We start from the raw sequence: 57,671 nt of genomic DNA, 5'->3' as shown, positions 1-57,671 counted from the left end.
TCACCTATACGCATATCAACGCCATTAATACGAATCCAACTATCTGCTTCATTGGTTGAATAAACATGAGAGTCATAGCGCATATTAGGCACTTTACGTTGAAAGCTGCTTGGCATTTCACGAATATCTGAGGCAACAACTTGTTGTGGTTGCGCTTGAATGGACTTATCACTTAATACCCCGTTTTTCTCTTCCTCAACGGCTAGTGCAAAACGCTGTTTAAGTGACTCAGGCACACTGTCTAAATCTATATCTGATAAGAGTTCTTCCTGTTGCTGCTTTTCATTGATTGCATCTAATTTATCTTGAGCTGTTACACCTGTTTCAGCAATCTGCTCAGGTAAATCAGAAGCTTGCTCTGAAGTCACAGCCACAGGGTCAACGCTGTCCCAGGAAGGTGCTGGTGCTTGTCTAATAGGTAGTGGAATTGTTTTAAACTGCACTTCACTAACTCGGCTCACTGGCTCTGCGATTGGCAGAGTGTCGATTACCTCTTGCTGCTGAACTTCAACGACTGGTGCCAGCTGTGTTTTAATGGCAAGTACAGGCTCTTTAGTTACTTGAGGAGCAGGTCGTAATAATAAGAAAATAACCACTCCTAACAATATCGCAATCAATAGCAATACAGATACCATCATCACTTTCCAACCACTACTCGCAACCGGCACTGTAGGTGGCATGGCTTGCTGTGATTGGCTCTTTTCTAATGCTTTTAAAATGGTCGACATAATGCCTCTATAATAATGATGGAATTTTAGGATCTAATTGCTGTGCTAATAGCATTAAGGTTTGTTGCCCAGCAATGCCATCTGCCACTAGTCTATTATCTTCCTGAAATGCTGTCACTTGCTCTTTTAACTCCCAATCAAAACGGTCTTTTTGTGTCTCTGGTAAACCATACAAACGATTAAGCTGCGCGGTCAGCCACAATACCCTGCCACTTTTTTCGCCGAACTTTAATGGTTTATCAATAGCAAAAGGCGGTTGCCACAATAATGTAAACTCACCACTCCAGTATTCATCCAGCCACTCTTGATCTACTGTGATTTGTTGGCTACCAATTAATAATTCAAATTGATCTTCAACACGGTATAACACCGCATAAACAATATCTTCATCGGAGGCTAACTCAATGACTGCAGGGTAGTTAAGCGTGGTTAACTTCTGTAAAGAGGTATTGCTTGAAAAACACAATAGCGATCCTCTACTAGCTTGTTCACAATTTGCTTTCCCCGATGCCACTTGATAACCCCATACTGCAAATAATGTCTGCACCGCAGTATCATACTCGCCTTGAGATAGATCTAACGTTGGGTAGTTATCGAACCAAGATAATTGATTATTAATAGATGTCGGTGGTAATACAGGCGGTGTGATAGCAACGGGTTGTTGTGTAGGCTCAGCAACTTCAGGAATAACATTTAGGTGCATTTCGCTGACGGTTTCCAACGCTTGCTCAGGTTGCATTAAATGATGCCAAATCTTTGGTGCTTGATAAGCAGTAATCGCAACTAAAATCACTAAAAATAAAACGCGCCATAGATACTTAAAGAGGTTATTACCCGTATCATGATCCAGACTTAAGTCGATCTCTTTCACTGCTAAATCAACCATACTTGCGTTCACTTTGGGTGAATTTTGACTAAACGCACACAATAAACTCCGATCACATATCAAGTTAATTAAACGCGGAATACCTCGACTATATTTGAAAATACGCTTCAGCAATTTAGTCTCAAAGATAGGATAACTAGCTCCTGCAACATTCAGGCGATGTTGAATATAATACTCTGTTTCCTGCAAGGTGAGTGGTAACAAATGATAACGTGCTGTGATACGCTGAGCTAGCTGACGTAATTGATTTTCTTTTAGTTTTTGTTGTAACTCTGTTTGCCCAATTAAGATAACCTGCAACGGTTTTTTATTATCTGATTCAATATTAGTTAATAGCCGTAATTGTTCTAATACTGCGAAACTTAAATGTTGTGCTTCATCGATTAAAACAATAGCACTGCGCCCTTTTTCTAGATTATGTAACATCCAACCACTGATCGCATCGAATAAGCTTTTTAAGCTCGTGCGTTGCTGGTCATAATCAATTTTAAACTGATCACAAATTGTCGCTAATAACTCCACTTCAGTTTGTGCAGGATTCAGTACAAAAGCGATATCCGTTTGCGCTGACATATCTTGTAATAACGCACGACACACAGTGGTTTTTCCTGTTCCTACCTCACCTGTCAGCAACACAAAACCACCATTACCCTGCAGCCCATACATCAAGTGTGCGAGAGCTTCCTTATGGCGATCACTTAAAAACAGAAAATCAGGATCAGGGGAAATAGAGAAGGGTTGCTCTTTCAAAGAAAAAATTCTTGATACATTTTAAACCTTACGCTCAATGTGGATCCGCATTCAAAAGAACCGAAATAAATAGCCAATTAATCCTATGTTAACATCATATTAAAACATATATCCGTGACAATCATTAGTTATAGGATACACAAGCTTCAGCATCTTCCGATAGTTTGGTTATAATGAGTATATTGATGATTAAGGGGATAAGTAATGCAGGTGTTTTTAGTCGGTGGCGCAGTAAGAGATAAATTATTAGGTATCGAAGTTAAAGATCATGACTTTGTTGTCACTAACAGCACGCCTGAAAAAATGTTAGCACAAGGATTTACCCAAGTTGGTAAAGACTTCCCTGTATTTTTACACCCTTCAACAAATGAAGAATACGCCCTAGCCCGTACTGAACGTAAACAAGGTTCAGGCTACACAGGTTTTACTTGTTATGCAGGTGAAGATGTTACCCTAGAAGATGATTTAGCACGTCGTGACCTGACCATTAACGCCATTGCACAAAGTAAGGAGCAACAGTTAATTGACCCCTATGGTGGCCAGCAAGATTTGGCTAATAAAGTATTACGCCATATTAGCCCTGCTTTTAGCGAAGATCCGCTACGTGTATTACGTGTTGCTCGTTTCGCTGCGCGCTTTGCAAAACTAGGCTTTTATATTGCCCCTGAAACCTTACAGTTAATGACAGAGATTGCTGCCAGTGGTGAATTACAGAGTTTAACTCCAGAACGAGTCTGGGTAGAAACAGAGAAAGCTCTGCGTACCGATAGCCCACAAGTGTACTTTCAAGCATTAAGAGATTGTGGTGCATTAGCCGCGCTATTTCCTGAAATCGACAACTTATATGGCGTGCCAGCACCAAAACGTTGGCATCCAGAAATTGATACCGGCATTCATACGTTAATGGTGGTAGAACAAGCTTGTTTACTCTCTGATTCCGTTGCCTTTCGCTTTGCCTGTTTAGTGCATGACTTAGGTAAAGCACTAACCCCTCAAAGTGAATGGCCTAGTCATAAAGGGCATGGAATGAAAGGCTTAGCAGTGATTAAAAAATTCTGTAAACGCTTAAAAGTACCCAATGAATGTCGAGATTTAGCGCTATTAGTGAGCGAGCATCATACTAATATCCACAGTGCTTTCGAGTTACGCGCAAGTACTTTGGTAGGCATTATGGATAAGTGTGATGCATGGCGAAAACCACAGCGTTTCCAACAAATGTTGCAATGTTGCGTTGCTGACTCTAAAGGCAGAACCGGCTTTGAGTTATTACCTTACCCAACAGCGGACTATACGTGGAAAGCATTTCAGCATGCTTTAACTGCTGATATTCAAGCGATCATTAAACAAGGTTTTCAAGGTGTAGAGATCAGAAATAAGCTACAACAGCAAAGAATTGACCTTGTACAAGAGTTTAAAGATAACAATCCTAAACCAAACTAACTTCTACGCCTATTAAGAACAAAGCAAAGGACCCGAAGATCCTTTGCTTTGTATTAACTTAATACGTAAAACAACGCAGCCCCTAATATCAAACGATAGATAACAAAAGGCAACATGCCAATTTTATTCAATAGTATTAAGAAGACGTGAATACATAAAATCGCACTAATAAAAGAGACACCAGCGCCCAATGCTAACGAAGTCCAGTCTACATATTCATCGGATAAGATAAATTTAAGTAAATCATAACCCGACGCCATAGAGATGATTGGCACCGACATCAAGAATGAGAATCGCGCTGCCGCATTACGCGTTAACCCTAGCATTAAACCTGCTGTAATAGTGATACCTGAACGAGAGGTACCCGGAATTAAAGCTAATGCCTGTGCACAACCTAAAAAGATAGCGCCTTTTAATCCTGTTTGATATTCGGTTTTAACTCTGTACCGCTTTGGCATCTGCCCACCACAGTAGCAAACCAAACAATACCGTAGTCGTTGCTACTACGTAACCACTACGTAGATATAACTCAATATAATCTTTCCCCAAAAAACCGATTAACGCGGCTGGAATAGTCGCCCAAATAATCCACCAGGCAAGTTTGCTATCTTGAGTGGTTTGCTTATGTTTAATGGAATTGAACCACGCCAATGACATATTGCGTAAATCTTTATGGAAGTAGATAACCACGGCGGCCAAGGTACCGATGTTTAACACTAGGTCAAAAGCCAGACCTTGGTCTTGCCATCCTAGTAACACTGAAGGTAACAGTAAGTGTGCAGAACTCGAAATAGGTAAAAACTCAGTTAAACCTTGTATTAAGGCTAGAACAATAACTTCTAAAAAACTCATATTTATCTCATTTGGTTAAGATGATGATTGGGATTTGGCGATAACAGGTGAATCCACCTTCCATAACTTCTGTTTATAAGCTGGGTATTGTGCCCATAAAGTATGGTAACTAAGCTGTAAAACAGGATGTAATAATCTAGGTGCTAATTCTGCCAACGGTTTTAATACAAATGCATTCAAAGTGATTTCCGCACGAGGGAGATCAAGACTATTATCAATCACATCATCGTATAATAGTAGGTCCAGATCTAATGTTCGTGGTGCAAATTTAACCGCTTTTAATGGTCTACCTAACTGTATTTCAATCGCTTTTAGCTGTTTTATCACTTCTTCGATAGGTAAATCACTGGTTAGTTCCACTACTAGATTATAGAAATGACCACCTTCGAATCCAACCGCTTCACTTTCATAAACATTAGAGAGGTTGAGTTCACCAAAGGTTTGTTGTAATGCTTGTACGCCCAAACGAATATTTTCACGTCGATTAATACTTGAACCAACACCAATGAAAATATGCGCCATTACTTTTCACCACGCTCAATTTGTACACCTAAGCTCTGTGCTTTAGGTAATGCACCAGGTTTATGTAATGTTAATTTAATCCAAGGCACTGCAAACTCTTGCATGATCAAAGCAGCAACTCGTTCTGCCATTGTCTCTAATAGTTCGAATTGGTTTTGTTGAGCAAATTGGTTAACACGCTCTGACACACTGAAATAGTTTAATGCGAGATTAATATCGTCATTCGCAGCTGCTGGTTTATTATCGTGGGCCATTTCTAAATCAAAGTAGAGCTTTTGTTGTACGCCCTTTTCCCAATCATAAACACCGATTGTACTGATCACTTCTAGCTGTTTTATAAAAACAATATCCATATTTGTATCCCATCATTGTATTTGTTTTTTGATACTACTACGCTTTTTTTATTGCACTTAGCGAGTAGACTCAGACGTTAACCTGAAAATTATCATTGGCGGCTACATTGTTTCTTGGTAGGCAACATATAATTGACTCGCATTTTACCTTAATAGGATGAAATAAGTACCATGATTATACTGGCAACACTTATTTTTAGTCTCTTGGCCTATTTTCTTGGCGCAGTTAACGGTGCGATTTTATTGTGCAAGTACAAAGGTTGGCCTGACCCGCGAAGTCATGGTTCAAAGAACCCAGGTGCAACCAATATGCTACGTATGCATCATGCGCAAGCGGCTAGCTTGGTACTTATCTTTGATCTGTTAAAAGGTACAATTCCTGTTTATCTTGCTTACTTCCTTGGTATCCCCCCGTTTGCCATTGGCTTTATTGGCATAGCGACCTGTTTAGGACATATTTTCCCACCTTACTTTAATTTTCAAGGCGGGAAAGCAGTAGCCACTGGCTTAGGAACATTGTTACCCTTAGGTATGGATATGACAGGTTTAGTGGTGATCACCTGGTTATTAACTGTGGCGATTAGTGGTTATGCCTCTTTAGCTGCGATAGTCACTGCGATTGCCTCACCGGTTTATGTACACTTCATCAAACCAGAATTTACCTTACCCGTGTTGATGTTATCCTGTTTAATTATCTTGCGGCATATCAGTAATATTCGTCGTTTACTGACAGGTAAAGAGAAAAAGATAGTTAACTGGAAGCAATAATCAACAGTAAGATTAGCCTGTCATTAAGTGCATTTATGATAGGATCTCATTCATCGAAGACAACCGAGAAATTGGCTACTTGATCGGTATTATTTATTTTAATTAAAGGACAGACTTATGCGTTTATTACACACTATGTTACGTGTTACCAACTTAGAAAAATCGATCGATTTTTACCAAAATGTGTTGGATATGAAGCTATTACGTCAATCGGAAAATACTGAATATAAATATACCTTAGCTTTTTTAGGCTATGGTGATGAAGTTGATACAACAGTGATCGAATTAACTTATAACTGGGGTACTGACAGTTACGATATGGGTAATGCCTACGGACATATTGCTATCGAAACCGATGATATTTACCAAACCTGTGAAAAAATCAAAAGCTTAGGCGGTATTATTACTCGTGAGCCAGGTCCTGTAAAAGGCGGGTCAACGGTGATCGCTTTTGTTAAAGACCCTGATGGTTACATGATTGAGTTAATTAACAAAAAAGATGCAGGTAAAGGTTTAGGCGAAGGTTAATACCAATCATAGTAAGTAACTGATCTATTTTACTTGTTAAAACAACTTATTTTTTCGTTGTAAGTTTCGTATAGGGAACAACCATTTACATCAACTTACGCCTCAAACTAAGCCATTTTTCCGGCGCAAAATTTAGATCAGTTATTTAATACAATTGGTATAAGACGTAAACCGATTACTAGAAAAAGGGCTGATAACATCACATGTTATCAGCCCTTTTTGTTAGCTCTATTTATCTGAAAACTATTTAGGTAAAAAACCGATACGGTCATAAACCTTAGCTAGGGTTTCAGCTGCACGCTCACGAGCTTTTTCAGCGCCTACTCGGGCCATAGCTTGTAATGCTTGCTCATCTGCACGCAACTCTTTAAAGCGAGCTTGAATTGGCTCTAATAGCGTAACAACAGCATCGGCAGTATCTGATTTCAAATGACCATACATTTTATCTTCATATTCAGGATCAAACTCTCAATTGAACGGTTTGTTGAACATGACAATAAAGTCAGTAAGTTAGATACACCTGGTTTTTCAACAGTATCAAAGTAGATACGTGCTTGTTCATCAGAGTCTGTCGCAGCGCTTTTAATTTTCTTGGCTATTTTTTTCGGATCTTCTAATAAAGCAATGAAGTTCTTTTCATTGTCATCAGACTTAGACATCTTCTTAGTTGGCTCTTGTAAACTCATGATACGCGCGCCGTGCTCTGGAATAGCAGGCTCAGGTACAACAAAAGTTTCCCCGTAAGCATTGTTAAAACGTGTTGCGATATCACGAGCTAACTCAAGGTGTTGCTTTTGGTCACTACCAACAGGCACATGTTTTGGACCATATAATAAGATATCAGCCGCCATTAATACTGGATAGCTAAATAAGCCGGCATTGATATTAGTGACATTTTTTTGCGACTTATCTTTAAACTGTGTCATGCGGTTTAGTTCACCCATTTGCGTATGACAGTTTAAAATCCAAGATAACTCCGCATGCTCAGGTACTTGTGACTGAATAAACATGGTGCTTTTTTGTGGGTCAATGCCTACTGCTTGATACATTGCTAAACCATCATAGATGGCATTACGTAATGCTTTAGGATCTTGGCGAACCGTAATTGCATGTAGGTCAACTAAACAGAACAAACAATCGTTGTCTTCTTGCATCGCTACCCATTGGCGTAATGCGCCCATGTAGTTACCAATTGTTAAGCCACCTGATGGCTGACATCCACTTAATACAACGGGTTTAGTCATTTTTACTTTCCTTCATTGCACTTATAGCAATGTTAATAATTCATCGAAATGATTAATAATATAATCTGGATTAATCTGTTTGATCGGCTCACCAAAGTTATAACCGTAAGTTAGTGCAATGGTTGTTACCTTGGCATTCTGCCCAGCCAAAATGTCATTACGCGAATCACCTACCATCACGGATTGTGCAGCATTGACTTTAAAATGCTCACAAGCAAACTCAACCTGCATAGGGTCTGGTTTGTTACGCGCTAACGTATCTCCCCCTAGTAATAGATCGAAACAGCGATCAATACCAAAATAGGCGAGTAATTCAGGTAAGAATTTTTCAGCTTTATTAGTAATTAATGCAATTTTATAGCCTTTATCCTGTAGCTTAAATAAAGTGCTTTTGACCGCAGGGTATAAACCCGACTCGGTATTTAAAAATTGCTGGTAGTAACCTTCAAAGAGGCTCACCGCATCAGCTAATGTTTGCTCTTGAGCTAGGAGAACCGTTTACATGAAGTAAACAACGTTCAACCATTTTAGCAATACCATCACCAACCCATGTTTTAACGACTAGGTCATTAACATGTGGTAAAGATAATTCGTCCAACATGGCATTTAATGATAAACGTAAGTCAGGAACGCTATTAACCAGGGTTCCATCAAGATCAAAACAGAGTAATTTAATATCAGTAAGTTGAGACATAATTAGCTGCTTTATTTTACTTCCGCTAACTGTTCACGCATCTCATCAATCACTGCTTTATAGTCAGGTTGATTGAAGATAGCAGAACCTGCAACAAACATATCCGCGCCGGCTTCAGCGATCTCTTTGATGTTATCTGTTTTAACACCACCGTCTACTTCTAAACGGATATCACGACCACTTTCATCAATTAACTTACGAACTGCGCGTAGTTTTTCTAGTGTATGAGGAATAAATGATTGACCACCAAAACCAGGGTTAACAGACATTAATAGTACCACGTCTAGTTTATCCATTACATGTGTTAACTCTTCTAACGAAGTCGCAGGATTTAATACTAAACCTGCCTTACAACCGTAAGATTTAATCAGTTGTAATGAACGATCCACATGTTTTGATGCTTCAGGATGGAAAGTGATAATAGAAGCGCCCGCTTCTGCAAACTGAACAATCATGCTATCTACTGGTTCAACCATTAGGTGAACATCAATCGGTGCAGTAATACCGTAATCACGTAGTGCTTTACACACCATTGGACCAATTGTTAGGTTAGGTACGTAATGGTTATCCATTACATCAAAATGCACCACATCAGCGCCATCAGCTAATACTTTTTTAACATCATCACCCAAACGAGCAAAGTCTGCAGAAAGGATTGAAGGTGCAATTAAATAGTCTGTCATAATGGTCTGTTCCTAAATAGAAATAAGCTAAAGTATGAGTGCGCCATTCTACCTAAGCAGCGACTAACACACTAATTTTTATTTGTGATGTTTGCGTTTGATTTCGTTTTAGCCGGAAAAAAGCAAATAACTCGGCAACCGGCTTACGATCCGTTGATTTACTGCTGATGGTACGCGCAACAAAGATTTTATCGCACTCTGCATCACGATATAACTCTTGAGTTAAGGTGGTATCGTGATTACTTAATAATACTGCCGCTTTACTTTCTCTCGCTAACTTCGCTAATTGAGCTTGATCATCCAAACTAAAGCCTTGTGTTGCATAACTAGTAAAAGAAGCACTTTTACTTAACGGCACATAAGGTGGGTCACAATACAGCACATCATTATCACGCAGATACAAAAACAACTTTTGATAAGGTTTGCAGGTAAAAGTCGCTTTTTTGGCTTTTTCTGCAAAAAATAACAGTTCAGTTTCAGGAAAGTAAGGCTGCTTATAGCGCCCAAAAGGGACATTAAAGCCACCACTTTTATTATAGCGGCATAGACCATTGTAACCATGACGGTTCATGTATAAGAATAATAATGAGCGCAGATAAACATCATCACTTTTATTAAACTTTTCACGCAATTGGTAATAAACGTCTTCTTGATTATATTTTGCTTGAAAATAGACTTTAGCATCACGGATAAACTGTTTAGGTTTACGTTTGATGATTTTATACATCTCTATTAAATCAGGATTAATATCATTCAGCACATATTCATCAAAGTCAGTATTTAAAAACACCGAACCTGCGCCCACAAAGGGTTCGATTAATCTATTCGCTTTTGGTAAGCGTGAATTAATTTGTTCAGTTAAGGTAAACTTCCCACCAGCCCATTTTAAAAAGGCTCTATTTTTTTTATTCATTATTTAACCGCAAATCATTGTGTACTGCTTGCCATGACTTTATCCAAGTAGGCATATCTGCAAATGCTGCTGGCAAGTTTTTAATCGCCAAGTTTGCAGATGCTTGTGAGGTGTATTCCTCGTAAATGACAACAAACCAAGGTTTATTGTTACGAATAGTTTGATATATAAACACGTTTTCTATTGCCCCATATTTCTGCTTGAAAGCACTTAAATAAGAGCGCGTAGACATAGCTGAAAGCTGTATGGTTAAGTGTTTAGGATTTTTACTTAATAGAATATTCGATGCCGTAAACAAACTATCTGTCGCTTGTTTTTGTTCATTATTAGGTGGTGTTTGTTGTACCACCTCTACTGCTGGCTCAGGCTCTTTTTGCTCAGGATTGGTTTGAGTCGCTTCGCTATCCTCTGTCGCTTGCTGCTGAATCTGCTGAGCCACACTCTCTTGATTATCCAATGATAATGAGGGTGCTTCATTAGGTGTTAATAAAGCAGGTATCGCCTGTTCTTTCAACACTGCAGGTGCTTCCACCATCACCTTATTAGGCTGTTCAACTAATACAGGTAATGTGATTAACTGGTCATCTGAAACCACTACACGTTGCTCTTTTTGATCAGAAAGCCCCACTGTACTTTCATTATCTGAAATATCTAAATCTAGAGTAGACCAGCCACCCGCTAAGGGTTCAGTGTTAGTCGAGCTCTCTGGTTCAGAGACAGGATCAATCAACTGTTCAATAGGTAATTCAACTATCTTCTCTGATTTCTCAGGAATAAATTTAGGATATAAATAGATACCTAGAGCGGTGACAATCACCACTAATAACAACATTAATAGTGCAGCCGGCAGCCAAGTTTTAACCCAAGTATGTTTATCTTCAGTAAAACCACCTTGGCTCAGTGTTTCTGCGAGTGTGATTATCTTATGTGGATTACCCGCACATAAACTTAATTGGTGATATAACGCATCTTGATGCTGTAATTTAGCTTGATAACCTATTTGCGCAAAATTATGTGCTAACAGTGCCTTTGCTTCCTGTGTACTTAACGCAGGTAATATTAACTCTAAGCGATTTAAGCTCCTGCGTAATCTATCTGCAAGATGTGAAGCTAAATACTCAGAGAAGCCCTTAGTGGTTGCTGTATCGCCTAATAAGATGACATTAACGTTATTATTCTCAGTTAATTCATAGGAAGTTAATAACTCAGATAACTCAATTAAAAAGTCTGTTGGCAAAAAATGTGCATTATCAATAATTAACAAGCGATTTTGTGCTTCACCAGACTCCTCCTGTAAGCGTTCAACAGAATCGACTAATTTATCCTGAGCATTAAATAAAGCATGCTCAAATAACTGCTCTATCACCTTTTGTCTTAAAGCTGGCACAGTAGCAACCTTGCTTAAGCACAGGTAACTCTGTTTTAACTCTGCAGGTAAAGCATTAGATAAGTTTTCAGTTAGTGTGGTTTTACCAGATCCGGCTTCACCAGTGATCATGATAAGAGAGGAAGATAGATAGATATGGTGTTGCAGCCGATCTAAAAGCTGCAACTGTGAAGGAAGCGGTATAAGCGTTCTTTCAACCATAATAGATTAAGATTCTATGACATCACGAAGTACAACTTCACTTACATCATCAAATAATGCACTAGTACCAATAGAAGTAGGTAGTACTAAGCGTAGTTTCCCATCAAGTACCTTTTTATCTAACTGCATATGTTCTGCAAAATGTTGATATTGCATATTTTCAGGTGCTGCTAGCGGTAGATCAAAGGCTTCAATTAGGTCAATAATACGATCCACATCATCGTGCTCGATTAAACCTAATACAAAAGAGGTTTCAGCTGCTAATACCATACCAGCGGCAACCGCTTCACCATGTAACCAGTTACCGTAACCTTGTTCCGCTTCGATCGCATGACCAAAAGTATGGCCAAGGTTCAGCAGAGCACGAATGCCATGCTCTTTTTCATCAAGAGCAACCACTTCCGCTTTAATCTCACAACAGCGTTTTAGCATGTAAATAATTGCACTTGGTGTTAATGCTTTGATCGCTTCAATATTTTGCTCAAGCCATTTAAAGAAGTCTTGATCATAAATAATGCCATACTTAATCACTTCAGCCATACCCGCTGCAAATTCACGATCAGGTAAGGTTTTTAGACACTCAATATCAATCACAACAGATTGTGGTTGATAAAAAGCACCAATCATATTTTTACCCAATGGGTGATTAACAGCGGTTTTACCACCAACTGATGAATCAACCTGAGCAAGTAACGTAGTAGGAATTTGTACAAAGGCGATACCACGTTGGTAACATGCCGCAGCAAAACCAGCCATATCACCAATAACACCGCCACCTAATGCAACAATGGTGGTGTCACGAGCATGCTTCTTAGCTAATAGTTCACTTAATATGATTTCAAAAGTACTTAGATTTTTATGTTGCTCGCCGTCAGGTAAAATTACGTCATCTACTTGAAAATCTTTTAATGTATTTTTACAGGCCTCTAAATAGAGTGGTGCGACAACATCATTAGTAACAATCATGACTTTTTTGCCTTTTATCGCACTGCTTAATAAGTCAGTATCTGATAAAAGATGTGAACCTATCGAGATAGGGTAACTACGATCACCTAGATCAACGAGTAACTTTTCCATTAAAAATCCAATAAAGCTATAATTTGACTAGCAACAACCTTGGCACTTTGCTCGTCAGTTTCAATAGTGTAATCCGCCGCTTCTTCGTAAAGTGCATTACGCTTTTCAGCTAGAGTTTCTAATACTGATTGGGGATCATCTGTTTGTAGAAGTGGTCGACGTTTGTCTTTTAACGTTCTTGCTAATTGCTTTTGCACGCTCGTTTTTAAATAAACAACAATACCACGAGCCGATAAGTGCGTTCTGTTTTCTTGACGAATAACGGCACCACCACCTGTTGCTAAAACAATACCATGTTTTTTAGTTAGCTCGTCTAACATCTCTTGTTCACGGTTTCTAAAGCCTTCTTCACCTTCGACATCAAACACCCAAGCGATATCAGCGCCTGTTTTGCGTTCAATTTCACTATCTGAATCAAGGAAGTCTAAGTGCAGCATTTGTGCTAGTTGACGGCCAATTGTGCTTTTACCAGCCCCCATTGGGCCAATTAAAAATATATTACGCTGTTCTGCCATGTTGAATTTTTACTCAAGTGGTTGATTATTGGGAAGCCCCTTAAAAATTAAAGAGAAGTGCCTTATTATCGCAATTGTTATCAATATATTGCAAGCCATAAAAAAAGAAGCCTGAAGATAAACTTCAGGCTTCTTGAATGACTTATGAGCGATTTAGGTTAGTATTTTGTTTGCATCACAATGCGTGGCGTAACAAAAATTAACAGCTCAGATTTTGTATTATCAGTTACCGAGTTTCTAAAGAAGTAACCTAGGTAAGGAATATCACCTAAGACTGGCACTTTACTGATGGTATCTGAGATTTGTTGTTGGTAAATACCACCTAATACAAGCGTTTCGCCATTATCCACTAATACCTGAGTTTGAATCTCTTGCGTATCAATAGAAACCGACTCACCATCACTAGTTGTTACCGTCTCACCTACAGAATCCTGGTGATCACTAAGTCTAGAATCAGTTTGTTATCCGGTGTTATCTGCGGTGTTACTTGTAAGCTTAATACCGCTTTTTCAAAGCTCACCGTAGTTGCACCTGATGAAGATGATTCTACGTATGGGATTTCAGTACCTTGCTCAATATAAGCAGTTTGTTGATTCAGTGTCGTAATACGCGGGCTAGCAATAATCTCTGCTTTACTCTCTTGCTCTAAAGCTGATAGCTCTAGATCCAAGATGTTACCATTCGCTAATGTCGCGACTTGGAAACCTAAAGTACCGGCAGATGAGGCAACAGGCAGATTTACATCTAAGGTATTTAATCTTGAATCAGAAGTAGCTGAATCAGTATCTAACCCCCAACTTACCCCTAAATCTTCCGCTACAGAATCACTTACTGTCACCATACGCGCTTCAATCACTACTTGACGAACCGCAACGTCTAATACATCAATAATCTCTTTAACCGAGTCAATCACTGCCGCAGTATCTTTTATTAAAAGAATATTAGTACGGGTATCAACAGTCACATTACCACGCTCAGATAATAAGCTTGCACTTTGACCTGATAATAACGCTGCAATAGTTTCTGCTTTTGCATAGTTAATCTGAATAAATTCTGAGTATAGAGGCGCTAACGCCGCCACTTCATTATTCGATTCTAATTGTTGACGTTCGCTGGCCGCTAACTCAGAAGCTGGAGCAATCATCAATACATTACCATCCATACGTTTACCTAAACCACGTACTTTAAGAATAATGTCTAAGGCTTGCTCCCAAGGCACATCATCTAAACGTAATGTGATGTTACCGCTTACAGAATCAGTAATAACCAGGTTAAAACCGTTAAAGTCAGCAATTAACTGTAATACCGTACGTACAGGAATATCTTGGAAGTTAAGTGAGATAGCTTTACCTTCATAAGGCGCATCGGCTTCATCTTCAGGTTTTTTCGACACCTCAATCATAAATAAGGTATCTAGTTGATCGTAGCGGTAGTTATATTCATCTTTTATGTTGAACACAAAACGCGTTTTACCATCTTCACGGAAAGTCTCAATTTTATTCACAGTGGTCGCAAAATCGACTACATCCATGATGTATAAGAAGTCATCTGGAATAAAGGTGCTTTGGAACTCGACAATCAGTTGTTGGTCACGACGCTTAATATCAACTGCAACACTGGAGTTATCTAGGTAAACAAATAACTTACCTTGCCCTTCAGAGCCACGTTTAAAGTCGATATCGGCAATGGTGTTTACATAACCTTTAGGGCGGTCAATAGAAGCTGCTTGACGAGCTTTCTCAGCCGCTTCATCTATGGTTTTTTGTGCGGTTTGATCGCCGGTATCCTGCAGAATCGCTGCAGCAATCGCAGTTTCTGACTCACTGGCATCGCTTTGTAGTGCTGTATCACCGAATCTCACTACTAAGTTGTTACCCTGTTCTGCAATGTAATAAGGCATTAACTCATCAATATTGATCGTTAAACGCAAACCTTCGCTCATGCGTTCGGCTTCAACGTTTTCAACACCATTTTTATCAATAGGGATAGGGTTTAATTCAAGTAATGAACTAGCATCTGCAACATCGATCACTAGTTTATTAGGGCGATAATTCAATTTATCAGTGTAACTACTGATAGCTTCATTAAATTCAAATTTTAATTCAAACTTCCCTTCAGAAAGTGGATTAACGTTTAATTTAACCAGTTGCGACTCGGCAACTGCAAAAGGAGATAAAATGAGCAAGACGCTACTAATACTGAACAGCGCAAGTTGCTTTATATTTAATAATTTCATGATTTCCGTTTCATCCCTGATTAACTTTATTTTGAGACTAATTTAATCTGTGTAAGCCGTTCTTCCCAACAACCATTTTGATCTGGCGCGAGCTCTAACAGGTCAATTTGATCTTTATTTATTTTTAGTACTTTTCCGTAATTTAATCCTAGATAGTTACCTGGTTTAACACGATGAACTTCATTACCAGATATTTGCACTAACGCGGACAATTCGCCATCTTTTAACAGCGTGCCACGCATTTGCATTTGCCCTAAAGAATATAACTCAAGCGCTTGTTTTTCACGTTCAAAATTAGGCTGAGGGCAACTTTTAGGAGTATCCTTTACTTCGGCAACGACTTCAAGCTTAGGCTGTGAAAAAGGATTACGTCCTTCGGCTTGTGTAAAATTAAGTGTATCGATTTTTTTTAGTGTAGGTACTTCATTTTTAACCGGATAAACTTTGGATTTAGTATCAACGACAAATTTATTTAAATCTTCGAGGTTTGCCTCAGAACAGGAAAATAATAAAAAAACCAAAGGTAAAGGTAATAATTTTTTCATTATTTATGTCCTTTGTAACGATATGTTTTAGCAACGATATCAAGCATTAAGGTGTTTTCATCGTTATGTTTTAATCGTAAATTATCTAATATAACAATACGCGGTAACGCGGCAATGTCTGCAGAAAATTGACCTAACTGCTCATAGGTTCCTACTACTTTAATACTTATCGGCACCTCCTCAGCTAACTCCAGCTGTTTATTTACTCCCCAGTTAAGGCTTTTAAATTGCAGACCATTGTTTGAGCCAATAAAACCAATATCATCCAATAAGCTTGCAAGCTCTTTTTTAGTCGGTAATTTATTAACTAAGCCAGCTAAGATTACCTCAATTTCAGTCATTTGTGCGCGATAAGCTTCAAGATTTGAAGACAAGGCAGCCTTGACCTTAAATTCATTTTTTAATGTTAACTCTTTTGCTTCAACTTTATCTAACTGTTTAAGCTGATCTTCGATAACATAATAATAAAACCCACCAATCAACAAAATACAAACAATCGCAATGACCACTGTTTTATGCAATTTAGGCCAGCTGCCTACATTATCGAAATCCATATCATTAATATGCATAATTATTTCCCGTCTTCATCTTCAGGTAGAATAATAAAATTCATCGAAAAGTTATATAACTTGATAGGTTCCGTTGGACCACTCACAATAGAAGGCAATGCCGCGTCACCTAACCACCCTGAGTTATCAACATTTCTTAACATATTACTGACTTGGTTAGTGGAGTCTGATAACCCTCTCACATCCGCTTTGCCTTTATCAAAGGTGATAGAATTAGTATAAACGCCCGATGGTGTTACTTCAGGTAAGGTGTTAAAGAAACGTGTAATGATATTTCGCTTTGCTTCTAACTCTTGTATGAGGTCAATACGACGTACCAATTCAGCTTTTTGTTTTTTAATATCGCTGATTTCTGCAATACGGCGATCTAAGATAATCGTTTCCGTTTGTAAATATTGATTTCGTTGATTTTGTGCATCAATTAACGAATCAACATACATTTTCCCAGCATAAGACAAAGCTAATGCAATCAACGCACTAATGCCTAATAGGATAAAAAAGGCTGTCTTTTTCTGTTTTTTATAATTTTCGCGCCAAGGCAGTAAGTTTATATTCGACATTATGAAACGCCTCTTAGTGCTAAGCCTAGTGCCATCATATATTTAGCGCCAGATTCTTTTAATAATTTGCTGTCTTCTTCACTTTTACATTCAAGCGCCAATGAAGGATCTGCAATTTCTACTTCAAACTCTAGCTCATCTTGTAATTGTTTAGCTAAAGCCGGCATTAATACCCCACCACCGGTTAGGATCAACTTTTGTACATCTACATTATTAGGAGCATTAGTGAACATTCGCAAATCAAAACGTAGATGATTGACCGTCATATTCACAAAAGGGGTAATAACATCGATTTCTGCACCATCAGGAAGGTCTTGATTGATTTTAGCTTGCTCAGCTTCTTGGGCTGGCATGCCATAACGCTCTGAAAGCATTTGATTACACAGTCCGCCACCGTGGCTTTTACTGCGCGTAAAAATAACATTACCTTGATATAGGATATTCAACATCATTTGTGTTGCACCGATATCCACCACTGCTACACCGCGATTATAATCGTCAGAGGTCATGATCATCTCTGCAGAACGTGCTAAAGCATGACTGGCAATATCAACGATCGTGGTTTTTAATCCACTGTCATCTACACACTGGGCTTGAGATAAAACTCGCTCTTTACGTGCAGCACTCACTAGTATGTCATTTAAAGATTTATCATTTTCGCTAGGCCCCATGATTTCAAAGTCGATAAAGATTTCATCTAGTGGGAAAGGGATACTGTTTTCAACCTCAATCTCAACGCGAGATTCTAAGTCTAGCTCACCAAGTGATGCATTCATTTTCATCACTTTGGTGATCACGTCGGAACCGGTAACGGCGATCGCAACATTTTTATAACTGGAAGGAAAACTGTGACGAATTTGTTTCAGGATGGCGGTGATTTTATCCACTTCTTCAAAGCGATTATCGACAATTAATCCTTTTGCAACTGGTGCTTCAGCGATACCGTCTACGCGATATGCTCCTGACCCTTTTGAAATCGCAATGGCCTTGATTGAACTTGATCCAAAATCAATCCCAATGACACTACGAGAGGCTAATTTTTTTAATCCAAAAAACATAATTTCCCTGCTATCTATAGCTTAAATAAATAATTTTTGAAATCCGTGTATTATTGATAATAAGTTTAAATTCTAGAACTTCCAAGTCGATAAGTCACAGTTCGCTCTTTAACTCATAATTTATCACTATATACTACATACCCTATATATCTAACATAAAAGTGACTTAGTCACACCACCAATGGAATTATTTAAATATGATGAAATGGCTCAAGAGACTTTTTTAGTTGCTATTATCTTGACTTTTATTGGCGTAGCCGCGGTATTTGTCATTTATTATCAACTAAAATCTGACTTACCTGACGTGACGAGTATTCAAGATATACCTCTACAAGTGCCAATGAAAGTCCTAAGTAAAGATGGAGAACTCATTTCTCAATTTGGTGAAAAGCGACGTATACCATTATTACGCAAAGAAATTCCAGATCAACTAGTAAATGCATTTATTGCAACAGAAGATAGTCGCTTTTACCAACATGTGGGTATGGACCCTATTGGTATCATGCGTGCAGCAAGTGTTTATATCATGTCAGGAAGTGCCAAACAGGGTGCCAGTACCATTACCCAGCAGGTAGCACGAAACTTCTTTTTAACCAACGAAAAGACAATTCTTCGTAAAGTGCGTGAAATATTTATCGCAATACAGATAGAACAAATCCTCACTAAAGACGAAATATTAATGCTGTACTTAAATAAAATTGCATTAGGACATCGTTCTTTTGGTGTTGGTGCAGCAGCACAAGTTTACTTTGGTAAAACTGTTTCAGAATTAACGTTATCGGAAATGGCCGTATTAGCGGGGCTACCAAAAGCACCTTCTCGTTTAAATCCTATCTACTCAGTAGAAAATGCGACTGAACGACGCAATATTGTATTAATGCGTATGTTAGATGAAGGTTATATTTCACAAAAAGAATATGAAGATGCACGTAATGAAGTGGTGTTAAGCCGCTATCATGGTGCAGAAATCACATTATCTGCTCATTATGTGGCAGAAATTGCACGTAATAAGCTGATCGAGCTGTACGGTAAAGAGAGAAGTTATAACGAAGGCTTCAATGTTTACACTACTATTACCAAAGAAGCGCAACAAGCCGCTAAACAAGCAGTCATTGAAAACTCACATGCTTACGATATGCGACATGGTTACCGAGGCCCAACTAAAGTGTTATGGGAAGAAGGTGAAGCAGCTTGGCCTGCAGAGAAGATAGCTAAAACATTAGCCAAAGAAACTAATTTTGGCGGTTTACAACCTGCGGTTGTGGTAGCCGTTAAAGAGAAAAGTATTGAAGTACTGATTAAAGGCCGGGCAGAACAAAAATCCACTATAGAGTGGGATGGACTAAGCTGGGCACGTAAATTTATTACTGATTCAAGACAATCCACACCACCTAAAAAAGCCGCTGACATAGTTAAAGTGGGCGAGCAAATTTGGGTGCGTGAAGTAGATGTCAGCAAAGATAATAAAGTAACTCAGCAACTACAGTTATCACAATACCCAGCAGTGAGTTCAGCATTTGTGTCTCTTAACCCGCAGGATGGTGCTATTACATCATTAGTTGGCGGCTATAGTTTTGTGCAAAGTAAGTTTAACCGTGCAACTCAAGCTAAGCGTCAAGTAGGCTCTAATATTAAACCCTTCATCTATTCTGCAGCAATAGATAATGGCTACAGCTTAGCGACCCTAGTTAATGACACGCCAATCAATCAATGGAGCGGTAGTGCAGCATGGCGACCAAAAACTCACCTGCGGTTTATGCCGGACCAATTCGCTTACGCCAAGCATTAGGTCAGTCTAAAAACGTAGTATCAGTGCGTTTAGTCGAAGACTTAGGTTTAACGAAGATTATTGACCAACTTACTAAGTTTGGTTTTAACGAAAACGACATGCCAAGAAGCAACTCGATAGCGCTGGGTTCAGCGTCTATTACGCCAATTGACCTAGCAACAGGTTACGCTATTATTGCCAATGGTGGTTATAAAGTTGAGCCTTATCTGGTTGAGCGTATTGAAGATGCATACGGCACCGTTTTATATCAAGCAGAACCAAAAATCGCTTGTCCACAATGTACTGAAGAGTACCAAGCACAGGCAGAAGCAATTGCAAATAACCCATTAGCAACTAAAACTATTACCGACCACAATGCTGAAGTTTGTGCTATTTCACCTATTGATCAATCACAAATCGCCGAGTCAGCGATTCCACCAGAGACCGCATTTTTAGTACGCGAGCTTTTACGTACTGCTGTATGGGGTGGAGGCAATAGAAAAAACAATACCAACTGGAATGGCACAGGTTGGCGAGCTGCACGTGGAATCGGCAGACAAGATATGGGTGGTAAAACAGGGACAACCAATGACTCAAAAGATGCTTGGTTCTCTGGCTTTGTAGGCAATATGGTGGCCACTTCTTGGGTAGGATTTGATGATTACAATCGTGATTTAGGGCGCGCTGCTTATAATAATAATCTAGGTAAAAATCAAACTGCAGGTGGTGAATTCGGGGGTAAAACAGCGTTACCAGCTTGGAATATGTTCATGAGCAAAGTAATGAAAAATAAACCTGAGTATCAACCTGAACGGCCAGCATCAATCACCACAGTACGCATTGATGCTGCAACAGGTTTGTTATCTACGGCGACGGATGAATCGACTATGTTTGAATTCTTCCGAGAAGATAATGTCCCGACTGACTATGTGCCTGAGCCAATTTATAGTGGATCAAGCAACCAATCTGGTGGCACTATCTATGACGATGAGCTTTTTAAATAAACGTTACCATCACCAAAGCCCGTTATTAAAGACGAGGCTTTGGTAATAAGAGATTAAATACAGGCTTTCAAAAACAGCGTTTTATTCACCAATTACACTATGAGGCAACTATGAGTAATACATCACCAATCTTACCCACAATACTAAATAAAAGTGTTGCCGCTTGTAGTCGATTTTTTAAAATTGAAACCTTACAACTGAAATTTAGTAATGGCGAAGAACGTGAATTTGAGCGTATGAAAAGCAGTACACAAGGTGCTGTATTAGTTGTTCCATTTTATGACGATGAAACCATTCTATTAATTCGCGAATATGCTGCGGGCACCCATAGTTATGAGTTAGGTTTTCCAAAAGGTCTTATTGACCCAGGTGAAACTCCGATACAAGCAGCAAATAGAGAACTCAAAGAAGAAGTAGGCTTTGGTGCTAAAGATTTCACAGAACTCAGAAAAGTAGTAATGGCACCAAGTTACTTTAGCAGTGAAATGACCTTATTTATGGCTAAGAATTTATATCCAGAACGTTTGCTAGGTGATGAGCCTGAACCATTAGAAGTGATTAAATGGCCAATCAGCAAAGTAGATGAATTATTAAACAGAGATGATTTTCAAGAAGCACGCTGTATTAGCGCTTTATTATGGGTGATGAAAAATTATCGCTAAGAGTCAATAAGACCAATGGGCAGTTATCAACTGCCCATTATCATATTTAAAATAAACGATTTAAACCATTCAACGCAGCAACTCGATACGCTTCAGCCATTGTTGGGTAATTGAATGTAGTACGCACAAAGTATTCAATGGTATTACCTGCGCCCTCTTGTTCCATAATGGCCTGTCCAATATGAATAATTTCAGCCGCTCTTTCACCAAAACAATGAATGCCTAAAATCTCTTTCGTTTCTCGATGGAATAAGATCTTCAAACTACCCACATCAGAGCCAAGAATTTGTGAACGGGCTAAATCTTTAAATTGCGCTCGTCCAACTTCATAAGGCACTTTTTGTTGCGTCAGCATTTGTTCAGTTTTACCCACAGAACTAATCTCTGGAATGGTATAAATACCTGTAGGAATATCTTTAATCAGCTTTTTATTACCTTCACGAGTAATAATTAGGTTTGCAGCGATACGCCCTTGATCATAGGCTGCACTCGCTAAGCTAGGGTAACCAATAACATCACCAACAGCATAAATGTTATCCACAGCCGTTTGATAGTGTTCATTAATGGACAATTGACCACGGCTATCAGGTTTCAAGCCAACCGCTTCAAGATTTAGCAAATCTGTATTACCTGTTCGCCCATTGGCATACAATAAACAATCAGCCTTCATCTTTTTACCGGACTGAAAGTGGATAACCACACCTGCCGCGGTAGACTCTACTTTTTTGTATTCTTCGTCATGACGAAGAATGATCCCAGAGTTTCTAAAGTGATAAGACAAGGCATCGGACATTTCTGCATCCAAAAATGACAACAGTCTATCTCGCGTATTAATTAAGTCGGTTTTAACACTTAAACCTCTAAAAATAGAAGCATACTCACAGCCGATCACCCCTGCACCATAAATCACGATATTCTTAGGCTGATAGTCCAATGACAAAATAGTATCGCTGTCATAAATATTTGCAGCTTTAAAGTTAATATCTTGTGGATGATAAGGGCGAGAGCCAGTGGCGATAATAATATCCTTCCCTGTAATCACTTCCACGGAACCATCCAGGTTTTTCACCTTGATAGAATGATTATCCACAAAAGAGGCTTCACCAAAATGTAATGTACAGTTGTTACGATTGTAAAAACTACTGCGCATTTTTACTTGTTCACCGATCACTTTTTGTGTGTGATGTAATACATCAGCAAATGTAAAAGCATGTTTTTGTGGGTAATTATTAGTGAATAACGCATTATTTTTTAACTCGATTAATTGCGTCACACTATGTCGTAATGCTTTCGAAGGTATAGTTCCCCAATGCGTACAGCCGCCACCAATATCTCTGTACTTTTCAACCACGGCGACGCGTTTACCTGCTTTTGCCAGCTTCATTGCCGAACCTTCACCACCAGGACCAGTACCAATCACAATGGCATCATAATCATAATTTACAGTAGCGGCTTTTGGACTTTTTGGTGTCGACATTAGATACCCTCATATAGGAAATAAACTTTATATTAACAATTTGATAGCATTTGTCACACATTCTTACAACAAATAACGAGTTCAGTAAATTTATCACAAAGCAAAATTACAGAACTAATGCTAAGCTCTCACCATTGTTATAAAAAACAAGAAATAGGCATGGCTTCATGCTATTTTTTATATTCCAAATAGCCAACCCCCTAGGAGTGAATAAGATGCAAGAAAGCAACATATCTATAAAATGGTTAATTTATGCGTTTTTAATAGGTTTATCAGCTAATGCGTGCTTTTCTATTTTAACAATTTCACAAGTTACCTTTTCTCTTTTCCCATTTTTTACCCTATTTTTCGCTATTACTCATTTTTATCGTTTATATATTAATGAAGCGAACAATGAAGTGACTATTCGTCCTGCTTGGGCAGCCTTTTTTATTGGTATTTTCTCATATGCGGCTTTCACCGGTGCGTTATACCCAGAGCTAGGATCTAACTTCTTATCCATCACTATTTCGCTGATCCTCGCTATTTGGTTAATGTACAAACTGATGTTTGGTGATAAGCACTACTCTGCTTAATTTTTTATAAAAGGTAATTCCATGGAATACATTACGCGTGATTTAGCGCCATCAAAAAAGATAGCGCTAGTTGCACACGATCATATGAAAGATTTGCTCATCAGCTGGGCAGATAAACGCAAGCAACAATTAGAAACACATCAGCTTTTTGCCACTGGTACAACGGGCGTTTTGTTACAAAAGCAAACCAAGCTACCAATAGAATGCTTACTGTCAGGACCAATGGGTGGCGACCAACAGTTAGGCGCTAAAATCGCTGAAGGGCAATTGGATCTCCTGATCTTTTTTTGGGACCCAATGAACGCAGTACCACACGATACCGATGTAAAAGCATTATTGCGTTTAGCAGCAGTATGGAACATTCCCATTGCGACTAATATCGCGACTGCAGATTTCATTATGGATTCATTTCATATTGATAAAGTCTATGCCACTCGTATTCCTGATTATGCGGGCTATTTACTTGAACGAACCAAATAAGGATAAGTGTGCAAAGTTTAACTGACCTTTATATTTACCCAATAAAGTCAACAAAGGGCATTCAATTACGTCAGACCTTTGTTGAAGAAAAGGGTTAACTAACGATAGACGCTATATGTTAGTAGATCTCAATGGTAAGTTTATCACTGGACGAACCCACCCACAATTAACTCAAATCAGCATTGAGTTTTCGAAAAAAGGCTTATTGGTAAGTGCACCTAAGCAAACCAGCATCTATATCCAAACGGAACATTTCACAGAGCAGATGCAAACAGTGGAAGTCTGGGCGGATAATATGCAAGCTCAACATTGCCATCCTGATTATGATAAGTGGTTCTCTAACTATTTAAAACAAGATTGCCAACTGGTTTATTTTTCAGAAAGTACTTCTCGTTGCGTTAAAAATCGCAGTACACAGGTCTCCTTTGCCGATGGTTATCCACTACTCTTAATTAATCAAAACTCTATTGATGAGCTTAATACTCACCTACAGAATCCGGTAACAGCACTACATTTTCGCCCTAATTTAATTATGAAAGGCGATCAGCCATTTATCGAAGATACTTGGGCACGTATTAAAATTGGCGAAGTCGAATTTGAGGTCAGTAAACCCTGTTCGCGTTGTAACTTTACTAATGTTGATCCTTTAACTGGAGTTCCTGATTTAGAGCAGCCACTTAAAACCCTCTCTGAATATCGATTTCATCAAGGCAATATTGACTTTGGGCAAAACTTAATCCCGTTGAATGAAGGTACTATTCGCTCAGGAGATACTATCCAAGTATTGGAAACACAAACTCCGCCAACTTACACCTCAATGCTAGGTGAGAAAAAACTCAGCCATAAAACGATTAAGATACACTTTGAAAAATCAGAGGTGAGTATCGACGGTAATGACCAAGGGTTATTATTAGATCAAGCTGAGGCGGCAGGAATTAATATCCCTTACTCTTGTCGTGGTGGTAAATGCGGACGCTGTAAAACTAAGCTATTATCCGGCGAAGTGAATGTATTAAGTAACCAAGGTTTGTTTAAGGAAGATATAGAGGCAGGTTATGTGCTTGCTTGTAGTTGTATTCCTACTACAGATATTAATGTCGAGCACTAACTTGTAACGGCTGTGATATAGATTACAGCCGTTTATTAAACAATTAGATTGGGCATCCACTGTGAAATTTAAAATCTGCATCAGGTTCACTGATCAAGCGACCTTCTAATTCACCAAAATAAGCAACACGCTGACTAATATCTTGTCCTGCTATCTGCTCTGCCAAGCTTAAATAATCCTGATAATGTCTTGCTTCTGAACGTAACAATGACACATAGAACTTGCTCAATACTGGATCTAAATGTGCTGCTATTTTAGCAAATCGCTCACAGGATCTTGCTTCAATATACGCACTACAAATCAGTTTATCGATTAAGGTATTTGGTTCATGAGTGGTGACATGGCTTAATAACTCTTTGGCATAACGGCTAGAACCAACAAAATCAAACTGGATATCACGTGCTTGCATGATCTCCACGACTTGATAAAAGTGATGTAGTTCCTCTTTAATTAACAGAATCATCTTATCAATTAAGTCTTGCCCGTAAGCTGTACCTTGTTTTGCCACAATTTTCTTAGACAGATTGCTATTAGCTAATGCTTTCCAATCTCCCTGATTGCGATAAACATAATCATTATAAGGCGTTAACCAAGCCATTAACGCAGCACCGCTCTCTTTGTCAACAGCATAGCGGCGAATTAATAACATAGCCGTCTGTGCAGCTTTTAACTCACAAATCATGTGGTCAACTAATAAAGCGCTCTGATTCACCTCAAGCTTGGCTTTATCTATCCAAGCTTGAGGTGTTTCAACATATAAAAATGCATTAATCGGTGCTAATAAAGCCTCATCAATTTGCATTTAATAACGCTCAAACAGTTTCAATAATGCATCACTATTGTCTGGTGCAAAGTTCTCTTCTTGCTCTTTACCGTACACACTATCGGCTAGTTTTTGCTTACGTGATTGTAATGCTAATACACGTTCTTCAACGGTTTGCTCACAAATCAATTTATACACAAATACCGGTTTGTCCTGTCCAATACGATACGCTCGGTCAGTCGCTTGATTTTCTACCGCAGGGTTCCACCATGGGTCATAATGGATCACTGTATCTGCAGCAGTTAAGTTCAAACCAACACCACCCGCTTTCAATGAGATTAGGAATACAGGTACATCACCCGCTTGGAACTTCTCAATAACTTCACTACGGTTACGTGTTTGTCCGGTCAATTTAACAAAATCAATGCCCGCTTCCTGAAGCGCATCACCAATCAAGCCGAGCATTTGTGCAAATTGAGAGAAGATCAGGATACGACGCCCTTCCTCCACCATTTCCGGTAACAACTCCATTAGGAAATCTAACTTCGCAGAGCTCTTAATATCCTTCGCATGCTCTAACTTCACTAAACGAGGATCACAACAAGCTTGGCGTAATTTTAATAGCGCATCTAAGAATTCAATGCGGCTTCTTGCCATGCCTTTTTCACGTAATAGGTCACGAACTTTAGCCTCCATGGTAATACGGATGCTTTCGTACAAAGTACGCTGGTCATTTTGCAGACCAATGGTATGAATAATTTCAGTTTTTGCAGGTAACTCTTTAGCCACATCATCTTTAGTACGACGCAGTAAAAACGGTTTAGTTTTTGAATTAACCATTGCTGGATCTGATGATTTCCTTCGCCTTCAATGCCTTTACGATAAACACGGTTAAAGGTGCTGTATGAACCTAAGAAACCAGGCATTAAGAAGTCAAATAGAGACCATAGTTCTCCTAGGTGATTTTCCATCGGTGTACCGGTCAAACATAAACGTTGTTTAGCATCAATTAACTTAATGCTTTTCGTCATTTTCGCTAAAGGATTTTTGATAGTTTGTGCTTCATCTAAAATCAAATCCGAAAATGAATAATCAGTAAACTCTTTAAAATCACGTGCAATCAATGGATAAGTGGTGATCACTAAATCATAGTCATTGATCTCTTTAAAGAACTGATGACGGCTTACACCGTGTAACACTAATACTTTTAGATCCGGTGTGAACTTGATTGCTTCATTCAACCAGTTGCCCACTAAAGACGTTGGACAAATAACCATTGCCGGTTGTGTTAATAATTGATGCTGTTTTTTGTACAACAGGTAAGCCAATGTTTGTACTGTTTTACCTAAACCCATGTCATCGGCAAGTACCCCAGAGAACCCATATTCATTTAAGAACATTAACCAGTTTAGGCCCTCTTTTTGATAGTCACGAAGGTCTGCCGCTAGTCCATTTGGAGCATCAATATCCTGAATACCGCTAAAGTTAGCGAGTTTTTCAGCTAATGCCTGGACATGTTCACCACCAATCCAACGGTTAATTTCAGGTAACTGTGCTAATAAAGCAGCTTGGTTTTGTGGTAAGTTGATTTTACTTTCATTGACTTCACCTAACTCTTGTAAGATAGATAAGATAGGTTGAATCGACTCGCGTTTAACACGTAATGGACGACCGTTACCTTGCGCTAAGAGAATATCGTAACTATTTTGTTGCCAATCTTCATTGCTTCGCAGCCATTCTAATAACAACGGTAATAACTCAATACGTTTGCCATCAACTTCAATCGACACACCGAGATCAAACCAGTTGCCTTTTTCATCGATATCAATATCAATGCTATCTACCTGCTGGCTTTGTAATGCTAAATCTTTAGCAATATCAAACTGCCAACCTAATACTTCTAAGCGTGCTTTATGTGCAGTTAATAAGGACAACCACTGGAACTCTTGAGTGCCACCAAGCTCAGGCGGTAAAATACCTTGTAAGTCTTTAGTGACCTTGTATTTAGGGTCATACATATGCACATCAAGTAGACAAAGGTCATTAAATTCATTGAGAGCAGCTAATTCTGCTTCGATATTACGCTCAATGCTAACAATTTGCCCTTTATGCATATATTGATTGCGTTGTTTATCTTCCAAAATGCTTGGTGTTAATACCAACTCACCATATTTGAAGTATAAACGCCCTAGGAATAACGGCTGACTTTTGATGGTTTGTACGTCTAACTTAAAGATAACTTGTAACTGCTCATCAATTTTCTGAATATCATAGTGCTGTGGATTAGGTAAAATATCCTGTGCAAACCCTAATGAGACTTCTTGTGTAAAGTGAGCACATTGCTCAGCACCTAATGGCGGAGTTTGCAATAAAGACAGTAACCAATCTCGGTTAAACTCAGTGCCTATTTTACCTACTTGATGGCGTGTTAAATCATAAAAATAGGGAGTCGGTGTTGGGATCAGTAACCAATCATGACAATCAGCTAGGTTAACACTTAACTGCTTAAGTTCTTCTTCTGTATCTTGCCACTCTAAGGATAAGGCGCGGGTTTCAGCTGGTGTGATTTTTTGATCTAATGTTTCCCAGAAACAGCGTCCCGTTGCTAAGATTTTTTGCAACGCTAACAGGTCCAGTTCCGTTTTTATGTAGGTCTTTCCTAACTTAGCGGCACGCCCTTCTTTAGTGAGTAATAGACGTAAAATTTCAACATCAACGTCTTCTACCCATTTAAAACTTTCCATCCAGCTTTCATTGTCAGCGACAGACACTAAATCTTTTTCACTGAACACATGGGTATTTTCACTTTTTAGAAAACGTACCGTACCGTATTCCACTTTAATGTAACGATGTTCATGGTTTAGTACTTTTTTATCAAATGAGAAACGGAAATGCCCCTGATAAGCAGAAGCTCTTACTTTTTCAGGCACAGCAGCTTTACCACTGAGCATTTCATACCAGGCTTGGTAACTGTTTTCGACGTTATAATCAGGTGTATCGGCTTGGTAAGCTAATAATAATGCAACGGCATGCTTACAGTTCCAGCCAACTTTACAAGAACATGTACTGTGAATAATAAGCCCGCCTTTGTTAGAAGGCTTAATGGATGCTTTAGTCTTATAGGGAGTTTCACTACTTCCTCTAACTAGTCCAACCAGTGAGTTAGTTGATTCATCGTAGTCGCAAGCTAGTACACGACTTTCTTTAAAATACTGGGTGCCTCGGTCAATAATGTTACGACCAAAACTTGTTGAAATATCTTGCTGAGTCACTTTAGGCATCGGAAAAAACCATCTAAAAAACGGATCCTTAATGATAGAGAGATAGTTCACAGAAATAAAGCATTAATCACAAAATTCAAATATCAGAGATTAAACAGGTTCATTTATTTACTAAAAAATCCAATTATAGTAACTTGTCTAAAATATTTATTTATAATCAACATAAACTAATTTGATTATCATTTACAATAGAGAAACAGCCATTGTTCAAAAAAAGTACACTGCACTCATTCTACTATTTTGTTCTTGCTTATGTCGTACTACAAGCTTGGTTGTTTCCTATTGTTTATCATATCAAGCTCTATAACCTTTTCTTTCACTCTATTATCTCTATCACGCTATTCTTCTTATTAATTAATCTTAATAGAGTGAAAAACAATCCAGTCGTTCATAAATTATTAGTAAGTGGTTTCTTCTTTCTATTTACTGCAGCGTTTACCAGTACCCTCAATGAAATTTTCGTACAGCCTTGGTTATTAGCCGTACTGTTCAAAGATATCGGCCAGTTATTTGGCTTTATTCTTGTTTCCTATGCTATCCATCGTTGGGTAACGCAAAATAGTGATCACTCGGTAAAATTAAAGCAGTTATCGGAAAAGGATGAATTAACCGAAGTGTATACACGTCGACACTTTAATAACCTGCTATCTGACAAACTACTTAATCAGCCTATGCAAAAAGGCTCATTCTCAATCCTATTAATTAATATAGATAACTTTAAACAGATTAATGAATCTTATACACAAGCGGCAGGTGATGTAGTCTTAAAACGGCTCGCCCACAAGTTAAAAGATTGTATTCGCAAAACCGATCTAATCGCTCGTTGGGAAGGGGAAGAGTTCATTATTTTACTCAATAACAGTAACGATAAAGTAGCTCAACAAGTCGCAGAAGTGATCAGGAAAAGTACTGAATTGCTATGTGTGCAGTATGAGGATGAAATTATTAATATTACGGTGAGCATCGGAGCAGTAACTTATCGTAATGAGTTAAAAAGCAGTAAATTGGTCAATTATGCAGAGCAGGGATTATTTCAGGCAAAAAGTGCAGGTAAAAATAGAGTACAGCTATACGCACCTTAACTGTCAATCGTCGATTGGTTGTTGAAACAGTTACTCTAGAAAAACCAGAGTAACTGTACCTAACATCAGATAATTAACAATGCTGTTATTTTTACCGAGTATTAAGGCTATTTATAACCACTCGGATTCGCTGACTGCCAACGCCATGTATCTTGCATCATGGCATCTAAATCACGCTCAGCTTGCCAACCAAGCTCCGCCAGTGCCTTTTCAGGTGCGGCATAACAGGCTGCAATATCCCCTTCTCTTCGTGGAGAGACTTGATAAGGAATCGCTTTACCGCTTGCCGCTTCAAATGCCTTTACCATATCCAACACTGAATAACCGTTACCAGTGCCTAGGTTATAAATAAATACACCGGTTTCACTGGCAATTCGAGTTAATGCTTTTAAGTGGCCAATCGCTAAGTCCACAACGTGGATATAATCACGTACCCCTGTGCCATCAGGTGTATCATAATCATCACCAAACACAGCTAACTGAGTTAATTTCCCTACGCCAACTTGAGCAATATAGGGCAATAAATTATTTGGAATGCCATTAGGATCTTCCCCAATCAAACCAGACAAATGCGCCCCAACCGGATTGAAGTAACGTAAAATAACAAAAGCCCAACGTGGATCTGATTTAGCAACATCTGCCAATACCATTTCCACCATTAATTTAGACGTACCATAAGGGTTTGTGGTGCCACCAACCGGGAAGTCTTCACGAATAGGCAAGCTTGCAGGATCGCCATAAACCGTTGCTGAAGAGCTAAATACAAGTTTAAATACACCCGCATCTTTCATTGCATCTAATAGTGTCAGAGTGCCTTGCACATTGTTTTGATAATAAGAAACAGGTTTAGCGACCGACTCACCTACCGCTTTTAGACCAGCAAAATGAATAACACAATCAATCTCATGCTCAGCAAAGACATCATCTAAAAAGGCTTTATTTAAAATATCACCTTGATGAAATATAGGTGCTTTACCAGTGATTTTTTCTACTCGGTTTAAAGACTCTAATGAAGCGTTCACCAGATTATCAACAATAATAACCTGTTGCCCTTCATTTAATAGTTCCACAACCGTATGAGAACCAATATAACCTGCACCACCTGTCACTAAAATCGCCATTATTATTTCCTAATAAAAAATTAAGCAGCTAAAACAAAAAAACCACTAAGAATAGTGGTTTTCCAAATTACCTTTAAAGCAAATTATAGGCTTAAGTAAGGTAATATTTTAGTTAGTGTTGAACTACCAATACCACTGATGTTAGTTAAATCAGCCAGGTCAGTGAAATCACCGTATTTTTCACGGTATTCAACAATTTTAGTTGCGATTGATGTACCAATACCTGAAATAGAAGTTAGATCTGAGATAGAAGCAGTATTAATATCAATTTTTGAACTATCAGCACTTGAGCTAACAGAACTTACTGATTCTTCTGCGCTAGTTTTTGCAGCACTTACTTTATCTTCAGCACTAGTAGTCGCAGAGCTTACTTTTTCAAGACTTGAAGTAGCAATACTACCGAAATCAGCAGCAAACGCAGCCTGAAAACTAGTGGGTACTAAAAACAGAGAAGCAGCCAATGCTAAAGTACGAGCAGATTTAATATTCATATTATTTTCCTTGTTATTATAATGTGTCACTTCCATACAATTTATATCATTTTAAATCAATAAACCATAAAGCGCCAATAGTCTACATAGTTATAACTTTCATATACCTACATAGTATTACACTGGTTAATCCTGCCGGTTTTATATCCGACGCGATACCATCTGATATCAATCATATTAGATGAATCAGTGTACCGATCTAAACGATTCTATTTATTCACCAAGCTAGCCGAGAAGTGAAACTTCTCTCGCGAATGCCTTTGTGAACCTATTTTGTTTAAGTACAATTTAATTCACACTGTACAACTATCAGACAGATCTAATTAAATTAGTTCAATAGGACAGAAAAGCAAGCAACCTCATTATTATTAATACAGCTTTACCAAGATATTGTTTGCTACACTGACTGAATAAAAAGCATTTATAGGAAACGTTATGACCCGATTACATCGTTTTGAGCATCTACGTTTAGCTCAAGCCTTTTCCGATTACTTAACCGGCCAAAAAATAAAAAACAGTATTGAGCATTCTGAATTTAGCTATGAAATTGTGCTTGATGATGAGCGGAAATTACCTATCGCAGAACAAGCGTTAACCGAGTTTTTAGCCAATCCAACACAAAGTAAATACCTCTCTGCAAGCTGGGAGTCAGGCAATACTAACAGTGCCCCAGAACAACTTTCTTATGCCAATACCGACCTATTCAGTAATTTTAAACAGCACGCGGGCATACTTACACATAGCCTGTTTATTGTTTGCTGTGTTATTTATGGATTAATTGCATTCGGTGTGTTTAATCCATTAAATTCATTTTTAGCCTTTTATCAACAACAGCCTTTTGATTACCTACAAAGCTGGCGATTTATTACACCTGCTCTATTACACTTTAGCTTATTACATATAGTGTTTAATCTACTCTGGTGGTGGCAACTAGGCGGCATCGTTGAAAAACAACATGGTAAACAACGTCTTTTATTGTTGTTTTTATTTTCGGCGATCGCATCAAACCTTGCACAGTTCTTTGTCGTCGGCCCGTATTTTGGAGGATTAAGTGGTGTAGTTTATGCGTTGATTGGCTACTGTTGGTTGTTTGGACAACTTGATAAAAGCAGCAGAGTGCAACTACCTAATGGTATGTTTGTTATTCTGTTAGGCTGGTTGGTCCTTGGGTTTATTGATATTTTACCCGCTAACCTTGCCAATTATGCGCATCTAGTAGGGTTGTTAGCGGGTTTACTGTTAGCTTTGGTGTGCCACAAGCTGAAGTTATGACACTGATGACAGGCGATTAAAGAGATTATTGTTCTAGGTATTTAGTGAACAACAGATCTTCTACAGGACGATCGCCTGTGACCTCAAAAATGGCGTCATTAACAGCATTTAAACAGCTTAATCTAATCCCTTGGCGTTCATTGACAGAACGGATTTTTTCTTCACTTTGTTCGCCTAATACTGTGATAATACGATCTCGAATCAGGGGCTCATGTAGCTCTACTTCTTCTAATGCTTTGTTTGATTTAACCATCAGATCGATACCCACTCGGATGTAACCTAACTTCTTACCTGGTTTAATGTAGTTGGTTATAATGTCAGGCTCTAACTCAAAATATTGATAACTCGATGATATAGGTGCAGCTTCTTCAGCAGCCACCAAATAAGCTGGAGACCATAACTGCAAACATAAAACACAAAAAACGACTTTCTTAAACATCACTCATTCCCACAAAACTTAAACATTCTTTTGATGCGTATGATAGCAGTCACTGGCAATTATTGTGGATAAAAAAGTAGCAATATCAAAAAATATTCCCAATTACTGCCCGCGCCCTTTACAATCAATCATAATTTTTATTAAGTGCCATTAATAAACTCAACCAGATGGGTATAATCTGCAGCTTAAAGTGACAGATACTATTTATATAAAAGGCTTATATGCTCAACCAATTACTTAATATCGCCTCTTCAGCCTCATGGCAAGAAGCTAGCTATGTCCCTGATTGCTCAGAGCCTATTCTTGCGTGGTTATTAGATGAAAGTTCATTAACGAAGAAGCTTGAGCAACATTGTCGCCACTTTCATGTCGAAGTACGCCAACAGGTTACCACCTCAACAGAGCAAACGCCTCTGTCCACTTATTTTACAGATGCCCAGCAGGTATTAGTACGTGAGGTGTTTTTGCATTGTGACCACACAGCACATGTTTTTGCACAAACTGAAATTCCCGAACAAACTTTATCTGATGAACAGCAGAATCTGGCAGAAATTGGCAGTGAATCGCTTGGCCGTTTACTCTTTCAAAATTCGTCATTAGTTCGTGGAAAAATACAGATAGCAGAATTTAAGCCAGGCTCTTTGATACATCAGTTATGCCAAACACTCTCACAGCATTGTGAGCATTCACTTTGGGCAAGACGGTCACTTTTTTATATAGAAAACAAACCCTTACTAGTTAGTGAAGTATTTCTACCTGCATCGGATATTTACCAATGATCTCATATTTTACCGCCACTAAACGCCAAGCTTTCTTAGATTTAATGCGTACTGATAAACCTATCGGCACCTTATTATTACTATGGCCAACCCTATGGGCTTTATGGGTAGCCGCAGCAGGCTTACCTAATTTAGGCACATTGTTCGTATTTTGTATCGGTGTATTTGTAATGCGTAGCGCAGGTTGTGTAATTAATGATTTTGCAGATCGTAAACTGGATGGTTTTGTAGAACGCACTAAAAATCGTCCGTTACCTTCGGGAAGAGCCACTAGCAAAGAAGCCGTTATACTGTTTTTAACATTAGCATTATTCGCTTTCCTATTGGTACTCACGCAAAATACGTTAACTATTCAACTGTCATTAATCGGTCTGCTATTAGCCTTTATTTACCCTTTTATGAAGCGCTTTACCAATTTGCCACAAGTTTTCTTAGGGTTAGCTTTTAGTTGGTCTATTCCGATGGCCTATGCTGCACAAGCCAACCAATTAGATTCTGTTATTTGGCTACTCTTTATCGCGAACCTGACTTGGACTGTGGCCTACGACACCATGTATGGCATGGTAGATAAAGAGGATGATTTAAAAATAGGGGTTAAATCGACAGCGATCTTATTTGGTAAGTTAGATAAAGTAATTATCGCGAGTTTACAACTGATCACGCTAGGGATTTTGTTAAGTGTGGGTATCTTAAAAGAGTTAAATAGCTTTTATTACATCGCTTTAGTCATTGTCAGTGGTTTGTTTATCCACCAGCAATACAGCATTAGAGACAGACAAAGAGCAAATTGTTTTAAAGCATTTTTAGATAATAACTATGTGGGATTAATTATTTTTGTCGGTCTATTTCTGGCTTATCTTTAATTTTCAAACCAAATTCGCTTTTAATACCAATTGTATTAAATAACTGATCTAAATTTTGCGCCGGAAAAATGGCTTAGTTTGAGGCGTAAGTTGATGTAAATGGTTGTTCCCTATACGAAACTTACAACGAAAAAAATAAGTTATTTTAACAAGTAAAATAGATCAGTTACTTACTATGATTGGTATAACTTTGCAATTTCATCAATATCAAATACAAAAAAGCGTATGTTTTAATAAAAACATACGCTGATAATCAGTCATAATTGAGAAGCTGTTTAGCTGTTTGCGTAAGCAACCGCTGCATCACTGTCACCTAAGTGCTTACCATCAACAAAGATTTGTGGCACTGTGGTTTGACCTGACATTGCTTTAAGTGCCACGCTAGTTGCGTCTTTACCTAATACAATCTCTTCAAACTTAATCTTATTGTCTTTCAGCGCTGCTTTCGCTTTTTTCGCAGAAAGGACACCCTGGTTTAGTTAATAAAGCCACTGCTGAAGGTGCTTTTGCATTGGGGTTGATGTAGTTCAACATAGTATCAGCATCAGACACTTCAAAGGGGTCACCCGGTTGATTTGGCTCGATGAACATTTTATCAATCACGCCATCTTTTACTAACATGCTGTAACGCCAGCTTCGCTTACCAAAACCGATGTCATTTTTATCCACTAACATACCCATACCTTCAGTGAACTCACCACTACCATCAGGTACAACGGTGATATGCTCAGCTTCTTGATCTGCAAGCCATGCATTCATTACAAAGGTATCGTTAACACTTAAACAAACCACTTCATCAACACCGTTGTCTTTTAATACAGCAGCTAATTCGTTGTAACGCGGTAAGTGAGTTGAAGAACAAGTTGGTGTAAATGCACCTGGCAGTGCAAAAACAACAACCGTTTTATTTGTAAATAACTGGTCTGTGGTGATATTTACCCACTCATCACCCTGACGAGTTGGGAAAGTAACATTGGGTACGCGTTGACCTTCGATGTTATCTAACATGTGTGACTCCTAATAGTCTAAGTTTAGTTATAAAGCTGCGAGCAAAAACCTATTCACCGCAAACAAATTGTAAATCCTTTTTTGGTCTATCGACCAGTCTTACTTATTAACCGGTAGTCATATTCACAGCCAGTTAGTTTAAATCAATCAAATAATGCTTTTAAGCTAGCAATGCCTTTATCTGCCAACTGTTGCTTCTGTTCTTCCGTGCGTTTTTTAGGACCACTTTCCCACTCTACATCTTCCTGTGGTAATTCATTCAAAAAACGGCTTGGTACCGGCTTAACAGTTTCTCCATACTGGCTTCGCTCTTTTGCTAGCGTAAAGGTGAGTTCTTTTTGTGCGCGTGTAATACCCACATAAGCGAGGCGACGCTCTTCTTCGACATTATCTTCATCAATACTCACCTGATGCGGTAATAAACCTTCTTCCATGCCGATCATATACACATAAGGAAATTCAAGACCTTTAGAGGCATGTAAGGTCATCAACTGTACTTGATCTAACTCTTCCTCACTTTCATTGCGTGACAGCATATCACGTAAGGTTAAACGAGCGACCACTTGTTCTAACGTCATCTCTTCATCGAGATCATCGCCTTTTAACATCTCAGTCACCCACTTGAATAACGTAGAGACATTCTTCATTTGCATCTCAGCGGCTTTCGGACTTGGGCTACTTTCATAGAGCCAATCTTCGTAACCAATATCACGGATCAAGTCACGTACCACATCAATGTCATCTTCTCGTTTTAAACGATCATTTAATTCCACTAACCAACGAGTAAAAGCTTGTACAGACTGTAACCCTTTACCATTTAAGGTTTGCTCTAAGCCAATTTCAAAACTAGCAGCAAACATACTGATATGACGTAAGTTGGCATAATTACCAAGTTTTTCACGGCTCACCGCCCCTATTCCTCTAGGTGGTTTATTAACAACACGAATAAAAGCATTCTCATCATCGTGATTTACCAATAATTTCAGGTAGGCCATGATGTCCTTTACTTCACTGCGTGCGAAGAAGGAAGTACCGCCACTGATTTTGTAGGGAATACGATTTTCCATCATCACTTTCTCAAGTAATCGGCTCTGGTGGTTACCTCGATATAACACTGCATAATCTTTAAAGTTTGTACCATTCATAAACTTATGACCAGATAACTCCATCACCACTCGTTCTGCTTCATGTTGTTCATTCTTAGCAAATAATACTTTAATGGACTCACCATAGGCTAATTCACTGAATAGACGTTTATCAAACTCATGAGGGTTATTTGCTATTAGCACATTAGCCGCTTTTAAAACACGCTGACTGGAACGGTAATTTTGCTCTAGTTTAATGACTTTTAATTGTGGAAAGTCTCGTTGCAATAACACCAAGTTTTCTGGTCTTGCACCGCGCCAAGAATAGATCGACTGATCGTCATCCCCCACCACAGTAAAACGTGCACGCTCGCCAACTAAAGATTTAATCAGTTCATATTGGCTAGTATTGGTATCTTGATATTCATCCACCAGCAGGTAGCGGATCTTCTTTTGCCAACGCAAGCGCACTTCTTCTTTAAACTTTAATAATAGGGTCGGTAAAACAATCAGATCATCGAAATCTAGTGCGTTATAGGCTTTTAATTGGCGTTGATATAAGTCATAACAGTGCGCAAAGATAACATCTCGCTCACCTTTAGCTTGTTTGATCGCTTGCGCTGGCAAAATTAATGCATTTTTCCAGTTGGAAATCTGCGTTACCAGTGCCTTAATCAAATCCATATCTTCTTTTAGCTGTTTCTCGGTGAGCTCTTTTAATAATGCCAAGGTGTCTTGATCATCAAATAGCGTAAATCCCGCTTTCATCCCCAGCGTTTTCACTTCTCGTTTAATTATCTCTAAGCCTAAAGAGTGAAAGGTAGAAACCATTAATCCACGCGACTCTTTACGACCTAAGGTTTCACTCACGCGCTCTTTCATTTCACGCGCCGCTTTATTGGTAAAGGTAACCGCTACAATATTTTTAGCATGGTAATCACAATGCTGTACTAAGTAGGCGATCTTATTAGTAATTACACGGGTTTTACCACTTCCCGCACCGGCCAATACAAGACAAGGTCCGGAGATCATTTTGACGGCGGCATCCTGACCAGGATTTAATTTCATGAGTTTTCCTAAGTTAACAAAGCGCAATGAGATTTTACGGATCTTTACATAGAAAGTCAGTAGAGCAGCAAAACTATCAACATCAGTGCAATTAAAATACATTTTTTATATAAAAAGTTTTAAATAGTCCATAATGATCACAACCTATATTTATATTTTAAGATTGCAAAACAATCTCATTTAACGATAATGAACATTCATTCACTTTTATAAATGAACTCATGCAAAAAAAATTAAAATTTTAAAAGCGGCAGAGGCCGTACTCACGGAACATGGGTTTTATGCCTTTTCAATGCAAAGTTTAGCAAAGCAGGCTGAAGTATCTATCGGCACCATTTATCGCTATTTTGAAAATAAAGATGCATTGATGAATGAACTACAGAAGCTGATTCGCACAGAATCTGCCGACCAACTATTTACTGGCTGGGATGATAATTTACCGGACAAGAAAAAGTATGATCTAGTTTGGCAAAATGCATTTAATTTTGTCATTAACAACCCGAAACGCATGACATTAATGGAGATGTTACATTATGTCCCTAACATGGATCATGCAGAAGTCACTGTCTTCGAGAATGAAACGTTTAAACGACTGATTAATTTCTATCAACAAGGGATAGACTCAAAACGCTTCCTAAATTGGCAATTATTTGCATTGATGCCAATCAGTATAGAAACAGCACTCAACTTGGCAAAACAAGTCATAAGAGGCAGAGTTCCACCTGACCAGTTTCAATTGAATCTAGTTAGAGATGCTTCTTGGCAAGCAATTCAAAACCCACACTTCAATCAACAGGACTAACACAATGAAAAAATGGATAATATCGGCAATTATTTTGGCAATTGTCGTCTTTGGCAGTGTCATTGGATTTAACATGTTTAAGGCGCAAAAGATTAAAGAGTTTCTTGCTTCTCGCCCTATCCCTGTTTTCTCTGTTACTGCTACAACGGCAAAACTAGAAGATTGGACGCCGCATCTCCGTGCGATTGGTTTTATTGAACCGATTCAAGGTGTCACTATTGCCAATGAAGTGGCGGGTAAAGTAACAAAAATCAATTTCACTTCTGGTCAACAGATGGAAAAAGATGAGCCTATTTTATACCTTGATAGCCAAGTAGAAAAAGCCAACTTAAAAACCGCTAAAGCTCGTTTACCTGCGATTGAACGTAATTATAAACGTTTAAAGTCACTGCTTAAAAAAGGCTCAATTTCACAGGGTGATGTGGACGATGCTGAAGCAGAATTCTTGGCATTAAAGGGCGAAATAGAAGGTTACGAAGCCACGATTAGCTTGCGCACCATTCGCGCACCTTTTTCAGGTATCGCCGGGTTACGAAATGTATTCTTAGGCCAATACCTCGCCAGCGGATCTGACATTGTACAATTAGAAGACATCAGTCGCATGCAAATGCGCTTTACGATTGCGCAAAACGATTTAAATAAATTGCATATTGATCAGGCAATGAACATCTTTATTGATGCACACCCAGAAACCAGCTTTACCGGTAAAATTTCTGCTATTGAGCCAGCAGTCAACTCACAAAGTGGTTTAGTTCAAGTACAAGCTTCTATTCCAAATGAACAACAGATTTTGCGTTCAGGTATGTTTGCTAAAGCAAATGTGATTTTACCTACTCTACAAGATCAAATAGTTATACCCGTGACAGCCGTTAACTACACTCTATATGGCGAAACAGTTTACGTAATCACTGAGCAAGAAGCAGAGGATGGCAGCACTTACCTTGAAGTAAAACAACAGATTGTAACCTTGGGTAAAACACAGGGAGACAAGATACATGTGTTATCTGGCATTAGTGAAAATGACCAAATTGTCACTAGTGGGCAGATACGTTTAAGTAATGGCTCCCATGTGGAGATTGTTGAATCCGATGCGCTTAATGCACCCTCTGTTATCCCAGCACTGTAGGTGACTAAATGAAATTTACTGATACGTTTATTAAGCGTCCTGTTTTAGCCATATCTTTGAGCTTGCTCATTGTATTGCTAGGCATACAAGCGCTAAGCAAAATGCAGGTACGAGAGTACCCCAATATGACCAACACAGTGGTCACGGTAACCACCAGTTATTACGGTGCCAATGCCGACCTTATACAAGGCTTTATTACGCAGCCTATTGAGCAAGCCATTGCCCAAGCAGATAACATTGATTATATCAGCTCACAGAGTACCTTAGGCAGCTCTGTTATTACCGTGAATATGAACTTGAATACCGACCCCAGCGGTGCAGTGGCTGATATTCTTGCAAAAGTAAATGGCGTCAGCTCACAACTACCTAGTGAAGCAGAAGACCCATCCATTGATGTGAGTACCGGATCAACCACTTCCGTTATCTATATTGCCTTTTCTAGTGACCAGCTTAACTCGAGTCAAATTACCGATTACCTTCAGCGAGTCATCAAACCACAGCTATTTAGTATTAACGGCGTCGCCAAAGTTAACCTTTATGGGGGCACTGAGTTTGCAATGCGCATCTGGTTAGATCCAGAGCGTATGGCTGCCTTTGGTTTGAGTACTTCTGAAGTGATCAGCATACTTCAAGCGAATAATATTCAGTCAGCAACGGGTCAAGCAATGGGCTATTACACATTATTCAATGGTAATGCTAAAACCCAAGTGACTAATGCAGAGCAGTTAGAGAAGCTGATTATCGCGACACGTGAAGATGGTCGAACCATACATCTACAAGATATTGCACGTGTATCACTTGAAAAAAGTCATGATACTTATCGCGCCATGGCGAATGGCAATGATGCAGTAGTAGTGGCTATTGACTCAACACCCACAGCTAACCCATTAGACATCACTGCTGATGTACGAGATATGTTGCCTATCTTGGAAAAAAGTAACCCTAGTTCGATTAATATGGAAGTCCTTTATGATTCCACTATTGCCATCGAAGAATCCATTGTAGAGGTGGTTAAAACCATTGCAGAAGCAGGTTTAATTGTATTAATTGTGATGATTTTATTCTTAGGATCATGGCGTGCAGTGATCATCCCAATTATCACTATCCCACTGTCATTGATTGGTGTTGCAGTCGTCATGCAGATGTTTGGCTTTACCATTAACTTAATGACACTACTCGCGATGGTATTGGCGATTGGTCTGGTGGTTGATGATGCGATTGTCGTCGTAGAGAATATTGACCGACATATTAAAGCCGGCGAGCCGCCTTTCCGTGCCGCAATAATAGGAACACGTGAAATAGCAGTACCAGTTATTTCGATGACTATTACACTTGCTGCAGTGTATGCACCAATCGCACTAATGGGCGGTATTACAGGCTCATTGTTTACTGAGTTTGCTTTAACGCTAGCGGGTGCGGTATTTGTATCTGGGATTGTAGCCTTAACCTTATCCCCAATGATGTGTAGTAAAATGCTCACCATTAATCATCAGCCAAATCGCTTTGAACGTGGTGTTGACAAGGTGTTGACAGGGTTAACCAACAAATATGCCAATACGCTTGATGTACTAATGGTACGTCGACCTGCAATTATTATTTTTGCAATATTGGTCTTTATATCACTGCCATTCTTATTTAAATTTATTCCATCGGAATTAGCCCCTAAAGAGGATAAAGGGGTATTAATGATGCTCTCTAAAGCCCCTTCAAATGCTAATTTGGATTTTATTGAAAATAGTATGCGCTTGGTGACAGATGAGATTTCAAAGCAACCTGAAGTTGACAGCAGTTTAGCGATGTCAGGTATCCCGAATGCAAACCAAGCATTTGGCATTGCGATTATGAAACCTTGGAGTCAACGTGAAAAAAGCCCCGAGGAACTATCTGCTACCTTAACACCCAAGTTTGCAGCCATTCCTTCAGTCGCGACAGTCACCTTCCAGCTACCTGAATTACCTGGCTCTTCAGGTGGTTTACCTGTGCAATTTGTCATTACTACCTCTAATCCATTCCAGAGCTTAGTGAGTATTGCTACGGATGTACTAGCTGAAGCACAAGCCAACCCTAATTTCGTTTATTCAGAATTAGATTTAGCCTTTGACTCAGCGACCATGAATATCCAAATTGACCGTGATAAAGCAGGTGCTTACGGTGTGACGATGCAAGATATCGGTACAACCTTAGGGACATTATTAAGTGATGGTTATTTAAACCGAATTAATTTAATTGGTCGTAGCTACGAAGTCATTGCACAGGTTGAACGTAAGTATCGTTTATCACCAGAAAAGTTAGGTGAGTTCTACGTACAAGCGAAAAATAACGACATGGTACCGTTAAGTGAGTTAATTACAATTGATGTGATAGCAGAGCCGCGTTCATTGCCTCATTTTAATCAGCTTAATAGTGCCACTGTGGGGGCCGTATTGTCCCCAGGCGTCACCATGGGCACCGCCATCACTTTCTTTGAAGGCTTATCTGAGACCAAATTACCGCAAGGTTATACTCATGATTACCTTGGTGAAGCACGCCAATTTGTGACTGAAGGGGCGCGTTATATGTCACCTTTGTATTGGCTTTATTTATTATTTTCTTGGTACTAGCGAGCCAGTTTGAAAGTATGCGCGATCCACTCGTCATTATCATGACAGTACCATTAGCTATCAGTGGCGCATTGATTGTGTTGGCATGGGGCGCTGCAACCATGAATATTTATACGCAAGTGGGACTGATCACCTTAGTCGGCCTAATTACTAAGCATGGTATTTTAATTGCTGAAGTGGCTAAAGAGGAGCAATTACATCATGGTTTAGACCGCATTGCCGCAGTGAAGAAAGCCGCAACGGTGCGTTTACGTCCAATATTAATGACCACAGCGGCGATGGTAGCAGGTTTAATCCCACTATTATTTGCTTCTGGCGCAGGTGCAGCGAGTCGTTTTGGCATTGGTATTGTGATCGTAGCAGGGCTTTCAATCGGTACCCTGTTTACGTTATTTATTCTGCCTGTTATCTACTCGTTTATTGCTAGCCGACACCAACCTAGCCCTGAATTTGATGAAGATAAAGCGCCTATGGTTAACAGCCAAGCGGAATCATAGATAACGCTATAATAGCAAAATCAAAAAAGGCGAAGCATCACTGCTTCGCCTTTTTTATATCTGTTTGTTGGGTCTAAATACCGTATTGAGCGCGGTAAGCTTTCACTGACTCAAGGTGCTGTTGCATCTCTGGTAGTGTTTCAAGGTACGTCACTACATCTGCCAATTTAACAATTGAAATCACCTTAGCATCGTAATCTCGCTCCACTTCTTGAATAGCTGATAACTCTGCTTTACCTTTTTCTTGGCGATCTAAGGCAATTAACACACCCGCAAGCTCTGCTTTATGTGCATTGATAATATCCATTGACTCACGAATCGCAGTGCCCGCAGTGATCACATCATCCACTAGCATGATTTTACCTACTAGGTCCGAACCAACTAAGCTTCCTCCCTCGCCGTGTGTTTTTGCTTCTTTACGATTGAAACAGTAAGGTACATCTAGATCATAATCATTAGATAAAGCCACTGCAGTCGTTGTTGCGATTGGAATACCTTTATACGCAGGACCAAACAATAGATCGTAATCAATACCTGCATCCTGCAACGCAGCTGCGTAAAAACGACCCAGACGTGCTAAATCACGCCCAGTATTAAACAGACCGGCATTAAAGAAATAAGGGCTAATACGTCCCGATTTCAGGGTGAATTCGCCAAACTTCAACACTTGTTTTTCAATTGCAAACTCAATAAACTCTTTTTGATAAGCTTTCATTTTTACTCCATCTCCAATGCTTTTTTCTGTTCGATAATTAACTGGGTAATACTATTATTGGCTAACGCTAACATCGCTAGTAATTGTGGGTGACTAAACTCGCCTTGCTCAGCCGTTCCTTGAATTTCAATCATACCGCCTTGCTCTGTCATCACAATATTCATATCTGTTTGTGCTTTAGCATCTTCTGCATAGTCTAAGTCACAAATTGCAGTATCTTGATAGAGCCCTACAGAAATAGCAGCAATCATCTGCTTTAACGGGCTTTTCTTCAACTTCCCTTGAGCAACCATCCAATTCAACGCATCAGCTAGTGCAACACAAGCACCTGTAATGGCCGCAGTGCGTGTACCGCCATCGGCTTGAATGACATCACAATCCACAGTAATGGTGTGTTCACCTAAAGCTTTAAGATTCACAGCGGCGCGTAACGAGCGAGCAATTAAACGCTGAATTTCTAAGGTACGACCATCTTGCTTGCCTTTTATCACCTCACGTTGATTACGAGTATGAGTGGCACGTGGCAGCATTGCATATTCGGCGGTTACCCAACCTTTGCCTTTACCTCTTAAAAAACGTGGCACAGATTCAGTAATGCTCGCATTACAAAGTACTTTGTTTTGCCTAATTCAATTAATACAGAGCCTTCTGCATATTCGGTATAGTGCCGGGTAATGGTAATATCGCGATGTTGTTCGGGAGAACGGTGACTAGGGCGCATAAAAAGCGGGCCTTATGAGCAAATAAGCGCCGATTATACCGATTATCTCATCAGGTGCAAAACCCTATAAAAGAGAAGGCCAATCAGGTAATGATAAACCGTCACTGACCTAACAACAGTTTACCAACACGCGATTATGTTACTTAGGAGATGTTTCATGACTCAGGTTTCTGAGTTTATGTTTCTGGGATCAAGTTTCATGGTAGTGGTGACTGCTTTTATAAATCACCAGTTGACCAGTCCCTTTATCCTGCGCTTGATATAAGGCTTGCTTTGCACGGCGACTTAATTCCTCTTCAAGGTAGTTCCCAGCTGAGTCCATACACGCCGCGCCAATACTAACGGTAATAGGCTCAGCATCTTGCTCATCTTGAAAAGAAAAATACTGCCATTGAGCATGTAGAATATCTCAGCGGTTAACGCTTTAATTCCCTCTTCATTGGTATCTGGTAGTAGCACAACAAAGGTGTCTTCTTCGAGACGCGCTAAAAGATCCGCTGGGCGTTGTATAATATTGTTTAAACGACGAGATAACTCTATCAAACACTGGTCACCAGACTCACGGCCATAACGTTGATTAATCTGTTTTGTATTATCAATATCAATGATTAATAAAGAGATCTTCTCACCAGAACGCCTGCTTCTCACCCACTCTTTTTTGAATAACTCATTAAAGTAAGCTTGATTTGGTAAGCCGGTTAAATAATCACGCATGGCTAACCGTTCAAGGTGTCTATTTTTTTCTTGTAACTGTCGATGCTTACTCTTATAGGTGAGTAATAACAACAATAATAAGAAAAGCGTAACAAACATTGCAATCAGAGCGATTAAATACCCCTGCACGCTGGTTTTTCTCTCATATAATGCGGGTAGCCATTTATTTAAAATTTCTTGCTTCTTCTGCAAACTAATCGACTCAATCACTTTATTAAAAATACTGAGTAAAGGAAGGTTGCCTTTTTCAACGGCTAACGCAAATGAATAATCACTCCTAAATTGGTCGACAATTTTTAAATTAGGATAACCATGCTGAATCTGATTCACCATCACAGGTAGCACATCAATAAAGCCATATATATCTCCGTCACTAACCGCATCTAACCCCTCTTTCAAGGTACGGTATTCATGGAAATCGGTATCAGGGTACTGTTGACTTAATAACTCTCGATAAGAGCCGCCTTTTAACATGCCAAGTGGTTTATGCAGTACCTGTTGTAGCTTATATGGACGATTATCTTCTTCAGTAATTAATGCTAATGGAAAAGTGACATAGTCCAGGGTAAAAGAAAGATATTCACGGCGATTAGGGGTGTTTTTGATGGTCGGTGTAAAATCACAACGTCCTTCCTTTAAAGCTTGTAAAGTTTCACCCCATGTAGAGGTTGCTAATAATTCAATCGGACTACTAATGCGCTGTGCAAATAAACGAACAAACTCAGCAGAAATACCAATATGTTTACCATTACGAATCGCTTCTATTGGCAACCAATCAGGATCAACACACATAATCAACGCACCATGTCGATCTAAATAATCTTGCTGAAGCGTGGATAAAATTGGCAATCTCTCTTGGTAATTCGCCGCGTAGGAGGACTTGGCAAAACTAATTTGAGACCTCCATTTCTGATGTAAATTATCTAAGTCTTGTTTATTTAAAGATAATAATCCCTTATCAAGAATGTCACGCAGTACTAAATTACCTTTCTGAACTCCCATAAACTTAGGTAAATAATGAAAAACTTTATGGTCGATTAAGGCTGTATTGACTAAGTTTTGTAATAAAGAACGTTCTACATAATAATTAATGGCATCATAGGCATCTAATACCCCATTAACCTTACCTTCCACTAATAATTGAATGGATTGTTCCGTGGTATCGGTAAGCACTAAACGAATATCAGGGTAATATTTAGAGATTAACTCCTCATAAAAGAACCCTTTGATCACTGCAATTGATTCTATATCACTAAGATCATTTAAGTAGACCTCTCCAGCCCTAGTTAATAAACCATCTACAGAGCTCAATGTTTGATAATGGGTAAAGGTGGTAAATTTTTGTCTTTCTGGGGTTATTTTCATATTAGAGATAACATCTATCTCTCTATTCTTCATTTTTTTAGAATTTCAGCCCACTCATAGCCGACAACAAAATCAATTTTTAACCCTACTTTATCAGCGACTAAGCGCATTAAATCATTGTTGTAACCAGAGACTTCGCCATTCTCAATATAATTAAAAGAGTACCAAGAATCCGACGTGTGAACTTTAATAACCGGATGCTGTTTAATGTACAGCTTTTCTTGATCAGTAAATTCTACGTTGAGGTTTTCTTGCTGGGCAAAAACAGGATGAGCGAAAATCAGTGCCAGAAGCACAGTATGAATAAATATCAGTGGGAGGGAAGGCACATAACGCCGCATTAAAATCAACCTTTTAAGTAATAGCAAAAGATTCTAACAAATGCAGATGACTAACATAAGAATTAAAAAATAAAAACAAAGTTCAACAGGAATAATGTGATCAAATTAACATTAACAATATCATTTTGAGCCATTTTATGATAAAAATCAGTTGATTACGAGTTATCAAAAAGAAAAGGTAGGCGCTGAGAAAAAATAATAGCCTTATTTTTAGATGATAATAAGGCTATTTAATGGTGTTGTGATTAAATGCTACGCATTAAAAACCATATAATAAGGTCATCGTTGTTTCTGTATCAGTGCTTTTCACGTCTTCAAGTGGCTTGTTATCATAACGCACTACAACCGCGAATTTCATTGCTAATGAGCCCACTAGATTAGCTGAGATTGATGTTTCAGAACGGCCATCGAACTTACTACCCCAATCGGCAACAAATTTTTGTTGGAATTTTGCAGAATCACCAATTTTAGTTTCAAAATCAACAACGATATGGGCGACTGCACTTGCATCGTAATCTTCACCTTCAGTTTCCGCTGAATCATCATCATATTTTTGGTAAACATAACCAGGGCCAATTTCACCCGTTAAAGACATATCTTTTGAATCAATGAAACGGTAACCATAACCAGCAGATGTACTTGATGAGTAGTCATAACCTGAGAACGGGTCAATCTCATAGTTAGTATTTGCAAAAGCATAGCTGGTATCATTGATTTGATAATCACCTTGTACTTCGAAGTAATAACGTTTTGCTGTTACTTCATCTTCATCTTTTTTGTAGGTACCATCAAAAGAGTAAGTATTTTCCCAATCAGACAGCTCTTGCTTTATTTCTAAAGCCGCTTTAAATGAAGAAGTATCAGTGTTACCTGTTGTTACTGTTGCCCCTAACTCGGCTTCACCTGCAACCGTTGCGTCACCTTCAACAAACTCGCTTTTTTCATCAGCTGCATAAACATTTAATGGTAATGCAAATGCAATCGCCGTTGTAAGTAGTATTTTTTTCATACTGTTCGTCCTTTAGTTTTTATTGTTATAAATTTACCCTGTACTTATACCCATTACAGCCATTAATAGATCAACTTTTACCTGAGTAAAAGTAACTTAATTTCATGTAATTAGTGCCCGTTAGCAGTACATTCAATAGGTTGATTTGATCGCGCTCCTCACCAACAACACATTGCGCTTGCTTCGGATAATACTTCATATATTTCAATACTCACCATAAACAAAAGCCCTTATAGGTTTTCGCCTAAGGGCTTGAATAGGTCATTATTAATGAAGTGTCAGTAAGTTTCTTACCGTACATTAAGTGTGAGCCTTGTCACTTATAAAAGTTCACATATTCTCAATGAAAAGTAAAATTTACTTTGCTGCAATATCTAATTGATCAACGCTTGAAATAGGGATCTCAAGCGTTAGTGATAGAGGGGTTCCCCGCTGAATTTTTTACCTTTGACCTGGACAATGATTTGTTGCGCGGCACTTTTATCAAAAAATAGATGATTATAATATGCCTGTACTTGTTTTAAACTAACAGACTGCAATAACTCTATATGCTGTTGTTTAGTATCTATTTTTTCTTTGTTATTCATCCACTCACCAATTAGGTAAGAAAACTCTGTGCTTAAATTACTTGGTTTGGCTAAATAATTAGCAATATGTGCTTTTTTATCTCTTCAAAATCGCTTTCAGATGTATTGTTTAATACCCCCTTAAAGCTCTCTAAAAATGCTTGGAAACGTTCATATAGGGCTGCACTACCAATGGTTGGACTTTGTGTAAACAAACCAAACCCAACGCTTTTACCCACTTCGAAACTGGCACTAAAAGGAGAATAAGTTAACTGTTCTTGAGTACGAATTTGATCATAAAAAGCAGGTTTTAATAACTTATTTAACAACTCGGCTTTAGCGGATGAACTCGGGTCTTGATCGGCGGCTAAATAAACACTGGCTAAGGCATCATCTTCCAACTCCGATTGACGTACAAAGTTTAATGCACCTTGTTCAGGCATCGCCTGTAAACGCTCACTCTTATAAAAAGCCTTAGGCTGAATCTTAATTTTCACTTTTAATTGCGCAGTTAATTGCGACACATCCACGGTAGAAAAATTACCCAATGCTAATAATCTCACACTAGACTGTGCGAATATCTGTTTAACAAGTTGTTTAAGGTCATCACTGGTCACCGAGTCAACTGCAGCTAACAAACTTTCATTTGAAAAAGATGGCAAACGTACTACCTTTCTAAACCCATCTAAACCTAAGTCCATCGCTTTCATTTTTGATTGATTGTTTAAGCGACGTACCAACTCCTGTTTTGCTAAAGAGAGCGACTGTTGATCAATATCCATGCTTTCAAAGTAGCTTAATAGCGTTAATAATAGATTGCCCTGTTTATCACTGTAACCACTAGTGCTAATCATTAACCCATCATTACTGCTAATAGAAAAACCTAATCCTGCTTCTTGAGTAACAAAGCTCAACTCCGATAACTGTTTTTGTGCAATATCCAATAACAAGTTAATTTTTATACGGGCTGCAGCGCTTTGATCATTTAAATCATTGTTAAGCTGTAGTCGATAACTGCCCTTAGGTTGCTGTAAATCACTCTGTTTAACCCATACCGACAAACCAGACTCTTTGACTAAAGGTATCGCTTTTTTAGTTTTCTCTTTTACTAGGGATAGGTCCTCAGGTAACCATTCGTTACGAACAGGTAATGTCATGTCAGGTTCGATAGTCTTTGCCACTGCTAACCACTGCTTTAGTCGACTAGCACTGATTTTATTCTGTGAATATTTACCTTTATAAAAAGGAATATCTTTTTTAACAACAGCATTAGGCGACACTAAAAAAACACGGCTATTTTCAGGTGTTAAGTAGTCAGTTAGCGCTGCGATTAACTTAGGCTTAAACCCATCTAAACGAAATGAATAGGAAAGTAGGTCTTGTAATGGGTATTTCTGCATATTGGCAGAGAGTGACATAACGTACTGAAAGCTTGATTGTTTAGGTAAAAATTGGAAATAATTATCTAGGCTTTTTTTCTGCTCTGAATACTGTAATTGATTAATCCCTTTGTTTTTAATCAGTTCAATATAAGCAAACAAACTCGCTAATACCGTATCTTGTTTAGTTAAGCCTTTATTGGTTAGCTTAAAGGTCATGCTAAACTGTGAATATTGCTCACTCTGCGCACCATAAAACCCTGCCGATACAGATTCTGCTAACCCTTGTTTTTGCAGATAATCAGACAAGCCACCTTTATGATCAGAGCCTAACAAGCGGCTAATATAACCACCTGGCTGGTACATATAATCCTCTTTCACGCTCGGCACTAAAAAGTTAACTTGTAATAATTTTAGCTCAACCGTAGGTTTCATTTGCACTTCTAACGCCAACTGTTTATCAGTTAATAAAGGCGACATGATCACTGGCGTAGCGACATTATTATTAGGAATTTGCGTTAGGTACTTCGCGGCAGCTTTTTGCAACTCTTGTATTGAACGAGGACTAATTAAAGCAACTTTCATGTTATTAGCAGAGTAATGCGCTTTGAAAAAGGCAGTCAGCTCTTGTTGTAAGTTACTATTAGGTTTATCAACTAAAGTTTCTAAATTACCTGTGCTAAAACGAGCCATTGGATGCTCAGGATTTAACGAATAACGTTGCAATGCATACAGCTTACGCATGTCGTTATCTACATAGGTTTCATTTTCTGCATTGACTGTATGGCGCTCTTTTTCGGCATACTTTTCATCTAATAATGGCTCACTCATTACGTCACCTAGTCTGTCCAAGGCTTCCGAAAAGGCACTGTCATTAACCTCAAATCCATACACAGTTGCATCCTGCGCGGTATAAGCATTGGTATACCCGCCATTTTGACTCATGAATTTACTGTATTCATTGATCACAGGGTAACGTTTAGAGCCTAAAAACAACATATGCTCCAAATAATGCGCTAAACCAAGCTGAGAGTCTGGATTATGCATACTGCCAATAGGTACTGATAAAGAAGCCGCACTGTTTTTTAAATCCGGATCTGAAATCAATAACACCTCTAATTGATTCGCTAAACGAATCACCTGATATTGACGTTTATCATTAGGGCTTTGGGTAATCGAATTATTAATGACTTCAATATTTTTCATAGTGGACTCTGATGAAGGTTCAGGGGCTGCATAAACAACAGCAGAAGTAGAAAAACTTAAACACAGGCAATAAAATAATAGGTAAATAGGCTTACTTGGCAGCATTTAATCAGCTCTTTTAATTATATTATGGGCGTACTTGGTTCAGACAAGGGACTATGCAACAAGTAAAAGAAAAATAAAAGCCTCCTCCCAGTGAATACGGGTTTTAAATGAATAAACTCCTGTACACAAAATAAGCACTACCTAATACTTGTTAGTTAGCATTTAACTGTTTATTATTTGTCATACGAATATGCACGTTCGAATCATATCAATAGACTCGATAATTCAACCTCACCAACCCATGGCATCAATAGATAATGATATTTTTTACGACTAGGCTTTGGAATAAAACCAAGACCACTAAACTAGCGACAAAACAAAAAGGTTTTACCTTAATTGAGTTGCTTATTGTAATTGCCATTGTGGCCATTTTGGCGCAGATTGGCTTTGCTTCTTATTTGACGGCCGTGCAAAAAAGTTATCGCTACGATATTCAACAATCCATGATTGAATTGAGTCAGCAATTAGAGCGTTATTATTCTCGTAATGGTAATTACACAGGCAGCAGTGCCACTGCCGAGGATTATACCAACAGCTACTATACCGTGAGCTTTAGCACCTTAGAAGATGACCAATATACCATTTCCGCGGTACCTGTTTCGACTAGCAGCCAATCCGGAGATAGTTGTGCAACGTTAACATTTGATTACCTTGGTAATAAAACACCAACAACATCAGGGTGCTGGAAATGATACCGGTAAAGCAGCAAGGATTCACATTAGTTGAGCTGATGATAACAGTGGCGATTGTTATTATTTTATCGATTATTGCTATTCCAAGTTGGACTGCATTAATTCGTGATAACAGTATTGCAGTTGCGGTTAACCAAGTGCAAAGTATCTACCAATTAACTCGCTCAGAAGCCTTAAAACGCAACGAAGAAGTGACATTAACCTCATCCAATAACCGCTTAACTTGGACATTAAGCAATGTGGTCTCTGGTGCAGATAGCACTATCAAAACCATTACCTTAGCCACAGATCAAGTTAGCATTACCCCTTCTGCAGGTAGCAGCACTGAAGTTTCTCTGACCATACAAAAAACTGGATTTGCAGAAAATGAGCAGATCGCTTTTAGCTGGGAGGATGAATACCGCTGCTTAGCGATTTATAGCAGCGGGCAAACTCAAATCAGTAGTGATAGCGGAGACTGTAGCTAATGAAAACACAGCGCTCACCAAATCAGCTAAAAGGTTTCACCCTGATTGAATTACTGATTGCTGTGCTTATTGCTAGCCTCTCTGTATTAGGGTTAGCTTATACACAAAATAAAAGCCTGCAATATGCACGTAGTAGTAGCCAATATACACTGGCAAGTATCGAGGCAAGCAATACAGTAGAGCAAATTTGGAACTCACTGTGTGAATTAAAAGATGGAACAGAATCACTCGATGATTTAACCCTAGCGGATGGTTTTACTCGTAGTTTCGATCCCAACACCTTTGATATTACAAGCACCCTAGCCATTACCATAGATTGGGGTGATCAACGTTTAGCCGATGTTGAAGATGAAATCACAGTACAAGCTGTTTTCCCAGATATCTGTCCATAGGTGTATAAAATGCAACCATTATATAAGATGAAACAAACTGGATTTAGCTTAACTGAATTAATGATTGCAATGGCATTATCATTATTAATTGTATTAGGCATAGCAACAGTATTCTCAAGCTTAAAAGAAACCTCAACTTACTCACAACAATTAGAAAACACCCAGGAAGTGCTACGTTTTAGTAACTCTATTTTTGCTCGTGCTATCCATCGTGCTGATGAAATGGATGATAAGTCTTATACTGGTAGCGACGGTAATACTTATAAACAGTTAGATTTAACCTTTAATTTAGACAACTTAGATACAGGTGAAACCTACACCAGCTGCTTAGGCAATGATATGAGTAGCCAATATTATGAAAGCTATCGCCTTACTGACGGTGAATTAATGTGTGCAGAATATACAACCGATGGTTTAGATGACGCGAGTAAAGTGTTTACTGCAATCGGAACAAACATTGATACATTAACCTTTGCTATCACAGATAACTTATTAACCGTGACAATCACCCCTACTGATGAGACAGATTCAGTACAAATGATGTTTGCTCAACGCCAAGCTATTTTCGGCTTAAATGAATAGGGTTAGGAAATAAACATGAATAAGAGAGCCTTCAATCTGCCCAAAAATCATCAAGGGTTTGCATTAATCACCATCTTAGTTATCTCGTTTCTTGGCAGTTTAATTGTGTTTGACACTATCCAGGAAAACCTCAACCAAGAACGTATGGCGGGTAATTATTCCAAAGAGCTGAACGCACGTTTACAAGCTGAAAATGGCCTTGCAGAAGCGTACAACATGCTTAGTGCTGACAGTACATTATCAACAGACGATATGATGACTCAATTGAACAGTGCGCAAAATGACGCTGGCGGCTATCACCATAATATCGATGCATGGTTAGATAGCGATATCAGAGAAGTGAATAGTTCAGGTTTTCATTACGACGGTACGTATGCCATGCGAGGCTCATTTTCATTAGCATCCTCTTCCGGTAACACTGTTTTTACTGGCGCTATTACAACTTGTGATGGTGCGACGTTAGGGGGTAGTGGCACCATAGACAGTTATGACTCAAGCGAAGGGGCTTATGACTCAAGTAACCCGGGGAATAATGGCGATGTGTCTGTATTAAACGAAGATGCAAGTGGGTTAGATTTGAGTGGCAGCTCACCTATTGATGGAAATGTTTCTATTAATGGAGACTTAACGATGTCAGGCTCGGCATCTATTTCCGGTGATGCTCATGTATCAGGTAATATAGATTTAGGCAGCTCCGGTTCAATTGATGGGAATGCTCAAGCAACAGGTAACGTTACTAATTCCTACTCATCAACGACCATGGATAGCATCAGTGCGAATGGTGATGTCACCATACTAAACAGCTATGATAATCCCATCTCATACAGTGGTGAATTAAATTACCCAAGTTATGGCAGCGTCAGTAATGCAACCTATTACGATACAGACCAAGTCAGCGCAGTCGGCACTGAACCCTGTGATGTGTTGGATTTAGCGAGTGAATTCGCCAATACAACTGATGGTGTTGGTAGCTTAGTTAATAGCGAGTCGACCACTGTTGAATTTGGTTATCCCACCAATGAATATGTGATTAGTGACTCAGGGCTAACGGCATATGATGAAACATGGAATGTAAATGATTGGGTTGATGTTGAAGTTGAAACTGCAGATATCACTTTCTTAGATTCAGACACTTCGGTTTATATTATGGATATTGACTCTTTTAGTAACGCAAGCCTAACACTGACTGTCGAGAGTGGCAGTAATGTGGCTATTTATCTCAGTGATTCAACATTTCTTGGCGGTAGCATTATAGTGGAAGATGGTGCTTCATTAACGTTAATTACTGAAAGTGATGTAACAATGGGCAGTAATGGCAGTGTCACCAATGTACTAGATTCTGATGGTGATGGAGTATATGAAACAACCTCCTCAGCTTCAGTAAATAGCGAGGGTGATATTTCTACCATTCTCTATTCAAACTATGAATCTAGCAATGATTCTGACTATGGGATTGCTTTACAAGGAGCGGCAGATTCTGCGTTCACTGCTTATGCGCCTAGTGCAGCAATGAATGTTACTGGCAGTGGTGATATCTATGGCTCTTTACGTGCCGATTATTTGAATGTGACGGGCGGTGCAGGAGTGCACTTTGACGAGCAGATCACGAGTACCAATATCGGAGATTCAGATTCTAGTTCATCCACACCAGAAATTACTCGTTGGTTTTAATCAAAGCACACTCATATCGAACTAACCCGTAGTATCATTGAGCATACTATGGGTTACCTATTACAAAGTATCCATCTAATTAAACCTGCAACCAAAAAGTAGTAGGTCCATCATTGGTTGAAGTGACTTGCATATCTGCTGCAAAAATCCCATTTTCAACATGACAACCTAGTTGTTCACATTGCGCACTAAAATACTCATACAGGCGTTTCGCTTCAGCAGGTTCAGCGCTATTGCTAAAGCCTGGGCGATTACCTTTTTTAGTATCAGCTACCAAGGTGAATTGAGAGATAACTAACAGATCACCCTTGGATTGTTTTACATTTAGGTTCATTTTGTCATTGTCATCAGCAAAAATGCGATACGCTAAGACTTTCTCCGCTAAACGTTTAGCCTGACTATCGGTATCGCCTTTTTCTACACCTAATAACACTAATAACCCACTATCAATCTGCCCAACTATCGCATTTTCGACTGTTACAGATGCATTCGTAACTCGTTGTATCATGGCTATCATGATACTTCCTCAAGTTCATCATTCTCTATGTCATCAGGATAAAAGAACTCATCTAAGGTAGATGTCACTTCTGCGCCTATTAATACAATTAACCAACTAAAGTAGATCCAAACAAACATAATAGGGATAACCGCTAAAGCACCATAAATAATTTGTTGAGATGGGAAATTGGTAATGTATAAGCTGAATAAGTCAGTCGCTAAATTAAACATTAACGCCGCCACAAAACCGCCAATAACAGCGCAACGAAGTGTGACACGCTGATGTGGTACTAAGGTATAAACCCCAGCAAAAGCTAACCATGAAAAAAGAAAAGGCATAAAACTCAATAACTGCTGCCCAACTGACAAAAAACCATCGGTTTGCACAATAGAAAACAGGTAAGAGCTTAATGCAATGCTACCGCCGATAATAATTGGGCCTAAGCTCAAAATAGTCCAATAAATAGTAAATGCATGGATCGTTGAACGTTTTCTATTACAACGCCAAATGCGATTCAAGGTTTGATCGATAGTGGAGATCAGTAATAACGCGATCACTACCAAGGAAGCAATCCCGACCATACTCATCTGCTTGGTGTTTTCAATAAAGCCAGTCATATGCTCTTTAACGGCATCACCTGCTGTGGGTACAAAGCTGTTATAGATCAGGTCTTCAATAATACTATTTAATTCTGAAAACATGGGAAAAGCGGAAAGCATATAAAAAACCACCGCAAGACAAGGGACTATCGATAACAAAGTCACATAAGCGAGGTGCCCTGCGGGTACTTTGATATTATCTTCTTTACTGCGTTTCCAGAGAAAAATACCGTAGCCATACAGCGCTTTTGATTTTCCGATTAATACTTGCTGGTCTAGTTGTAACATAATACTCCTCAGCATTATCAATGAATGATCGAGCATGAAATGATTGGTTATTAAATTGAAAGCAAAAAAAAGGCCTTACAATGTAAGGCCTCATCTTAACAAGTTAAACGTTTATGTAAACGACTTAACCTTTAGCTGGACGAGCAGCACGTTTACGTTCGTTCTCTGTAAGTAGTTTCTTACGGATACGAATGCTTTCTGGTGTTACTTCTACTAATTCATCAACATCAATAAACTCTAACGCTTGCTCAAGAGTTAGTTTGATTTCAGGTGATAACGTTTGCGCTTCATCTGTTCCTGATGCACGTACGTTAGTAAGTTGCTTACCTTTAACACAGTTTACTGTTAGATCGTTTGCACGGTTATGAATACCGATAATTTGACCTTCATATACTTCTGTACCGTGACCTAAGAATAGGCGACCACGATCTTGTAAGAAGAATAAAGAGTAAGTAACCGCTTTACCTGCTTGGTTTGAAATCAATACACCATTTTGACGT

Annotated in this window: 48 protein-coding genes and 9 pseudogenes (2 of these 57 cut by a window edge); 20 read left to right on the top strand and 37 right to left on the bottom strand. The window is 38.8% G+C overall.

Features of this window, described 5'->3' with window-relative positions; genetic code table 11:
- Positions 1-728, bottom strand: partial view of a general secretion pathway protein GspB gene (locus ACLKL2_RS13135; RefSeq protein WP_413692030.1) — the 5' portion only. The gene continues 106 nt to the left of window position 1, outside the view; 728 of the gene's 834 nt are visible here — the first part of the coding sequence; it begins with the start codon at positions 726-728; the stop codon falls past the left edge of the window.
- Positions 729-735: 7 nt separating this feature from the next.
- Positions 736-2,364 carry an ExeA family protein gene (locus ACLKL2_RS13130; RefSeq protein ID WP_413692028.1) on the bottom strand — a complete coding sequence of 543 codons (1,629 nt, stop codon included), beginning with the start codon at positions 2,362-2,364 and terminating at the stop codon, positions 736-738.
- 204 nt (positions 2,365-2,568) lie between these two features.
- Here ACLKL2_RS13130 and ACLKL2_RS13125 point away from each other — a divergent pair, with 204 nt between their 5' ends.
- Positions 2,569-3,804, top strand: a complete 1,236-nt coding sequence (locus tag ACLKL2_RS13125; protein ID WP_413692027.1) for a multifunctional CCA addition/repair protein — start codon at positions 2,569-2,571, stop codon at positions 3,802-3,804.
- Between the two features lie 53 nt (positions 3,805-3,857).
- Here the strand turns inward: ACLKL2_RS13125 and ACLKL2_RS13120 are convergent.
- The 3 genes and pseudogenes from ACLKL2_RS13120 to folB all read right to left on the bottom strand — a co-directional run bounded on the left by ACLKL2_RS13120 (position 3,858) and on the right by folB (position 5,531).
- Positions 3,858-4,656, bottom strand: a pseudogene (locus tag ACLKL2_RS13120) (undecaprenyl-diphosphate phosphatase).
- A 15-nt stretch (positions 4,657-4,671) separates the two neighbouring features.
- Positions 4,672-5,178: a 2-amino-4-hydroxy-6-hydroxymethyldihydropteridine diphosphokinase gene (folK, locus tag ACLKL2_RS13115; protein ID WP_413692025.1), complete on the bottom strand. Its 507-nt coding sequence runs from the start codon at positions 5,176-5,178 to the stop codon at positions 4,672-4,674.
- Positions 5,178-5,531 carry a dihydroneopterin aldolase gene (folB, locus tag ACLKL2_RS13110; protein ID WP_113820111.1) on the bottom strand — a complete coding sequence of 118 codons (354 nt, stop codon included), beginning with the start codon at positions 5,529-5,531 and terminating at the stop codon, positions 5,178-5,180. The genes folK and folB overlap by 1 nt, the downstream gene beginning before the upstream one ends.
- Positions 5,532-5,702: 171 nt before the next feature.
- Here folB and plsY point away from each other — a divergent pair, with 171 nt between their 5' ends.
- Positions 5,703-6,299 (top strand): glycerol-3-phosphate 1-O-acyltransferase PlsY, encoded by a 597-nt coding sequence (gene plsY, locus ACLKL2_RS13105; protein ID WP_413692024.1) that lies wholly within the window; start codon positions 5,703-5,705, stop codon positions 6,297-6,299.
- A 117-nt stretch (positions 6,300-6,416) separates the two neighbouring features.
- Positions 6,417-6,827, top strand: a complete 411-nt coding sequence (gene gloA, locus ACLKL2_RS13100) for a lactoylglutathione lyase (RefSeq protein ID WP_113820109.1) — start codon at positions 6,417-6,419, stop codon at positions 6,825-6,827.
- A gap of 243 nt (positions 6,828-7,070) precedes the next feature.
- Here gloA and trpS read toward each other — a convergent pair.
- The 13 genes and pseudogenes from trpS to pilM all read right to left on the bottom strand — a co-directional run bounded on the left by trpS (position 7,071) and on the right by pilM (position 18,509).
- Positions 7,071-8,071: pseudogene (trpS, locus tag ACLKL2_RS13095) on the bottom strand (tryptophan--tRNA ligase).
- A gap of 21 nt (positions 8,072-8,092) precedes the next feature.
- A complete protein-coding gene (locus tag ACLKL2_RS13090) occupies positions 8,093-8,530 on the bottom strand; it encodes an HAD-IA family hydrolase (RefSeq protein ID WP_413692022.1) in 438 nt (145 codons plus the stop codon).
- Positions 8,531-8,534: 4 nt separating this feature from the next.
- The gene (locus ACLKL2_RS13085) at positions 8,535-8,765 is read right to left on the bottom strand and encodes a hypothetical protein (RefSeq protein ID WP_413692020.1); all 231 of its coding nucleotides are present in this window, start codon (positions 8,763-8,765) and stop codon (positions 8,535-8,537) included.
- Positions 8,766-8,776: 11 nt separating this feature from the next.
- Positions 8,777-9,448, bottom strand: coding sequence for a ribulose-phosphate 3-epimerase (gene rpe / locus ACLKL2_RS13080; protein ID WP_413692018.1), 672 nt, complete (start codon positions 9,446-9,448; stop codon positions 8,777-8,779).
- 52 nt (positions 9,449-9,500) lie between these two features.
- Complete coding sequence (locus ACLKL2_RS13075; RefSeq protein ID WP_413692016.1) at positions 9,501-10,361, bottom strand: Dam family site-specific DNA-(adenine-N6)-methyltransferase; 861 nt, start codon at positions 10,359-10,361, stop codon at positions 9,501-9,503.
- On the bottom strand, positions 10,354-11,949 hold the full coding sequence (locus tag ACLKL2_RS13070) for an AAA family ATPase (protein ID WP_413692014.1): 1,596 nt from the start codon (positions 11,947-11,949) through the stop codon (positions 10,354-10,356). The genes ACLKL2_RS13075 and ACLKL2_RS13070 overlap by 8 nt, the downstream gene beginning before the upstream one ends.
- A 6-nt stretch (positions 11,950-11,955) precedes the next feature.
- A complete protein-coding gene (gene aroB, locus ACLKL2_RS13065; RefSeq protein WP_113819342.1) occupies positions 11,956-13,026 on the bottom strand; it encodes a 3-dehydroquinate synthase in 1,071 nt (356 codons plus the stop codon).
- The gene (gene aroK / locus ACLKL2_RS13060; protein WP_113819341.1) at positions 13,026-13,541 is read right to left on the bottom strand and encodes a shikimate kinase AroK; all 516 of its coding nucleotides are present in this window, start codon (positions 13,539-13,541) and stop codon (positions 13,026-13,028) included. Before aroK ends, aroB begins: the two co-directional genes overlap by 1 nt.
- Positions 13,542-13,699: 158 nt before the next feature.
- A pseudogene (gene pilQ, locus ACLKL2_RS13055) lies at positions 13,700-15,777 on the bottom strand (type IV pilus secretin PilQ).
- A gap of 26 nt (positions 15,778-15,803) precedes the next feature.
- Positions 15,804-16,322: a pilus assembly protein PilP gene (locus tag ACLKL2_RS13050; RefSeq protein ID WP_113819339.1), complete on the bottom strand. Its 519-nt coding sequence runs from the start codon at positions 16,320-16,322 to the stop codon at positions 15,804-15,806.
- A complete protein-coding gene (locus ACLKL2_RS13045; protein ID WP_413692012.1) occupies positions 16,322-16,891 on the bottom strand; it encodes a type 4a pilus biogenesis protein PilO in 570 nt (189 codons plus the stop codon). Before ACLKL2_RS13045 ends, ACLKL2_RS13050 begins: the two co-directional genes overlap by 1 nt.
- Positions 16,892-16,893: 2 nt before the next feature.
- The gene (locus ACLKL2_RS13040) at positions 16,894-17,451 is read right to left on the bottom strand and encodes a PilN domain-containing protein (protein WP_113819337.1); all 558 of its coding nucleotides are present in this window, start codon (positions 17,449-17,451) and stop codon (positions 16,894-16,896) included.
- Positions 17,451-18,509 carry a type IV pilus assembly protein PilM gene (gene pilM, locus ACLKL2_RS13035; RefSeq protein ID WP_413692010.1) on the bottom strand — a complete coding sequence of 353 codons (1,059 nt, stop codon included), beginning with the start codon at positions 18,507-18,509 and terminating at the stop codon, positions 17,451-17,453. The genes ACLKL2_RS13040 and pilM overlap by 1 nt, the downstream gene beginning before the upstream one ends.
- Before the next feature lie 200 nt (positions 18,510-18,709).
- On the opposite strand from pilM, the pseudogene ACLKL2_RS13030 reads away from it, so the two are divergent.
- Both ACLKL2_RS13030 and nudE read left to right on the top strand, forming a co-directional pair.
- A pseudogene (locus ACLKL2_RS13030) lies at positions 18,710-21,281 on the top strand (penicillin-binding protein 1A).
- Between the two features lie 110 nt (positions 21,282-21,391).
- A complete protein-coding gene (gene nudE / locus ACLKL2_RS13025) occupies positions 21,392-21,943 on the top strand; it encodes an ADP compounds hydrolase NudE (RefSeq protein WP_413692009.1) in 552 nt (183 codons plus the stop codon).
- 46 nt (positions 21,944-21,989) lie between these two features.
- On the opposite strand, the gene sthA is transcribed toward nudE, so the two are convergent.
- A complete protein-coding gene (gene sthA / locus ACLKL2_RS13020) occupies positions 21,990-23,420 on the bottom strand; it encodes a Si-specific NAD(P)(+) transhydrogenase (protein ID WP_413692008.1) in 1,431 nt (476 codons plus the stop codon).
- 215 nt (positions 23,421-23,635) lie between these two features.
- On the opposite strand from sthA, the gene ACLKL2_RS13015 reads away from it, so the two are divergent.
- The 3 genes from ACLKL2_RS13015 to ACLKL2_RS13005 all read left to right on the top strand — a co-directional run bounded on the left by ACLKL2_RS13015 (position 23,636) and on the right by ACLKL2_RS13005 (position 25,583).
- Positions 23,636-23,995: a YijD family membrane protein gene (locus ACLKL2_RS13015; protein ID WP_113819332.1), complete on the top strand. Its 360-nt coding sequence runs from the start codon at positions 23,636-23,638 to the stop codon at positions 23,993-23,995.
- 21 nt (positions 23,996-24,016) lie between these two features.
- Complete coding sequence (locus ACLKL2_RS13010; RefSeq protein WP_413692006.1) at positions 24,017-24,475, top strand: methylglyoxal synthase; 459 nt, start codon at positions 24,017-24,019, stop codon at positions 24,473-24,475.
- Positions 24,476-24,590: 115 nt separating this feature from the next.
- On the top strand, positions 24,591-25,583 hold the full coding sequence (locus ACLKL2_RS13005; RefSeq protein WP_413692004.1) for a YcbX family protein: 993 nt from the start codon (positions 24,591-24,593) through the stop codon (positions 25,581-25,583).
- Positions 25,584-25,626: 43 nt separating this feature from the next.
- On the opposite strand, the gene miaE is transcribed toward ACLKL2_RS13005, so the two are convergent.
- Positions 25,627-26,385, bottom strand: a complete 759-nt coding sequence (gene miaE / locus ACLKL2_RS13000; RefSeq protein WP_413692003.1) for a tRNA isopentenyl-2-thiomethyl-A-37 hydroxylase MiaE — start codon at positions 26,383-26,385, stop codon at positions 25,627-25,629.
- Positions 26,386-29,627, bottom strand: a pseudogene (locus ACLKL2_RS12995) (SNF2-related protein).
- A gap of 203 nt (positions 29,628-29,830) precedes the next feature.
- On the opposite strand from ACLKL2_RS12995, the gene ACLKL2_RS12990 reads away from it, so the two are divergent.
- Complete coding sequence (locus tag ACLKL2_RS12990; protein ID WP_413692002.1) at positions 29,831-30,709, top strand: GGDEF domain-containing protein; 879 nt, start codon at positions 29,831-29,833, stop codon at positions 30,707-30,709.
- A 107-nt stretch (positions 30,710-30,816) separates the two neighbouring features.
- Here the strand turns inward: ACLKL2_RS12990 and galE are convergent, their stop codons facing one another.
- Complete coding sequence (galE, locus tag ACLKL2_RS12985; RefSeq protein ID WP_413692001.1) at positions 30,817-31,830, bottom strand: UDP-glucose 4-epimerase GalE; 1,014 nt, start codon at positions 31,828-31,830, stop codon at positions 30,817-30,819.
- 83 nt (positions 31,831-31,913) lie between these two features.
- A complete protein-coding gene (locus ACLKL2_RS12980; protein WP_181817754.1) occupies positions 31,914-32,321 on the bottom strand; it encodes a ComEA family DNA-binding protein in 408 nt (135 codons plus the stop codon).
- A gap of 435 nt (positions 32,322-32,756) precedes the next feature.
- Between ACLKL2_RS12980 and glpG the strand changes: the two genes are divergently transcribed.
- Entirely contained in the window at positions 32,757-33,593 is an 837-nt protein-coding gene (gene glpG, locus ACLKL2_RS12975) for a rhomboid family intramembrane serine protease GlpG (RefSeq protein ID WP_413692000.1), read from the top strand.
- A 25-nt stretch (positions 33,594-33,618) separates the two neighbouring features.
- On the opposite strand, the gene ACLKL2_RS12970 is transcribed toward glpG, so the two are convergent.
- Complete coding sequence (locus ACLKL2_RS12970; protein WP_413691999.1) at positions 33,619-34,032, bottom strand: flagellar basal body-associated FliL family protein; 414 nt, start codon at positions 34,030-34,032, stop codon at positions 33,619-33,621.
- A 221-nt stretch (positions 34,033-34,253) separates the two neighbouring features.
- On the opposite strand from ACLKL2_RS12970, the gene ACLKL2_RS12965 reads away from it, so the two are divergent.
- Both ACLKL2_RS12965 and ubiA read left to right on the top strand, forming a co-directional pair.
- Positions 34,254-34,811: a chorismate--pyruvate lyase family protein gene (locus ACLKL2_RS12965; protein WP_413691997.1), complete on the top strand. Its 558-nt coding sequence runs from the start codon at positions 34,254-34,256 to the stop codon at positions 34,809-34,811.
- Positions 34,808-35,674, top strand: a complete 867-nt coding sequence (gene ubiA / locus ACLKL2_RS12960; protein ID WP_413691995.1) for a 4-hydroxybenzoate octaprenyltransferase — start codon at positions 34,808-34,810, stop codon at positions 35,672-35,674. Before ACLKL2_RS12965 ends, ubiA begins: the two co-directional genes overlap by 4 nt.
- 275 nt (positions 35,675-35,949) lie before the next feature.
- On the opposite strand, the pseudogene ACLKL2_RS12955 reads toward ubiA, so the two are convergent.
- Together ACLKL2_RS12955 and rep are read right to left on the bottom strand one after the other, a co-directional pair.
- A pseudogene (locus ACLKL2_RS12955) lies at positions 35,950-36,682 on the bottom strand (glutathione peroxidase).
- A gap of 143 nt (positions 36,683-36,825) precedes the next feature.
- On the bottom strand, positions 36,826-38,835 hold the full coding sequence (rep, locus tag ACLKL2_RS12950; RefSeq protein WP_113819319.1) for a DNA helicase Rep: 2,010 nt from the start codon (positions 38,833-38,835) through the stop codon (positions 36,826-36,828).
- 232 nt (positions 38,836-39,067) lie between these two features.
- On the opposite strand from rep, the gene ACLKL2_RS12945 reads away from it, so the two are divergent.
- The 3 genes and pseudogenes from ACLKL2_RS12945 to ACLKL2_RS12935 all read left to right on the top strand — a co-directional run bounded on the left by ACLKL2_RS12945 (position 39,068) and on the right by ACLKL2_RS12935 (position 43,860).
- A complete protein-coding gene (locus ACLKL2_RS12945; protein ID WP_413694320.1) occupies positions 39,068-39,637 on the top strand; it encodes a TetR/AcrR family transcriptional regulator in 570 nt (189 codons plus the stop codon).
- Between the two features lie 4 nt (positions 39,638-39,641).
- Positions 39,642-40,763, top strand: coding sequence for an efflux RND transporter periplasmic adaptor subunit (locus tag ACLKL2_RS12940; RefSeq protein ID WP_413691993.1), 1,122 nt, complete (start codon positions 39,642-39,644; stop codon positions 40,761-40,763).
- A gap of 8 nt (positions 40,764-40,771) precedes the next feature.
- Positions 40,772-43,860, top strand: a pseudogene (locus tag ACLKL2_RS12935) (multidrug efflux RND transporter permease subunit).
- A gap of 73 nt (positions 43,861-43,933) precedes the next feature.
- Here ACLKL2_RS12935 and pyrE read toward each other — a convergent pair.
- The 8 genes and pseudogenes from pyrE to ACLKL2_RS12895 form a co-directional block, all read right to left on the bottom strand.
- Complete coding sequence (pyrE, locus tag ACLKL2_RS12930) at positions 43,934-44,575, bottom strand: orotate phosphoribosyltransferase (RefSeq protein WP_413691991.1); 642 nt, start codon at positions 44,573-44,575, stop codon at positions 43,934-43,936.
- Between the two features lie 2 nt (positions 44,576-44,577).
- Positions 44,578-45,296 (bottom strand): annotated as a pseudogene (rph, locus tag ACLKL2_RS12925) (ribonuclease PH).
- Positions 45,297-45,486: 190 nt separating this feature from the next.
- Positions 45,487-45,618, bottom strand: a complete 132-nt coding sequence (locus tag ACLKL2_RS12920) for a hypothetical protein (protein WP_413691990.1) — start codon at positions 45,616-45,618, stop codon at positions 45,487-45,489.
- Positions 45,582-46,109, bottom strand: coding sequence for a GGDEF domain-containing protein (locus tag ACLKL2_RS12915; protein ID WP_413694319.1), 528 nt, complete (start codon positions 46,107-46,109; stop codon positions 45,582-45,584). Before ACLKL2_RS12915 ends, ACLKL2_RS12920 begins: the two co-directional genes overlap by 37 nt.
- Before the next feature lie 66 nt (positions 46,110-46,175).
- Positions 46,176-47,716, bottom strand: a pseudogene (locus ACLKL2_RS12910) (transporter substrate-binding domain-containing protein); the annotation flags it as partial.
- Between the two features lie 259 nt (positions 47,717-47,975).
- Positions 47,976-48,725, bottom strand: coding sequence for a DUF481 domain-containing protein (locus ACLKL2_RS12905; RefSeq protein ID WP_113819714.1), 750 nt, complete (start codon positions 48,723-48,725; stop codon positions 47,976-47,978).
- 410 nt (positions 48,726-49,135) lie between these two features.
- Positions 49,136-49,312, bottom strand: coding sequence for a hypothetical protein (locus tag ACLKL2_RS12900; protein ID WP_413691988.1), 177 nt, complete (start codon positions 49,310-49,312; stop codon positions 49,136-49,138).
- A 50-nt stretch (positions 49,313-49,362) separates the two neighbouring features.
- Positions 49,363-51,981, bottom strand: coding sequence for an insulinase family protein (locus tag ACLKL2_RS12895; RefSeq protein ID WP_413691986.1), 2,619 nt, complete (start codon positions 51,979-51,981; stop codon positions 49,363-49,365).
- A gap of 257 nt (positions 51,982-52,238) precedes the next feature.
- On the opposite strand from ACLKL2_RS12895, the gene ACLKL2_RS12890 reads away from it, so the two are divergent.
- From ACLKL2_RS12890 to ACLKL2_RS12870, 5 genes are read left to right on the top strand one after another with little or no spacing between them, the layout of a single operon-like run.
- On the top strand, positions 52,239-52,673 hold the full coding sequence (locus ACLKL2_RS12890) for a type IV pilin protein (protein WP_113819712.1): 435 nt from the start codon (positions 52,239-52,241) through the stop codon (positions 52,671-52,673).
- A complete protein-coding gene (locus tag ACLKL2_RS12885; RefSeq protein ID WP_413691984.1) occupies positions 52,670-53,140 on the top strand; it encodes a GspH/FimT family pseudopilin in 471 nt (156 codons plus the stop codon). The genes ACLKL2_RS12890 and ACLKL2_RS12885 overlap by 4 nt, the downstream gene beginning before the upstream one ends.
- A complete protein-coding gene (locus tag ACLKL2_RS12880; RefSeq protein ID WP_413691982.1) occupies positions 53,140-53,532 on the top strand; it encodes a type IV pilus modification PilV family protein in 393 nt (130 codons plus the stop codon). Before ACLKL2_RS12885 ends, ACLKL2_RS12880 begins: the two co-directional genes overlap by 1 nt.
- 9 nt (positions 53,533-53,541) lie before the next feature.
- Positions 53,542-54,114: a PilW family protein gene (locus ACLKL2_RS12875; protein WP_113819709.1), complete on the top strand. Its 573-nt coding sequence runs from the start codon at positions 53,542-53,544 to the stop codon at positions 54,112-54,114.
- A gap of 15 nt (positions 54,115-54,129) precedes the next feature.
- Entirely contained in the window at positions 54,130-55,785 is a 1,656-nt protein-coding gene (locus tag ACLKL2_RS12870) for a hypothetical protein (RefSeq protein WP_413691981.1), read from the top strand.
- A gap of 79 nt (positions 55,786-55,864) precedes the next feature.
- On the opposite strand, the gene dtd is transcribed toward ACLKL2_RS12870, so the two are convergent.
- The 3 genes from dtd to typA form a co-directional block, all read right to left on the bottom strand.
- Entirely contained in the window at positions 55,865-56,302 is a 438-nt protein-coding gene (dtd, locus tag ACLKL2_RS12865; RefSeq protein WP_413691980.1) for a D-aminoacyl-tRNA deacylase, read from the bottom strand.
- Complete coding sequence (locus ACLKL2_RS12860) at positions 56,299-57,171, bottom strand: virulence factor BrkB family protein (protein WP_413691978.1); 873 nt, start codon at positions 57,169-57,171, stop codon at positions 56,299-56,301. The genes dtd and ACLKL2_RS12860 overlap by 4 nt, the downstream gene beginning before the upstream one ends.
- Before the next feature lie 124 nt (positions 57,172-57,295).
- On the bottom strand, positions 57,296-57,671 hold the end of the coding sequence (typA, locus tag ACLKL2_RS12855; RefSeq protein WP_413691977.1) for a translational GTPase TypA. 1,448 nt of this gene lie beyond the right edge of the window; 376 of the gene's 1,824 nt are visible here — the last part of the coding sequence; its start codon lies beyond the right edge, outside the window; it ends in the stop codon at positions 57,296-57,298.

This window comes from Psychromonas sp. KJ10-2, from assembly GCF_047323255.1.
Taxonomy (GTDB): domain Bacteria; phylum Pseudomonadota; class Gammaproteobacteria; order Enterobacterales; family Psychromonadaceae; genus Psychromonas.
Note: the sequence above shows the minus strand (reverse complement) of the source record. Positions and strands in the feature narration are given on the sequence as shown.

Excerpts from the sequence above, each read along its gene's own strand:
- ACLKL2_RS13125 (WP_413692027.1), top strand. The coding sequence starts at position 2,569 with ATGCAGGTGTTTTTAGTCGGTGGCGCAGTAAGAGATAAATTATTAGGT.
- folK (WP_413692025.1), bottom strand. The coding sequence starts at position 5,178 with ATGGCGCATATTTTCATTGGTGTTGGTTCAAGTATTAATCGACGTGAA.
- folB (WP_113820111.1), bottom strand. The coding sequence starts at position 5,531 with ATGGATATTGTTTTTATAAAACAGCTAGAAGTGATCAGTACAATCGGT.
- plsY (WP_413692024.1), top strand. The coding sequence starts at position 5,703 with ATGATTATACTGGCAACACTTATTTTTAGTCTCTTGGCCTATTTTCTT.
- gloA (WP_113820109.1), top strand. The coding sequence starts at position 6,417 with ATGCGTTTATTACACACTATGTTACGTGTTACCAACTTAGAAAAATCG.
- ACLKL2_RS13085 (WP_413692020.1), bottom strand. The coding sequence starts at position 8,765 with ATGTCTCAACTTACTGATATTAAATTACTCTGTTTTGATCTTGATGGA.
- rpe (WP_413692018.1), bottom strand. The coding sequence starts at position 9,448 with ATGACAGACTATTTAATTGCACCTTCAATCCTTTCTGCAGACTTTGCT.
- ACLKL2_RS13075 (WP_413692016.1), bottom strand. The coding sequence starts at position 10,361 with ATGAATAAAAAAAATAGAGCCTTTTTAAAATGGGCTGGTGGGAAGTTT.
- ACLKL2_RS13070 (WP_413692014.1), bottom strand. The coding sequence starts at position 11,949 with ATGGTTGAAAGAACGCTTATACCGCTTCCTTCACAGTTGCAGCTTTTA.
- aroB (WP_113819342.1), bottom strand. The coding sequence starts at position 13,026 with ATGGAAAAGTTACTCGTTGATCTAGGTGATCGTAGTTACCCTATCTCG.
- aroK (WP_113819341.1), bottom strand. The coding sequence starts at position 13,541 with ATGGCAGAACAGCGTAATATATTTTTAATTGGCCCAATGGGGGCTGGT.
- ACLKL2_RS13050 (WP_113819339.1), bottom strand. The coding sequence starts at position 16,322 with ATGAAAAAATTATTACCTTTACCTTTGGTTTTTTTATTATTTTCCTGT.
- ACLKL2_RS13045 (WP_413692012.1), bottom strand. The coding sequence starts at position 16,891 with ATGCATATTAATGATATGGATTTCGATAATGTAGGCAGCTGGCCTAAA.
- ACLKL2_RS13040 (WP_113819337.1), bottom strand. The coding sequence starts at position 17,451 with ATGTCGAATATAAACTTACTGCCTTGGCGCGAAAATTATAAAAAACAG.
- pilM (WP_413692010.1), bottom strand. The coding sequence starts at position 18,509 with ATGTTTTTTGGATTAAAAAAATTAGCCTCTCGTAGTGTCATTGGGATT.
- nudE (WP_413692009.1), top strand. The coding sequence starts at position 21,392 with ATGAGTAATACATCACCAATCTTACCCACAATACTAAATAAAAGTGTT.
- sthA (WP_413692008.1), bottom strand. The coding sequence starts at position 23,420 with ATGTCGACACCAAAAAGTCCAAAAGCCGCTACTGTAAATTATGATTAT.
- ACLKL2_RS13015 (WP_113819332.1), top strand. The coding sequence starts at position 23,636 with ATGCAAGAAAGCAACATATCTATAAAATGGTTAATTTATGCGTTTTTA.
- ACLKL2_RS13010 (WP_413692006.1), top strand. The coding sequence starts at position 24,017 with ATGGAATACATTACGCGTGATTTAGCGCCATCAAAAAAGATAGCGCTA.
- ACLKL2_RS13005 (WP_413692004.1), top strand. The coding sequence starts at position 24,591 with ATGTTAGTAGATCTCAATGGTAAGTTTATCACTGGACGAACCCACCCA.
- miaE (WP_413692003.1), bottom strand. The coding sequence starts at position 26,385 with ATGCAAATTGATGAGGCTTTATTAGCACCGATTAATGCATTTTTATAT.
- galE (WP_413692001.1), bottom strand. The coding sequence starts at position 31,830 with ATGGCGATTTTAGTGACAGGTGGTGCAGGTTATATTGGTTCTCATACG.
- ACLKL2_RS12980 (WP_181817754.1), bottom strand. The coding sequence starts at position 32,321 with ATGAATATTAAATCTGCTCGTACTTTAGCATTGGCTGCTTCTCTGTTT.
- glpG (WP_413692000.1), top strand. The coding sequence starts at position 32,757 with ATGACCCGATTACATCGTTTTGAGCATCTACGTTTAGCTCAAGCCTTT.
- ACLKL2_RS12970 (WP_413691999.1), bottom strand. The coding sequence starts at position 34,032 with ATGTTTAAGAAAGTCGTTTTTTGTGTTTTATGTTTGCAGTTATGGTCT.
- ACLKL2_RS12965 (WP_413691997.1), top strand. The coding sequence starts at position 34,254 with ATGCTCAACCAATTACTTAATATCGCCTCTTCAGCCTCATGGCAAGAA.
- ubiA (WP_413691995.1), top strand. The coding sequence starts at position 34,808 with ATGATCTCATATTTTACCGCCACTAAACGCCAAGCTTTCTTAGATTTA.
- rep (WP_113819319.1), bottom strand. The coding sequence starts at position 38,835 with ATGAAATTAAATCCTGGTCAGGATGCCGCCGTCAAAATGATCTCCGGA.
- ACLKL2_RS12940 (WP_413691993.1), top strand. The coding sequence starts at position 39,642 with ATGAAAAAATGGATAATATCGGCAATTATTTTGGCAATTGTCGTCTTT.
- pyrE (WP_413691991.1), bottom strand. The coding sequence starts at position 44,575 with ATGAAAGCTTATCAAAAAGAGTTTATTGAGTTTGCAATTGAAAAACAA.
- ACLKL2_RS12920 (WP_413691990.1), bottom strand. The coding sequence starts at position 45,618 with ATGGACTCAGCTGGGAACTACCTTGAAGAGGAATTAAGTCGCCGTGCA.
- ACLKL2_RS12915 (WP_413694319.1), bottom strand. The coding sequence starts at position 46,109 with ATGTTTGTTACGCTTTTCTTATTATTGTTGTTATTACTCACCTATAAG.
- ACLKL2_RS12905 (WP_113819714.1), bottom strand. The coding sequence starts at position 48,725 with ATGAAAAAAATACTACTTACAACGGCGATTGCATTTGCATTACCATTA.
- ACLKL2_RS12900 (WP_413691988.1), bottom strand. The coding sequence starts at position 49,312 with ATGAATAACAAAGAAAAAATAGATACTAAACAACAGCATATAGAGTTA.
- ACLKL2_RS12895 (WP_413691986.1), bottom strand. The coding sequence starts at position 51,981 with ATGCTGCCAAGTAAGCCTATTTACCTATTATTTTATTGCCTGTGTTTA.
- ACLKL2_RS12890 (WP_113819712.1), top strand. The coding sequence starts at position 52,239 with ATGATATTTTTTACGACTAGGCTTTGGAATAAAACCAAGACCACTAAA.
- ACLKL2_RS12885 (WP_413691984.1), top strand. The coding sequence starts at position 52,670 with ATGATACCGGTAAAGCAGCAAGGATTCACATTAGTTGAGCTGATGATA.
- ACLKL2_RS12880 (WP_413691982.1), top strand. The coding sequence starts at position 53,140 with ATGAAAACACAGCGCTCACCAAATCAGCTAAAAGGTTTCACCCTGATT.
- ACLKL2_RS12875 (WP_113819709.1), top strand. The coding sequence starts at position 53,542 with ATGCAACCATTATATAAGATGAAACAAACTGGATTTAGCTTAACTGAA.
- ACLKL2_RS12870 (WP_413691981.1), top strand. The coding sequence starts at position 54,130 with ATGAATAAGAGAGCCTTCAATCTGCCCAAAAATCATCAAGGGTTTGCA.
- dtd (WP_413691980.1), bottom strand. The coding sequence starts at position 56,302 with ATGATAGCCATGATACAACGAGTTACGAATGCATCTGTAACAGTCGAA.
- ACLKL2_RS12860 (WP_413691978.1), bottom strand. The coding sequence starts at position 57,171 with ATGTTACAACTAGACCAGCAAGTATTAATCGGAAAATCAAAAGCGCTG.